Source organism: Acidobacteriota bacterium, from assembly GCA_016716715.1.
Classification (GTDB): domain Bacteria; phylum Acidobacteriota; class Thermoanaerobaculia; order UBA5066; family UBA5066; genus Fen-183.
Genome location: JADJVE010000012.1, coordinates 1 through 57671, shown reverse-complemented (window position 1 = coordinate 57671; position 57671 = coordinate 1). Strand labels below are relative to the sequence as shown.

Sequence of the window (57671 nt, the reverse complement as noted above, 5' to 3'; positions counted from 1 at the left end):
GCAAAGGTCTCGTACGTGCCCTGAAGAATTCCCTGCGTTCCGATGTAGATCCACGAGCCCGCGGTCATCTGCCCGTACATGGTCAGTCCGAGGGCCTCGAGCCGACGGAATTCGTCCCAGGTGCCCCATTTCGGCACCAGGTTGGAGTTCGCGATGAGAACCCTCGGGGCGTCGGGGTGGGTCCGGAAGACGCCGACGGGCTTTCCCGACTGGACGAGAAGGGTCTCGTCGTCACCGAGGCGCCGGAGCTCCCGGAGGATCGCCTCGAGACACTCGGGGTTCCGGGCGGCCTTTCCCGAGCCGCCGTAGACGACGAGATCCTCGCGGCGCTCGGCGACCTCGGGGTCCAGGTTGTTGAGCAGCATGCGGTAAGGGGCTTCCGTGAGCCACGACCGGCAGGCCAGGACGGTCCCCTTCGGCAGCGCGGGGGGGGCATACGGCGGGGCGGACGCGGGAGCGGACATCGCGGGGAATGTTAGCCCCCGGCGACCCGGATGACGCATCGCACAAGATTCTCCTTGACAGAAATTACGCAGCGCGTTATCTTGACCTCCATGAGCGACGTGAGACGCATCGTCCGCTACCGGAACCGCAAGCTCTACGAGGCGAGGGAGCGCCGGTTCGTCACGCTGGAGGACCTCGCCCGCGCCGTCTCGACCGGCGCCCGGATCGAGGTCATCGCCGCCGACACGGGCGAGGACATCACCGCCCGCGTCCTCTCGCGCGCCCTCGCGTCGGGCAAGGGCCCGATCACGGCGTCGGCGGACACGCTCGCGCGGATTCTCCGGGCCGGCAGCGAAGCGGCCGAGACCGTAGCCGGGGCCGTCGAGCGCGTCGGGGCCACCTCCGTCGCCGAGAGTCTCCGCAACGCCTCCCGCCCGGAGAAGCTCGGCCAGACGCTCGCGCCCCTCACCCGAAAGATCGAAGACGCCCGCCAGGACATCGAGAAGATCGTCGGCGGCCTCGTCGAGAAGGGCCGCGTGACGTGGGAGGAAGGCACCCGCTTGCGCGACGACGTCGGCCTCGTGTTCCGCGAGAGCCTCGCGGACCTCACCGGCAGCGTCCGCGACCTCGGCGGCCGCCTCGGCGGTCAGCCCGAAATCGCCCGCGAAGTCGCCGAAATCAAGACCCGACTCGCCCAGCTCGAGTCGCTCGCCAAGAAGTCGTTTCCCGCAAACCCGCGCGAGCGCGCTGCCGCCAGAACCGGCCGCGCCTCCGCTCCAACAGCCCGCAAAAGGAGAGCCCGATGAGAACCACCAACCGCAAGACCGCCCCGAAACTGCCCTTTGAGGTCCCCGCCCCGGTCCAGCAGGCGCTCAAGAACGCCGGCACGGAGCTCGACCGCCTCGGAGCCAAGGCGAAGACCGCTGCCGTCAAGGCCGAGAAGTCGGTCCGCGTCGCCGCCCGCGACTTCGCGAAAAAGAGCGAGACGATCCGGAAGGACCCGCGCGCCTTCGCCATGGACGTCGTCGAGTCCGGCAAGGACCTCGGCGAGAAGCTCACGAAGGACGTGAAGACCCGCGTCCAGAAGGCCGGCAAGCAGGCCGCCCGCCGTGCCGAGGACGTCACGAAGATGGTCGGCGACAAGGTCGGCTCGGCCGTCGAGATGGGCCTCCACCGCCTGAACGTCCCCACGCGCCACGAGCTCCGCTCGCTGTCCGCCAAGGTCGACACGCTCGGCAGGAAGATCGACACGCTCAAGTCGCGCAAGCCGGCCGCGAAGGCCCGCCGCGCTCGCTGAGCGCTCAAGCCGGGATCGGATACACTCGGGGCGCCTTTCCGAAGGCGCCCCTTTTCGTTTAAGAGCGCATGAACGCCCGCCGCGCCAAGACCGGGACGCCGCCCGCCGCCAGCACGGGCGAGCGGTTCCGTTCCTTCCCGCCGCCGCTGACGAAGAAGCTCGGCCTCGTGTGCGCGGGCGGCGGCGTCACCGGCGCGATCTACGAGATCGGCGCGCTCGCCGCCCTCGAGGACCGGCTCGAGAACGCCTCGATCACGGACTTCGACGTCTTCGTCGGGGTCTCGGCCGGGGCTTACATCTCGGCGCTCCTCGCCAACGGCGTGACCCCGTCGCTCCTCTTCCGTAACGCGACGCGCTCGGCGGGCTCGCGGACCGACATCGACGACCTCTCGCTCTTCCGCGTGAACCTCGGCGAGATCGGCACGCGGCTCGCGAAGGCCCCGTTCACGATCCTCGACTCCGCGTGGGACTTCTACAAGAACCGCCACGAGACGACGCTCACCGATCTCGTCGTGTCCCTCGGCCAGCTGCTCCCGTCCGGCCTCTTCCAGAACGAAGGGCTCGAGGCGTGGATGCTCGACTGGCTCACGAAGGAAGGGCGCACGAACGACTTCCGGAAGCTCAGGAAAGACCTCCGGATCGTCGCGGTCGACCTCGATTCCGGCGAGACGACGGCGTTCGGCTGCCCGAGCCACGACGACGTTCCCATCTCGACGGCCGTCGCGGCATCCTGCGCGATCCCCGGGCTTTACCGGCCCGTGAGGATCAAGGGCATCGACTACATCGACGGCGGCGTGCGCAAGACCGCCCACATCTCGCTCGCGCTCCGCGAGCGCTGCGGGCTCACGATCTGCGTGAACCCGCTCGTCCCCATCCGCTTCCATCCGGCCGACACGAACGGGCACGGGGCCGGGTCGCTCCGGCGGCGCGGCCTCCCCACGATCCTCGACCAGGTTTTCCGCGTCACGCTCCACTCGCGGCTCAAGTACGGGCTGAGCCGCTACCGGCGCGAGGACCCCGAGGCCGACGTCATCGTGTTCGAGCCCAGGGCCGAGGACCTTCCGCGCTACATGCGCAACATCATGCGCACGTCGGGCCGCATCCGGATCGCCGAGTTCGCCTACCGCTCCACGATGGCGACTCTGGACGCGGACTTCAAGCGGCTGCAGAAGGTCTTCGCAAAACACGGACTCATCCTGAGGCCCGCCTGCGCCCGGGATCGCACACGCGTGAAGAACCACGCCGAACGCGCGAGCGACACGATCCCGACGCGCCTCGCCGCCTCACTCGCGGTCCTGGAAGCCGACCTCGAGCGCATGACGGCCCGCGGCCGCTGACGCGGCCCCCAAGCCTCACTCCCCCGTGAAGATGTTCCCGCGGCGCGAGAGGCGCGAGTCGATCATCGTCTGAAGAGTCGTGCGGACGTGGTCCGCGAACTCGTTGACGATCATCGGCCGGTCCGCCACCTCGGGCCCGTGGTTGAACGGGATCGGCTTGCCCACGTCGATCCACCACTTCGTCGGCAGCGGCAGGACGCCGAGCGGACCGAACGCCGGGAAGAACGGCGTGATCGGGAAGTACGGGAGGCCGAGGGGCTTGCCGATGATGTCCATCCGGAAGAGGTTCGGGTAAATCTCCTCGGCGCCCACGACCGTCACGGGAATGATCGGCGCCCCCGTCCGGAGCGCGAGGCGCACGAACCCGCCGCGTCCGAAGCGCGCGAGGCGGTAGCGGTCGCGGAAGAGCTTGCCGACGCCCTTGACGCCCTCGGGAAAGACGCCCACGAGCTCGCCGCGGTTCAGGAGGCGCTCGCCGTTCTCCGGGCAGGCGCGGACCTCGCCCTGGTGGCGGAGCCACGGCTGCAGGAACGGCAGCGTCGTGAACATGTCGAGAATGAGCATCCGCGCGTCGCGGTGGGCCGGGTGGTCGCGCATGATCCCGCGCTTGACCATCGCGCCGTCCCACGGGAGGACGCCCGAGTGGTTGACGACGAGGAGCGCGGGGCCCGTAGACGGGATGTTCTCGACTCCCGCGAGCGTCACGCGCCACCACACGGTGTAGAGGAAGTCGTAGAGCTCCTGCCAGGGCTTCGACGCGGCCTCGTCGTAGCCGAAGTCGTCGAGCGAGAGCGTGCGGTTCCGGTGGCGGAAGAGGTTCCAGATGTCCGCGGCGGCGCGCGGCCCCTTCCACTCCGGGTGCCCGTCGAGGAAGCGGGCGGCCTCGCCGAGGAGCGCCTGCAGGAGGTCGTCCTGCTGCTTCGGGAGGAGCGAGGGCGCGAAGCTTCCGGACGGCGGCGGCGCCTCGGAGGCGGGGACGAACGGCTTGACGGGCACGGTGCGGCGCGCGCTCACGAGGCGGCCTCCTGGCGGATGCGCTGGGAGGCGCGCTTCGGGTGGACGCGGCGCTCGTACGCGAAGTCCGCGGCCTTCGCCGCCTTCTCGAGCGCGTCGAAATCCACGAGGCGGCCGTTGCCGAAGCGCGCGCGCGCGGTCTCGAGGGCGCAGTCCAGCGTCGTCTTCCTCGGGGCGAACCCGAGGACGCGGCGCGCCTTGTCGTTCGACACGACGCAGAGGTAGCGGAGGTAGTGCGCATGGACGCCCGGCAGGATGCCGACGCCCGCGAGCCACGCGGCCTCGTAGAGCGCGTAGGCCAGGGGGTGCGGCACCGGGACGCCGAGCGACCCGAAGAAGAGGCGGACGGTCGAGATCGGCAGGATGCCTTCCGGCGCCACGTTGAACACGCCTTGCACCTCGGGGCGGTCGAGCGCATGGAGAATCGCGTCCACGGCGTCGTCGGGGTGCAGCGCCTGCACGAGAGGGTCGTAGCCCATGAGCGTCCACGCGAAGGGCGACGCGAACAGCTTGGCGCGGTAGTCGCGGACCTCCGGCGACAGGAGCGGCACGAAGCGCAGGATCTGGACGCCCGTCTCCGGGTGCCGGCGCGCGTGCTCGCGCGCGTGCTTCTCGGCCTCGACGAAGTCCTGAACGAACCGGTCCTGCGGGTCGGGGCGGAGCGGGTGCTCCTCCGTGAGGAAGTTCGGGTTGTCGCCGCGCGCCCCGTAGACGAGCGACATGGAACCGAGGATCACGCGCGGGACCTTCGCCTCTCCCGCCGCCGCGAAGACGTGAAGGGCCCCGATCGAGTTCAGCTCGTGCGCGTACGTCGACTGGTGCGAGGGGCTCCGGAGCTGCGCGAGATGCACGATGACGTCGGGCTTCTCCTCGAGGAGGAGTTTGTAGAGCGTCCCGTCCGCGAACGGGAGGTTCAGGTCGAGAAAGCGGTGCCGGAGGTCGCCCGGCATCTCCGCCGGCGGGACGAGGTCGAACACGACGACCTCGTGCTCCCCGCGCAGCAGAAGCGAACGGACCAGACGCGACCCGAAGAAGCCGGCGCCGCCCGTCACGGCGATCTTCGACCGCCGCGCCGGCGGCGGGCCCGCCTTCGGGAAGCTGACGACGCGTCCGCCGGTGACGTTCTTGCGCGCCATGACCTACTTCTTCCGCGCGGTCTTCTTCGCGGGCCTGGCCTTGAGGGCCTCGAGCTCCTTCTCGAGCTCCGCAACGCGGTTCTCGAGCCTGTGGAGGTCCTTCTTCGTGACGACGTTCATCGCGCGGAGGCCCTCGACCACCTTCTTGTCGACCTCCTCCTTCGCCGCGACGCCCTTCTTGAGCACCTCGAGGAAGGCCGGGTTCGCCATCAGGTTGTTCGAGACCTCTGTCAGAAAGCTTTCGCCCCGTGCCCGGATCTGGTCGAAGAGTGAGTCGCCCATTGCGTCTGCCTTTCGCGGAGCGCCGCTCGGACGGCGCCACCTGCTAGAGTGCCCGATTATGTCCCTTTTCCGCCCGTAGGGAGCAGGCTTCCTGAGCGCGACGGATCTGCTCCCCCGCCTCGCGACCCGGACCGTTCTCGTCGTTTCGGGCAAGGGCGGCGTCGGGAAGACGACGGTCGCCTCCGCCCTTGCCGTCCTCGGCGCCCGGTCCGGCCGCTCGGTTCTCCTCGTGTCCACGGACGGGCGGGGCGACGCCGCCGGACTTTTCGGCCTTGACGAGCGCGGCTACGCCGAAGCGAAGGTCGAACGCAACCTCCGGACGCTCACGACCGACTTCGACGCACTCCTGACCGACTTCGTCCGCGCCGTGTCGCCCGTGCGCCTTCTCGGCGACCGCCTGCTCGCCGTGCCGGCGTTCCGATTCTTCACGCGCGCGACGCCGGGCCTTCCGGACCTCCTCCTGCTCGGGAAGATCCGCGAGGTTCTCAAGCGCACGCGCGGCACGGAGAAGGAGCCGCGCTACGACCTCATCGTCCTCGACGCGCCGGCCACAGGCCACGCGCTCTCGCTCCTCGCCCTGCCCCGCACGATCCTGAAGACGGTCCCCGCGGGCCCGCTCCGCAAGCTCGCGCTCGACGTCGACGCGCTCTTCTCCGATCCGGCGAAGACGGCTCTCGTCGCGGTCGCCGAGCCCGCCGAGCTCGCCGCGAAGGAGACGGAAGAGCTCGTCGCCGGGGCGCGCGACGCCGCAGGCGTCGCGACGGCGCTCGTCGTGGTGAACAGAGTCGGCCGGGGAGGAAGAGAAGAGATTTTGCTTAAGAGGGAGAAGGACATTCCCCTCGTCGAGATACCCGAGATCGAGGAGGAAGGGTTTTTCTCCTCCTTCCTCACCACCTTCGAAGAAAATCTTCAATCGCCCGCGCCTTCGCGAGCCGGTCCCTCAAAGCGCGCGGGCCGCGCCCCCGCTCGGGACCCTCTAAGCAAATCTCCTTCTCTCTCCTTCTTCCTCCCCGGCTCTCCGCATCTCGACCTCCGCCCGTGGCTGGACGAAGAGAAGCTGATCGTCCTGACGGGTCCCGGCGGGGTCGGGAAGACGACGCTTTCCGCCGCCGTCGGCCTCGCCGCGGCGCGGCGCGGGCGGCGCGCGCTCGTCCTCACCGTCGACCCGGCGCGGCGCCTCGCGCAGGCTCTCGGCCTCGACGCCGCCGACGGCCGCGGCGGCGAGCCCGTCGCCGTGCGCGTCCCGGGCCTCCCGCGCGGCGGGAAGCTCTTCGCCCTCCAGATCGACCCGAAGGCGACGTTCGAGCGGCTGCTCGCGCGCGTCGCGAGCCCGGACGCGCTCCGGCGAATCCACGCGAACCGCCTTTACTCCGGCCTCGTCGACTCGCTGCCCGGCGTCCTCGAGTACATGGGCGTCGAGGCTCTGCACGAGCACGCGGCCGACCCGGACGTGGACCTCGTCGTCCTCGACACGCCGCCGGCCTCGCGCGGCCTCGACTTCCTGGCGGCCCCCGGCCGCATGGTCGAGCTGCTCGAGAACGACGCGCTGCGCTTCTTTCTCCGCTCCGACAGCCTTCTCGGCAAGGCGCTGTCGGGAGCTTCGCGCGGCGGCGCGGCCTTGCTGCGCGCGGCCGACAAGGTGCTCGGGTTCGGCTTTCTCGCGGATCTCGCGGACTTCTTTCGCGCGTTCGACGGCCTCTACGACGGCTTCCGCGCGCGCAGCGCCGACGCGGCCCGTCTGCTCGCGGAGGGCCGGATCCTCGTCGCTTCGTCCGCCGACGCCTCGGCGCTGCGGACGGCGGCCGAGCTCGCCGCGAAGCTGGCCGCGCGCGCAGCGGAGCCCGGCCTCGTCCTGAACCGAATCGCGGAGAGCCGGCGCCGCTCTCTCGCGCTTCCGGAATCGCTCGCCGCGCTGCCCACCCTCGCGCTCTACGAGAGCGCCGTCCCCGCCGACGAGCTTCCGTCGGCTCTCGCGGACGCTCTCGCGCCCTGACGCTCAGCCGAGCGTCGAGAGGATCGGCCCGAGGTCGCCGGTCAGCACGGCGCGGGCGCCCTCGACCGCCGGGGCGGCCGCGCGGTCCTTGTCCCAGAACGGCACGCGCGCGCGCAGGCGCCGGTGCAGGTCCTCGAGCGGCGCCGATGAGGCGAGCGGGCGCCGGAGGTCCAGCGCCTGCCCCGCGGCGAGGAGCTCGATCGCGAGGACGGTCTCGAGGAGGTCCACGTTGCGCGCGAATTTGCGCGCGGCGATCGGGCCCATCGACACGTGGTCTTCCTTGCCGGCCGACGTCGGGATCGAATCGACCGACGCCGGGAACGAGTTCGCCTTCGCCTCGGAGACGAGGGCCGCGGCGGTCACGTGGATCATCATGAGGCCCGAGTTCAAGCCGCCGTCCCTCACGAGGAACGCCGGAAGGTCGCCCGAAAGCGACGGGTTGACCAGCCGCTCGACACGCCGCTCGGAGATCGACGCGAGGTCGGCCGCCGCGGCCGCGAGGAGGTCGCAGACGAGTGCGACGGGCGCCGCGTGGAAGTTCCCTCCCGACACGAGCTCGCCCTCTTCGGCGAAGACCATCGGGTTGTCCGTCGCGGCGTTCATCTCGATCTCGATGACGCGGCGGGCATGGGCCGCCGCGTCGCGCCCGGCACCGTGCACCTGCGGCATGCAGCGCAGCGTGTAGGCGTCCTGCACGACGCCGCAGTCGCGGTGGCTCTCCCGGAGCGGCGAGTTCGCGAGGAGCTTTCGGAGGTTCGCGGCGGACGCGACCTGGCCGGGATGCGGCCGCGCCGCGTGGATGCGCGCGTCGAACGCCTTGTCCGTCCCCTTTCAGGACGTCGAGCGTGAGCGCTCCGACGAGGTCGATCGCCTTGAGGAGGTCGAGCAGGCGCGCGAGAGCGAGCGCGCCGATCGCCGTCGTGAGCTGCGTCCCGTTGATGAGAGCGAGGCCTTCCTTAGCTTCGAGGACCGCCGGCGCGAGGTTCGCCTCCCGCAGCGCGTCGGCGGACGGCATCCGGCGGCCGTGGAACTCGGCCTCGCCTTCCCCGACGAAGGCGAGGGCGAGGTGCGCGAGCGGCGCGAGATCGCCGGACGCGCCGACGGACCCCTGCTCGGGCACGACCGGGTGGACGCCCGCCTCGAGGCACGCGAGGACGAGCTCGAGCGTCTTGCGCCGGATCCCCGAGTAGCCCTTCGCGAGGCAGTTCGCGCGCAGGAGCATGAGGGCGCGGACGGCCGGGGCCGCGAGGGCGGGGCCAGTGCCCGCCGCGTGGCTCCGCACGAGGTTGAGCTGCAGCTCTCCGAGCTTCGCGTGCGGGATGACGACGTCGGCGAACTTGCCGAAGCCCGTCGTGACGCCGTAGACGACCCGGTCCTCCGCCACGGCCTCGTCGATGACGGCGCGGGCGGCGTCCACGCGCGCCGCAGCGCGCGGCGCGAGCGCCGCCGCGGCTTCGCCGCGGGAAACGAGAGAGAGTTCTTCGAGTGAAAGAGAATCCCCGTCCAGTTCAATGCGTCGAATCACGATGCCGCATTCTCGCACCGGCGCGCTGCGCCCCCCGCCCCTCTGACCCTTCTAAGAAATCTTTCTTCTCTCCTTTCCTCCGGTAGAATCCGCAAGTGACACACATCAAGGGCTCCGCCCTCGCCATCATCGGCGGCCAGTGGGGAGACGAGGGCAAGGGCAAGGTCGTCGACCTCATCTCGCCGTCGTTCGACCTCGTCGCCCGCTACCAGGGCGGCCACAACGCCGGCCACACCGTCAAGTTCGGCGAGAAGCACTTCGCGCTCCGCCTCATCCCGTCCGGCATCTGCCGACCCGGCGTCATGAACGTCGTCGGCAACGGCCTCGTGATCGACCCGCGCGCGATGATCTCCGAGATGGACAGCCTGCGCGCCGCCGGCGTCCGCATCGAGGAGAACCTGCTGATCTCGGACCGCGCGCACGTCATCCTGCCGACGCACGCCCTCCTCGACGGCGCGCGCGAGAAGGCGCTCGGCGGCGCGAACATCGGCACGACGTCGCGCGGCATCGGCCCCGCGTACGAGACGAAGGCGAACCGCACCGGCCTGCGCATCGCGGACCTCGTCGATCCCGACCGTTTCCGCGCGCTGGCCCGGCCCGTCCTCACCCACCACGACGCGGTCCTCTCGCACTTCTACGGCGTCGAGCCCGCCCCGATCGAGGAGACGCTCGACACGTACGTGGAGTGCGGCAAGAAGCTCGCGCGCCACGTCACGGACACGAGCGCCTGGCTGAACGCGCAGCTCGCCTCCGGCAAGAAGCTCCTCTGCGAGGGCGCTCAGGGCGTCATGCTCGACGTCGACCACGGCACGTACCCGTTCGTGACGTCCTCCTCGTGCGCGGCGGGCGGCGCCTGCACGGGCCTCGGGATCCCTCCGTCGGCGCTCGGCGCCGTCGTCGGCGTCATGAAGGCCTACACGACGCGCGTCGGCTCCGGTCCCTTCCCGTCCGAGCTCTTCGACGACGTCGGCGAGCGGATCCGCACGCGCGGGAACGAGTTCGGCACCGTCACGGGCCGCCCGCGGCGCGTGGGCTGGTTCGACGCGGTCGTCGCCAGGACCTCGGTCCGCGTGTGCGGCCTCGACGGCATCGCCCTCACGAAGATGGACGTCCTCGACGACCACGACGAGATCCGCATCGCGACGGGCTACACGATCGGCGGCAAGGCCGTGAGCGAGATCCCGGCGCGCTCCGACCACTACGAGCAGGCGCAGCCCGTCTACCGGTCGTTCCCGGGCTGGAAGACGTCCACCGTCGGCATCGAAAGCTGGGGGGCCCTCCCGGCCCGGGCCCGCGAGTACGTCACGGCGCTCGAGGAGATCGTCGGCGCGAAGGTCGTGATCCTCTCGACCGGCCCGAAACGCGAGGAGACGATCATCCGCGGTGGGACGATCCTGGACGCCTGGCTCGCGAACGTGCCGGTCACCCCTGGCGTTTGAGAATGGGTTTCGCCCGCCTCCGGGCGTCGAGTACACTGCGCCGCGTGGGCCGTTAGCTCAGTTGGTTAGAGCACATCCCTTTTAAGGATGGGGTCCTGGGTTCGAGTCCCAGACGGCTCACCATTTTCTTTCGCGCGTCTTTGTTCCCGTCTTGATCCGAAATGCGCGTCTGTGTCGTAACATTCGCGTCGAACCTGTCCGAAGAACCCCGTTCTGCCCCCGGAGGACAAGCCATGGTCATTTCACCGGCGAAACGGAGTCTCCGTCTACGAGCCTCGGCCGAGGCCTTCGAAGTCCTGCGGACGGCCAAGAGCCCGAGGATTTCCAATGCCGAGCTCCTCAAGCACTCGGTCCGAAGCGACCACGAGCCGCATCCGCGCGTCGTGCGCGAGGTGCACCAGGGCCTCAAGGAGGCGCAGTTCGAGAAGCCCAAGAGCGAAGGCTCGGTCCTGAAGAAGATTTCGGGGGTCTTCTCGCGCAACGCCGCGAAAGCAGAGCCGAGCGTCGACGACATCATTCGCCGGTTCGAGCAGGCGTTCGTCGAGCCCGACTGACGCCGGACCGAAAAGCCGCTAGAATCCGCCGTTCCTCGGGTGCCCCCATCGTCTAGCGGCCCAGGACGCCACCCTTTCAAGGTGGAGATCGAGGGTTCGAATCCCTCTGGGGGTACCACCTAACTCACTCACCTGCCAACCGAGAGCGGCCTCGCGGACTTGCGCCGAATGCAATTGCATCAGGTGCCCCGGCATGGCTCGGCATAAGGTTTGACCACGACTCTCCCTTCGACAGGTCGCGGAGCAGAACGCGGGGGCCTCATGAGCTGGGTCGGGCGGTCATTCTCTCTGGCGGCAGCCACGCTGGCGACGGCGCTCCTCGTTCCTCGGGCCGCGGCCGCCGTCACGATCACCGAGTTCCCTCTGCTGGCGCGCAGCCGGCCCTTTTCGATCGCCGCCGGCGCCGACGGCAATTTCTGGTTCACCGAGAACGCCTATTTCAACGAAGTCGGCCTCAACAACATCGGACGGATCACAAGGGATGGCGTGGCCACGGAGTTCCCGATTCCGACGCCCGACAGCTACCCTTTCGGAATCGCCGCCGGTCCCGACGGCAACCTCTGGTTCACCGAATCCGCCGCCAACAAGATCGGCCGCATAACTCCTGCCGGCGAAATCACGGAATTTCCGCTCCCGACGGCCAGCAGCGTCCCCCTCGGCATCTGCCTCGGTCCCGACAGTGCGCTCTGGTTCACAGAGAGGCAGGCGGACAAGATCGGCCGCATAACGCCTGCCGGTACCATCACGGAGTTCACGCTGCCGACCGGCAGCTGGGCTTGGATGATCGCCTCCGGCCCCGACGGCAACCTCTGGTTCACGGAGATGTTCGGCGACAAGATCGGACGGATTACAACGGACGGGGTCGTCACGGAGTTCCCGATCGGCCGGAGGGCTTTCTGCATTGCCGCCGGTCCCGACGGCGCCCTGTGGTTTACGGAAAACTCAAGGGGCAAGATCGGGCGCATCACGCCTGCCGGCGACATCACGGAGTACCCGCTTCCGGCCGGCGGCAGCCCCTTCGGCATCTGCCTCGGTCCCGACGGCGCCCTCTGGTTCACAATAAACGCCAGCCCCTCGAAGGTCGGGCGCATCACGACCTCGGGCGTCATCACCGAGTTCCCTCTTCCGACCGACAACAGCGTCCCCGAGGGCATCTGCATCGGACCCGACGGCGAACTGTGGTTCGCGGAGTTACTCGGCGACAAGATCGGACGGATCTCTCTGGGGCTTTCTTACACCCTGCCTCCCTGCCGCGCTCTTGACACGCGCCTTGCGGCCGGCCCTCTTGGGGGACCCACACTCGATCCGATCACGGCACGCGACTTCCCGCTCGCCGGCGTCTGCGGCATCCCGTCCGACGCCCTCGTCATCTCGGGGAACATCACGGTCGTTTCGCCTTCAGCACCGGGGGACCTTCGTGCTTGGGCGTCCGACCAGCCGGTGCCGCCGACGAGCGTCCTCAACTTCTACGCGGGAAGGACGCGGGCCAACAACCTCTTGGTGGCCCTGTCGCTGGATGGCTCTCAATCGGTCACGATTCAGAACGACAGCACCGGGACGGTCGACGTCGTCCTCGACGTGAACGGGTACTTCAAGTAGGTGGATCTTCGCGGCCTCGGGTCCGGCGCCGGATGCAACTGCATCAGGTGCTCCGGCGCGGGGCGGCATAAGGTTCGGACACGACTCTGCCTTCGCATGGTCGCAACAAATCTCTCCGCGCTCCAAAGGAGGTCCGCTATGTCCGTCGCGAAAGTGACCGAGATCGTCGCCTCTTCGCCCAAGAGCTTCGAGGACGCCATCGCCACCGGCATCAAGCGCGCCCACAAGACGCTCAATAACGTCCGCGGCGCCTGGATTGCCGAGCAGAAGGTCAAAGTAGAGAAGGGAAAGATCACTGAATATCGGGTCACGATGCGCGTGACGTTCGTGCTGAAGGACTAGGACCGCGCAAGCGGCGCGCCACCGCTTCTGGGGGGCCCCACCTGTCTCCTTCTCCCCGGCGGCGCTACTTCTTAGCCCGCCGCTCCCTATCCTCGGCCTCCCGGAGCCGGCGGTCCCCGTCGCGGAGGAAGTTGAGCGACGACTCGCGGGAAGCAAAGCCGACGAGTCGTACCGCCGCGTTGCCGTCGACCCGCTGGATCGCCAGCGTCGGGAAGCCCGTCACGCCCATCCGGACGCGGAGCGCCTCCACGTCGGGGGCGTTCGCGCCGTCCTCGCGCCTGCGGTCCACGACCTCGATCGGGACGTATTTTTCCTCGATGAGCCGGGCGAACGTCCCGACGTCGAACACGTTCTTCTTCAGGTCGTGGCAGGGCCCGCACCACTCGGCCGTGAAGAAGTAGAGGGCCGGCTTCCCAGTTTTTCGCGCCTCGTCTGTGCCTTCCGCGAGCGTCCGGAACCGGACGCCCGGCGGGCCCGAGGCGGCACCCGTCGCCGCAATTACGAGAAGGGCCGCGGCGACCGTCCGTCCACGGAACATGTACCTCCGAGCCTACAAGAGGCCGATTCGTCCCTCCCCCTTCATCTGCATCAGGCGCGCGAGCGGCGCGAAGGCGCTAACGTAGGTCGATTGTCCGAATGAAGGAGGGCTGGCGCCCATGCCGCTCGCAATTTCCCGCCTCGCCGTCGCCCTGATCGTTCTGCTCGTTGCCGTCCCCGCCGCCGCGCAGGCCCCGCCCGTCTCGAACCCGTTCTTCGAGGAGTGGACGACGCCCTTCGGGATGCCGCCGTTCGAGCGGATCAAGGCCGAGCACTACAAGCCGGCCTTCGAGGCCGGGATCGCCGAGCGGAAGAAAGAGGTCGAGGCCATCGCCTCGAACCCCGCGGCGCCCACGTTCGCAAATACGCTGGAGGCGCTGGAGAACGGCGGGCTCGCCCTTGCGAAGGTGAACGACGTCTTCTTCACGCTGACGGGCGCCGAGACGAACGACGCGCTCCAGGCGATCAACAAGGAGATCTCGCCGAAGCTCTCCGCCCTCCGCGACGACGTGCTCCTGAACGAGAAGCTCTTCGCGCGCGTCAAGGCGGTCTGGGAGGCGCGCGAGAAGCTGACGCTCACCGTCGAGCAGAAGAAGCTCCTCGACGACCACTACAAGGACTTCGTCCGCGGCGGCGCGAACCTCGCGCCCGGGCAGAAGAAGCGCTTCCGCGAGATCAACCAGGAGCTGTCGGTCCTGGGCCTGAAGTTCGCCGACAACCTTCTAAAGGAGACGAACGGCTTCAAGCTCGTGATCGACCGGAAGGAGGACCTCGCCGGCCTGCCCCCGGCCCTCGTCTCGGCGGCGGCCGACGCCGCGAAAGCCGCGAAGCTCGAGGGCAAGTGGGCGTTCACGCCGCAGGCCCCCTCGATCCTCCCCTTCCTGACGTTCGCCGAGAACCGGGACCTCCGGAAGAAGATCCTCGACGGCTACACCTCGCGCGGCGACCACGGCGACGTCCTCGACAACAAGGCCACCCTCTCCCGGATCGCCGCCCTCCGCTCCGAGCGCGCCCGCCTCCTCGGCTTCAAGACGCACGCCGACTTCGTCCTTGAGGAGAACATGGCGAAGACGCCGGCCGGGGTGTACGGACTCCTCGACCGGGTCTGGACGCCCTCCCTCGCGATGGCAAAGCGCGAGCGGGCCGATCTCCAGGCCGCGATCAAGGCCGACGGAAAGGACTTCGCGCTCGAAGCGTGGGACTGGCGCTACTACTCGGAAAAGGTCCGGAAGGCGCGCTTCGACCTCGACGACCAGGCGCTCCGCCCCTACTTCCCCATTGACCGCGTGCGCGATGGCGTCTTCTACGCGGCGAACCGGCTCTACGGCCTCACCTTCACGGAACGGACCGACGTGCCGAAGTACCACCCCGACGTCCGCGTCTTCGAGGTCAAGGACGCCGACGGCTCGTTCCTCGCCCTCTACACGGTCGACTACTACCCGCGTCCCGGCAAGCGGAGCGGCGCCTGGTGCGGCCGGATCCGCTCGACGTGGGTCAAGAACGGGAAGGACGTCCGCCCGATCGTCACGAACGTCACGAACTTCACACGCCCCGCGGGCGACGCCCCCGCCCTCCTCTCCCTCGAGGAGGTCCGGACGCTCTTCCACGAGTTCGGCCACGCGGTGAACGGCTTCGTGTCGCGCGTCACCTACCGGTCCATGGGCCGCACCTCGCGCGACTTCGTCGAGCTGCCGTCGCAGATCATGGAGAGCTGGGCGCTCGAGCCCGAGGTCCTGAAGGTCTACGCGAAGCACTGGAAGACCGGCGAGACGATCCCGCTCGCGCTCGTCCAGAAGATCGAGAAAGCCGGGACGTACGGCGAAGGGTTCCGGACGACGGAATACCTCTCGGCGTCCTATCTGGACATGGACTGGCACACCCTGCCCGAGCCGAAGGAGATGGACGCGGCCGCGTTCGAAAAGGCCTCTCTCGGCAAGATCGGCCTGATCCCCGAGATCGTCGTTCGGTATCGGAGCCCTTACTTCCAGCACATCTTCGGTCCCGGCGGCGGGTACTCGGCCGGCTACTACAGCTACATCTGGAGCGACGTCCTGGTTGCCGACGCCTACGAGCTGTTCCGCGAGAAGGGGATCTTCGACAAGGCGACGGCGACGTCGTTCCGGAAGAACATCCTCGAAAAGGGAGGGACCGAGGACGCGATGACCCTCTACAAGCGCTTCCGCGGGCGGGAGCCGGCCGTCGAGCCGCTCCTCGTCAAGCGGGGGCTTGCGGAGCCGAAGCCGTAACCACTTTCTTCTCTGGACGCGATCTTGCATCAGGCCCCTCGACAAGGGGCCTCAAGGCCCCTTCACGTTCGTTACAACGAAGGAGCCTTCATGCGAAAACTCGTTTTTCTGGCGCCCGCGTTCATGGCACTGGCGGCACTCTGTGACCAGCCGGCGGACTGGCCCCGGCGGCCGCTCGGCGTCGACGATCGCCCGGCCGCGCGTGTCGCCGAGGCGGCGCCGCGCCCGAACGCCGTGGGAGCCGTGTCTCATCTTCTCCTGCCGACGTCGGCGAACGTGAACGGACAGTTCGGCGCCTATTACAAAACGAAGGTCAGTATTTTCAACGCCGTGAACGCGACCTACCAGATCCGCGCGGGGCTGAGCGACACCACGGGTGAGATCGCCCACGCGTTCATCACGGTCCACCCCGGCGAGACGGTCACGTCCGGCAACTTCCTGGCCGACGTGTTCGGGTACACCGGAGGCGGGGCGATCGACCTGGACAGCGGCAACACGAGCCTCCGGTTCGTCGTCAATTCCCAGGTCTACGTCGACACGGTCAACGGGCGTTACACCACGGCGGTCCAGTTCGCGGACGATCTCGGGGCCATCACGCCGAGCCGTCCCGGCTACGTCGTCGGCGTCTCGGTGAACTCGTCCCGCCGCACCAACGTGGGCTGTGCGAGCAACTCCGGAAATTCCCAGACGATCTCTTTTCAGGCCTTCGACGCCAGCAACTTCGCGGTCGGCAACCCGGTCACGTTCACCCTGGCGCCTTTCGGCTGGAGTCAGTACTCGTACGCCGGCTCGCTGACGAACGGCGGGATCTACGTCACGGCCGGCCAGAACGCCGTCTGCTACGCCGTCGAGGTCGACAACACGTCGAACGACGGAACCTACCAGCTCGCGACTCCGTTCTGACGAGGCGGTCCGGAAGGGGGTGGCCGAAGAGTTCCGCCACCCCTCCACCTCCCGGAGTTATCCTCTGCACACCGGAGGCGAACAGGGGATGGCTCTCTTCGGCAAGGGCGCGGGCGCGAGCGGCGGGATGAAGCCGGGCTTCCGCGACATGAAGTGGGGCGACCAGCCGCCCAAGGAGATGGAGGTCCTCGACGAGCAGGCGGAGCAGAAGTTCTGCCGCCTCGAGCACGACAACCTCACGTGGAGCGACGCGCCCGTCGACCGGATCGTCTACCTCTTCTGGAACAACCGTTTTTCCGACGTCCACATCGAGATCTCGCCCGCGTCCGCCGACAGGATCCTCAAGGACCTCAACGACGGCTGGGGCCGGCCCGAGCAGCCCAACAAGTTCATCGAGGACTTCCTCTGGAAGAACAAGGCGATCGGCCCGGAAGCGACCGAGGCCCTCTTCAGCCGCAACCCGAACACGCGCGGCGCGACGCTGACGATCTCGAGCAGCTACATCAAGGCGAAGAAGGCGCTCGCGAAGGGCAAGCCGCCGGCGCGCTGAACCCCGCGATCAGCGCCCGCAGTCCTCGGACGCGCTCGCCACGGTCGCCTCGGTCCCGCCGAGAAGCTTCCAGTCCCCGGCCATCGTGGTCGACCCGTCCGTGACGTCCCGGCGGTCCGGGTCCACCCGCGCGCCGCGCACCCCGGGCGGCGCCTGGACGATCGTGTGAAAGCTGACGACCGCTCCCGGCGGGATCACGGCCGTATCCGGCCCGGCCTGTCCGCTCGCGAGGTAGATGCCCTTGTTGTCCATGATCCGGACCGTGATGACGACGTTGCACGCCGCCTTGATCCCTCCGTTCCGGACTGTCCCGTTCACGCGCACGCCGCCCGTCGTGTCGACGACGCCGTCGTTCCGGACCTCCGTGACGCGCACGCTCGCCGTGGACGCCTCGGCCTCGGGCGTGGCGGAGGGCGCGGCCCCGGCTTCGGGAGTGCCCGCGGGCGCGGGCGTTTCCGTGGACGGACCGCCGCTGATCGTCACGAGCGAGCCCTTGCCCTTCTGCGCACCCGCGAGCTTTCGCTCGCGCGCGACGTCCTGGAGCGTGCGCGGTCCCGCGACCGACGGGCGCGGCGAGGGCGTGGGCGTGGGCGCGGGGGACGGAGTCGCCGCCGCGGCCTGCAGGAGGACGAGTCCGAGCGCGAGAACGCTCACCGGCATTCCTCCGAGAAATCCAGCACTTCTCCCTCGACGCGCGCGACGCGCTGCGAGTTCGTCCGGGCGGGGCCCTCGGCGAGGACGTCGGGAGCCCGCTCCTGCGAGCCGCGCACGCCCGGGGGCACCTTCAGGCGCGCCCCGAACGGCACGGCGTCGCCGACGGGGACGACCTTGAGGTCCGTCGTCGTCTCGCCCTTCGAGAGAAGCAGCCCCTTCTCGTCGAACATGCGGAGGAACAGGCGCACGCGGCACGCGGGCGTGCGGCCGGTGTTGCGCACCCGGCCATAGACCGAGAGGAACCCGTCCGCGACGGCTCCGTTGTCCTGCATCTCCTCGACGCGCAGCGGACCCTGCGCCACGGACGCGGGGGCCTCCCCCGCTCCCTTGGGCGGCACGAGCTTGCGCTCGCGCGCGACGTCCGCGAGCGAGCGCGGCTTCGGCGTCTCCGTCGGCGTGGGTGTCGGCGTAACCGTCACCGCCGCGGCGGCCGCGAAGAGGAGCACCGTGGCCTGGGGCAGGAACATCCCGCCGATTATCCGACAACCACCCGCGCGGCGAGCTTCGTCCCGAAAACCCTCTCGAAGAGCTTGCCCTTCTTCTTGAGCGCCCACAGCTCGAGGTCGCACGCGGAACGCGCTCCGAGCGTGAGGTGGGCCTTCTTGCCGCGCAGCACGACGCGGGCGCGCGTCACGAGGCCGCGGTGCGTGCGGTCGAGCGCGTCGGCGACCCGGAGCAGCGCGGAGAGCTTCTCGACGACGGGCTTCTTCCACGGGTCGAGCGACCGGAACGCCTCGTGCGACGGGTCCGGCGGCGCCTTGCGGTGGTAGCGGGCGACGAGGGCGATCACCTCGACCTCGTCCTGCGTGAAGCCCTTGAGGTCGCCGTGGCGGATGAGGTAGTGCGAGTGGTGGTGGTGACGCGCGTAGGCGACCGAGAGCCCGAGGTCGTGCAGGAGAGCCGCGTGCTCGAGCCATTCGCGCTCGAGGGCCGTCAGCTGGTGGAGCGCGTGGGTCTGGTCGAAGAGGGCGAGGGCGAGGTCGCGCACGCGCTCGGCGTGGCGCGGCGGCGCACCGGAGCGCGACGCGAGGCGCCGGACGGATTCCCTCCGGACGTTCCTCTCGCCCGGGCGCCGGCGGGCGGGCTGCGGCGACTCGAGGACGAGCGCGTCGCGGAGCGAGCGCTCGGACGCGAGGAGCGTCTCGATCCCGAACGAGCGAAAAAGCTCCTGGAGGAGGATCGCCCCCGCCGTCACGATGTCGGCGCGGTCCGCGTCCAGCCCCGCGATGCGCGCCTTCTGCTTGAGCGTCGAGGAGACGAGGAGGTCGACGACCTTCTTCAGGTCGCGCCGCGAGAGCGACATATGGCCGGCGCCCGCGCCCTCGCGGCCGTTCAATCGGGCCGCGATCTCGGCCACCGCGAGAATCGTGCCGGACGTCCCGACCGCCGTCTTGATTTTCGCCTTCGCGACCGGCTTCTCCAGCCGCTTCAGCCGGGAGCGGACGGTCTTGCGCAGCGCCTTCTCGTCGCGCGGCGAGAGCGGGTCCGACGAGACGTGGAGGTCCGTCAGGCGCACGGCGCCGAGGTCGAGGCTTTCGGCGAGAAGGACCTTCTCCCCCGTCGCGACGACCACCTCCGTCGAGCCGCCGCCGATGTCGAGGACGAGCAGCGGATCGCAGGACGGCGGCAGGTCCGCCCGCACGGCGCGCGTGATGAGCCGCGCTTCCTCCTCTCCGGAGATCACGGCGAGGCGAACGCCCGTCTCGCGCCGCACGCGCCGGACGAACTCGCCGCCGTTCGCGGCCTCGCGGACCGCGCACGTGGCCACGGCCGTGATCGACTCGGCGCCCGCCGCGCGCGCGAGCGCCGCGTACCGCGCCAGGCAGTCGAGTCCGTCCTCCATGGCCTCCTCGGAAAGCGCGCCCTCAGCGAGCGTCTGCTGTCCGAGCCGGACCATCTCCTTTTCGCGCAAAACCTCGAAGGCGTGGCCCGGGTCCTCCGGGTCGCGCCGCGCGACGAGAAGCTTGATCGAGTTCGACCCGACGTCGATCGCCGCGAGAACCTTGCCGGACGCCATCTTCACGGAACCTTATCGCAGCTTCTGTAATCTCCGTTTGAAGATGCGTGTGTTCCCGCCGAAGGACCGGCCGCGCCTCTGGGGCGTGGCCGTCTCGCATTACCAGGTCGAGGGCGGGGATTCCTGCGACTGGACGGCTTGGGAGGCCGCGGCCCGGACGAAGGGCGGCCCCTGCGGCCGCGCGGCGGGCTCGTGGGAGCGCTACGAGGAGGACGCCGACCTCGCGGCGGACGCCGGCGCGAACGCGTTCCGGTTCTCGGTCTCGTGGAGCCGCGTCGAGCCCTCGCGCGGAACGTACGACGCCGCCGCACTCGCGCGGTACGGCCGCTTCGTGGAACGGCTCCTTGCCCGCGGCCTCGAACCCATCGTCACGCTGCATCACTACACGCATCCCGCGTGGTTCCACGCGGAGACGCCGTGGACGTCTCCCGCCGCGGTCGAGGCCTTTGCGCGCTTCGCCCGGCGCGTCGCCGAGGCGCTCGCACCCCGGGTCCGGATCTGGGTCACGCTCAACGAGCCGCTCGTCCTGCTGCTCGGCGGGTTCCTCGACGGGCAGATTCCGCCGGGGCTCGCGGACGGCCGCGCGGCCGGGCTGGCCCTCGGAAACCTCTACGCGGCGCACGCGGCGGCGGCAGCCGTGCTGAAGGACGTCGACTCCGGCGCCGCGGTCGGCCTCGCGCACAACATGATGGACTTCGTCCCGTCGCGTCCGAGGTGGATTCTCGACCGGCTCCTCGCCGCCCACGCGCGCCGCCTCTACAACAGGTCCTTCCTGGAGGCGTTCCGGACGGGGACGTGGGACCTCTGGATCCCGCCCTTCACGCGCCTCCACGGCCGCCTCCCGTCGCTTCGGGGATCGCTCGACTTCGTCGGCGTCAACTACTACTCGCGCCTCCACGTGGAGTGCCCCGCGCCGACGCGCGTCCTCTCGCGGTTCGCCTACCGCGACCCGCGCGCGCGCGGCCTGACCGACAACGGCTGGGAGATCTCGCCCGAATCCTTCGGGCCGCTTCTCGCCGAGGCCGGCGCGCTCGGCCTGCCCGTCCTCGTGACGGAGAACGGCCTCGCGGACGGCGACGACGCCCGGCGACCAGGGTTTCTCCGGGACCACGTCGCGGCGCTCCTCGAGGCCGAGCGTGCGGGCGTGAGGGTCGCGGGATACCTCCACTGGTCGCTCGTCGACAACTTCGAGTGGCTGGACGGCTACGGCCCGAAGTTCGGCCTCTATGCTGTCGACCGCGAGACGCTGGAGCGCCGGCCCCGGCCCTCGGTGGCCGTTTTCCGGGAAACCGGCAAGGCGTTCCTCGAACAGGGCTTGCCGAAGGAGCATGCACAGAAACCAGTGCACATTTAACAGGAGCCAAACGGGCGATTCACTCGCCCCGCACCTCCGGGCCCCATCTTCCGCGGGCAGGAGGGCCACCTCATGCTCCTGGCCGACTTCCACATCCACTCCACCTGGTCGGACGGGCGGCTCGCCATCCCGGAGATCGTCGACGCGTTCGGACGCACGGGCCACGACGCCATCGCCATCACGGACCACGTCGTCAACGAGGACTCCCTTCTCGGAAAGATCGCCCACTCCTGCAGGCTCTCGATCACGAAGGACAACTGGGACGCGTACCGGGCCGAGATCGAACGCGAGACGAAAAGGGCCTGGGACGAGTACCGCATGGTCGTCCTCCCCGGCGTCGAGCTCACGCGCAACGCGCTCACGGGCAGGCGTTCGGCCCACGCCCTCGCCCTGAACCTCGACCGCTTCGTCTCCGCCGACGGGCCCGTCGAGGAGATGCTCACGCGGGCGCGGGAGGCCGGCGCGATCACCGTGGCCTGCCACCCGAACGAGCAGTCGGACTGGTTCGCGAACACGTACTACCTCTGGAACCGCCGCAAGGAGGTCGCCGAGCTCGTCGACCTCTGGGAGCTCGCCTGCCGCTGGGACCTCTTCCCGCAGGTCTCCCGCGCGCGCCTCCCGTACCTCGGGAACAGCGACTTCCACGACACGCCCCACCTCTGGGCCTGGAAGACGCTCATGCAGTGCGAGAAGACTCCCGAAGCCGTCGTCGCGACGCTGCGCTCGGGCCTCGGCCTCGGGGTGACCCGCCTCCTCGCTCCGGCACCGAAGGCCGTACGCACTCCGAGTGAGACCCAGCCCCTCGAACCCTGCACCGTGATTCCCGGCTTCATTCACCCGGCGGCCGCGTGAGGACGCCATGACGCTCACGCTCGCCCTCCTCGTCCTCGCCGCCGCGGGCGGCCTCATGACGACGTTCCAGACCGGCCTCGTCCTGCGTTTTCTCGGGAGAAAGCGCCCTTTCGCGCCGGGCCCGCGGGAGCGGGCCGCGAGCGCTTTCCGGCCGGACGGTTCCACGGCGACGCCCCGGGTCTCGGTTCTCAAGCCGCTGTGCGGGCTTGACGACGGCCTCGAACAGAACCTCGCGTCGTTCGCCTCGCTGACGGGCGTCTCGTACGAAGTGATCTTGTCGGCGGCCCGCGCGGACGACCCCGCCGTGGCGGTCGCGCGCAAGGTCATCCGGCGCTTCCCGGCGACGGCCTTCCGCCTCGTCGTCGGCGGCGGGACGGGCGTCGCCCTCGCGAACCCCAAGGTCGACCGCCTCGTCGCCGCCTCGCGCGAGGCCCGCGGCGAGATCCTCCTCGTGTCGGATTCCAACGTCCGCGTCCATCCCGGCGACGTCGCGAGGATCGCCGCGGCGTTCGACGACCCGGAGGTCGGCTGCGTTTCGAGCCTCTTCACGGGGTCGGAGGCCCGCTCGTTCGGCGCGGTCGTCGAAAGCCTGCACCTCCTGACGTTCGTCCTGCCGGGCGCGGTCATCGCCGAGTTCGGCGGCGTGCCGTGCGTCGTCGGCAAGTCGATGGCGCTCTCCCGCCGCGCCCTCGACGCCATCGGCGGCTTCGCGGCGTTCGTCGACGTCCTCGCCGAGGACCAGGCGATCGGCTGCGCCGTGCGCGATGCGGGGCTGAAGGTCGCTCTCAGCCCGGTCGTCGTCCGGAACGTCACGACGCACCGGCCCCTCGAACGCGCCCTTGCGCGCCAGGTGCGCTGGGGCAAGATCCGCTTCGCCTTCTCGAAGCTCACGTACACGGGCGAGCTCCTGCTGAACCCGTTCCCGATCGCCCTCCTCGCCTGCGCGGCCGCCGCCCTTCTCGCCCCGCGAGCCCTCACCCCCGCGGCTCTCCTCGCAGGCGCCCTCCTCCTTCTCCGCCTCCTGCAGGGCTTCGCCCTTGCACAGGCGACGCACGCGGATCACTCCGCCGGGCAGCTCCTGCTCCTGCCGGTCAAGGACGTCCTCCAGCTCTTCACGCAGGTCGCGCCATACCTCTCGAAAGAGGTCGACTGGCAGGGCCACCGGGCGCGACTCGGCCCCGGGACGCTCCTCCTGCCCTCCCGGGCTGTTTAGAGCCGCGCGTCCATCCGCATCAGGCGCCCCGCGATGATCCGCATGACCTGGAGAGCGAACATCGGGGTCTGTTGAACGAGGAAGTTGAACCGCCGCTCCGTCACGGGAGCCAACCGGCAGTCGGTCTTCGCGACCGCCGTGGCGCTGCGGCGGTGTCCCTCGAGCAGAAGCGACATCTCGCCGAAGATCCCGCCGGCCCCGACCGTCTCGACGACGTTGCCGTGCACGACGAGGTCGACCTCGCCGGCCTGCACCGCGTACATCGCGTGCCCGGGGTCTCCCTCCTCAAAAATCACGTGGCCGGCCGGATGCGTTTCGGTTTCCTCCGCGTTGCGGAACAGGTCGATCGTCTCGCTCATCGCCGCTCGTCCTCCCATCATGCCTAGAATGTCGGGGATCCCTGTGAGATCCGTGTGAAGGCGCTCCTTGCTCTCCTGCTCGCGTTCCTCGCCGCCTCGCCCGCCCGCGCGGACGAGACGTGCGGCCCGCTGTTCGTGATCGCGCGGAGCCTCAACGCGAACGTCGTCCTCTACGAGGCGCATTTCAGGGCCGACGGCACGCTGGACCCCGAGAAGCCCCTGACCGCCACGTGGCGGCTCGACGCGCAGGACGGCCGCCGCGAGGGCCTCAACTTCGTCGAGCGGATCAGGGCCTACGGCATCGACGTCACGGCGATCGGACAAACCGATGCGTGGCGCGTGAAGGTCCGGGCGCTGCCGACCCGGCCGCTCGTCCTCCATGCGGGGACCGGCTGCCCGTTCGTCACGGCCGAAGTCGACGGCCGTACCGTGATCCTCCGCCGCGTCTACGTGACCGCAACGGGCGGCCTTCTCCCGAAAGTCGCGTCCGTCGAGCTCACGGGCGTGGACCGCGAGACGGCTCTCCCCGTCTCCGAACGCTTCACGCCCTGATCTCCGAAAAAATGCGGCGGAGCGCGGCTCACGGCCCGCGCCCCGCCGATGGTTGGGGGCTAGAAGACGACTCGAACCCCGAACTGCGCCTGCCGCGGGTCGCCGAGGCCGCTCTGCACCGTCCCGTCGAAGTTGAAGAGCAGGGACGTCGACCCGGGATTCCTGAGGTTCTTGCTGTTGAACAGGTTGAAGACCTCGAAGATGGGCTCGATCTGCACGTTGCCCGCCATGAAGACTTTCGAGATGCGGAGATTGAACGAATTGAACTGATTGTCCTTACGGCCGAGGTTTCGCTCCGTCACGCTGCCGTCCGGGTTGATGCGGTCCTGGGGCGTGTTCGCGACGGCGCCGGTGGACGTGAGGGACAGCGGCTGAGCCGAGCGGTACTGCCAGCTTCCGTTCACGTTGATCGCGAACGGCGCCTGCCAGAGGACGTAGGCGTTGAACCGGTGGCGCTGGTCGCGGTCGGAATACCCGTACTCCGGGCCGAGGTTCGTGACCTTCGCGTACCGGTACGAGAACGGGTCGCGCTCGTTGTCGTCGTCCGACTTGTCCCACGACAGCGTATAGAAGGCCTGGAACTCGAAGTTGTTCGTGTAGCGCTTGACCAGGCCGAGCGTGATCCCGTTGTAGACGCTGTGGCCCGTCGATTCCACCGTCGTGAGCGAACCGAGGCCGTTCCCGCCGGCGAGCCCGGTCGTCCACGGGCCGACCGAGCCGTTCCCGAGCAGGGGATCGTTGCGGTTGATGAAGCGCGCGATGTTGACCGTGTGCGCGTAGTTGTACCGGAGGGACACGGCGACGTCCTTCGCCACCTCGCGCTCGACAGCGAGGCTGGCCGAATACGTCCGGGGGTTCGAGAAGTCCTTGCTGTAGACGTAGACGCCGGGCTGGAACGGCGTCGACGGGAGCGAAGAGAGCGGGATGATGCTCGGATAGGCCGGCACCGGCCCGAGAATGTTCGTCAGCGAGCTGTCCCGGTAAACGTCGTAGCCGAGGCTGCCGTTCGTGGACCGCGTCGAGGCGAGGTTCAGGCCCGGGACGCGCGCCGCGAAGATTCCGCCGTTCGCGCGGACGAGAGTCTTGCCGTCCTTCGTCGGGTCCCAGGTGATGCCGAGGCGCGGCTGCCACATCGCGTAGTCGGAGGGGATCGTCCCGTCGGACGGGAATTCCTGCCCGTACGACGTCTTCCCGATGAACGGCGCGAAGAAGACCGACTCCGGCGGCGTGATCGGGTCGGGCTCGATCTGCGCTTCCCAGCGCAGGCCGAAGCTGATCGTGAGGTTGGGGAGCGGCTGCCACTTGTCCTGGATGAAGACCGCGGGCTCCTCCTGGACGATGCTCTGCGTCCCCGCCTGGTCGATCGTGAGGCCGGGGCCGGGCACGTGCTGGAGGTAGAGGGCGACGGGGCCGGTGATCGAGGTGCCCGCCGGGCAGTTCCCCGTGTTGTTCGACGTGCCGTTCGAGCACTCGACGTACTTGCTGTTCTTCGTGAAGTTGATGAACCCCTGCACGGAGCCGAAGATGATGCGGCCGTTCCCGAACCCGCGGAACGTCTGCGTCGCGTTCGTCCTGTTGTACTCGAGGCCGCCCTTGATCGTGTGGTTGCCCGTGATGTACGTCAGGATCTCGTTGAACTGCAGGCGCGTGTCGTAGTAGTCGACCGGAATGAAGAACGGCTGGCCGAAACGGTATCCGTTCACGAAGTCGACCCCCGTGTCCGGGAACGGCCGGCCGCCGCCGGGAACCTGCGGGCCGTCGTAAGGCCGCGGCCGGTCCTCGCGCGCCCACTGGAACCGGAACTCGTTGAGGAGTCGAGTTCGTGAGGGTGGACTGGAGCGCGCCGGTCACGGAGTTCGAGTTGTCCTGCTCGATCGCGTTCGAGCTCGTCGCCCACGGGTCGACGTCGAACGTGCCGTTCTCCTGCTCGGACCACGTGTAGTTGTACCGGACGGTAGCGAGGTGCTTGTCGTTGATCGCCCAGTCGATCTTCCCGAGGAAGACGCGGGCGTCGTTCGTGCGGTCGATGGGCCGTTCTGGCCGGGCGCCCCGACCGACGCAAAGTACGACACGAGCGCCGGGTCGATGCGGGTCGGGTCCGTCTGCTTCGTCGACTTGCCCTTCTGGTAGTCGAAGGCCGTGAAGAAGAAGAGCTTGTCCTTGATGAACGGCCCGCCGAGCGTGAAGCCGGTCTGCAGCTGGCTGAAGTCGTACTTCTCGGCCGAGGAGCCGTCCGCCTTCACGGCCGCCGACGAGAGGCCCTGGTCCTTGTAGAAGCCGTGGACGCTTCCGTGGATCTCGTTCGTGCCGGACTTCGTCACGACGTTCACGAAGCCCGCGGACGCGCGGCCGAACTCGGCGTTCGCGCCGTCCGAGACGACGACGACCTCCTTCACCGCGTCCATGTTGAACGTGAAGGCCGGCCGCTGGCCGCCGCGCTGCTCGCCGAAGAACGGGTTGTTGAAGTCGGCCCCGTCGACGGAGACGTTGTTCTGGATGCCCTTCTGGCCGTTGACGGTCAGCTCGTCGCCGTCGGGACCCTGCACGATCGAGACGCCGGGCGTCAGCTTCGTGAAGTCGAGGAAGTTGCGGCCGTTGCTCGGGAGGCCCTTGATCGCCTCCGTGCCGATCTGCACGGAGCCTTCCGTGCGCGCCGTCTCGATGACCGGCGCCGCGGCCGTCACGGTGATGGCCTCGGCCTTCTGGGAGAGCGTGAGCGGGAGCGTGAGGTTGATCGTCTGGCCGACGCCGAGGTCGAGGCCCTCACGCACGAGCGTCGCAAAGCCCTTCAGCGTCGCCGTGACGCGGTAGGGCCCGAGCGGGAGCGCGAGGCCCCGGAAGCGGCCGTCCGAGCCGGTGACGGTCGTCTTCTCGAAGTTCGTCGCCGTGTTCCGGATCGCAACTGCCACTCCGGGCAGTGGGGCGCCCCCGGAGTCGGACACGATGCCTTCGATCACGCCCGTCGTGGCCTGGGACTGGGCCAGAGCGCCGCCGGCCGTTGCGGCCGCGAGGACGAGGACGACTACACGGAGAACGCTACGCGGTGAAGGCGTCATTCGAATTCCTCCTGCGAAAGATCTCTTCGAAAGAAAGAGATTGAGATCCGGTTGCAGCCGCAAACTAATTGCTGGCGCACCGCAAAGTCAATCTGAGTTCGATGTAAAGATTCGATGAAGGCTCGGCCTCAATCAGGCCGCGCGGCCTTGCCAGCAGAGCCACCGCGGCGGCTAGTTGGGTGCCGACGACGACGGAACCGAGGATGCGTGTCGAAGCAAGGGCGAACTGCCTTGCGTCGACGAGGCACCCTCAGTGTGAGTGCCTTTGTCTTCATGGAACCGGGGTCTATGACGGGCAGGAAAGGGCCTACGCGGACGCGAACGACCGCCAACCGAAATAGAGCCCGGTTGCCAGGAGGAACGCGCCCGCGACGATCGTAGAGCGTGCGACCCAGAGGCCGGAGCGGTCTTTCAATCGGTGCGCCGCCCTGATGAGGAGCGTGAACCACGAAAAGACGCCGAGCCCCACGCCCACCGCGAATCCCCCGGCTCCTGCCGGCGACGGGTCGAGGAGCCGGTGACCGATGAGAAAAGAGATGAACAGCGTCCAGTTGACGAACGGGCCCGGATTCGCCGCGCCCTGTAGGAACCCGGTCAGAAACGGCAGACTCGCCACGCCGGCCCTCGCGGTCGCCCCGGATGGCGCAGCCGATGCTCGCGCCCGGGCGCCATCGCCCTCGCGGGATGCCCCCCGACAGTCCACGAGAAGCTTGACTCCGGAAGCGACGAGAAAGAGAGCGAGGGGTCCGCGAACCCAGGGGCTCGTGACGACCTTCTCGATCACCCAGCCGACTCCGAAGCCATGAGCGCACACGTGAGGAGGTCCACGCTCGCGCCTCCGAGCGCAACGTGGTAGGCCTGACGTCTTTCGCCGAGCAGGCTTCGGCGCAGGCACGTGATGCCGATGGGGCCGGGAGGAATGGCGCCGACGAACCCGCACGCGAGGCCAAGCGGGAAGGCGGCGAACATTTCCGATGCTCGCAGGCGCCGATGAAGATGTAGTTCAGGGCGCGTGTGGACGTTGCAGCCATCCGGTACGAACGCGACCGGCTGGACTGAGTGGTGTCCATGGCGCGCCCGCTTCCGAGTATGCAGAAAAAAAGCCCCCGGGATCGCCCGGGGGCATTCAAGGAGGAGGCGGCGCGGTTGCGAGGCGCGCCGCGGTGTTGGCTCTTAGAAGGCGACCTGCGCGGCGAGAACGAACTGGTTGTAGCTGTCGCTCAGCGCCCCGTTGATGACGCGGTTGTCCTGCTGGACGATGAAGTAGTCGAGCTTCAGGCTCAGGTTCTTGTACTTGTCGTGGCCGAGCGGGAGCCAGTGGGCGCCGAACGTCCACGTCTTGGTCTGCGAGTCTTTCTGCGTGACGCCGTTCGTGCCGTCCTGCGCGTCGAGGTTCGTCGTGATGATGTCGTACCGCCCGCCGATCTGGACCCGGTCCATGATCGTGTAGAGCGCCTGCGCGTACCAGCCGCTGCGGCGCAGGATGGAGGGCGGGCCGGCCTGGCCATCCTGGGCGTAGATGTACTCGGCCTCGGCGACGAGCGGGAAAGCGGCGCCGCCGTTGAACCGGGCATGCCCGCCGACGCGCGAGCGGGTCGTGTGCGCCGCGGCCTCGCCGGCGCTCTTGCAGCCCGAGCCGCCGAAGATGAGGCCCTTGACGAGCTTGAGGTCCACGCGCCCGCACATGTTGACCGTGTCGTTCGAGTCGTCGAGCGTGTTCGACGCCGTGCCGTTCGTGATGGAGCCGTAGAGCGTGACGGGCTCGACGACGTCGCCCTTCACGAAGAAGCCGGCTTCGCGGCGGTCGGAGACGGCGCGGACGATCTGCGAGCGCTCGGGGAAATCGAGCTCGGACGAGGAGCGGACGCCCTCTTCAGTCATCGTGATTTTCTTCTGACCGAGGGAGAGCTCCCAGCCCTTGAAGCCTGTGTACGTGACCGCGAGGTCCTGGAGGATCTTGGCGTCGTTCGTGTTGTTGTTCGTCGCCGCCGCGTTGGACACGATGGCCTTGGCGGGGTCGAACATGACCTCGAAGGCCCAGTCCTTGTTCACCTTGCCGTTGAGCTTGATCTCGGAGCGCCGCAGACGGAACGTGTTCGCGCCGACGAAGTTTCCGAGCGTCGAGCTCGTCGTGGTGCCCGTCGGGATCGCAAGCGGTGAGTCGTCCGTGACGTACCACGCCTGGAGGAGCAGGCCGAACTTCAGCTCGCCCTCGCTGCCCCAGCGCAGGACGGTCGGGGGCGCGGCCGGGGCGGCCGGCTTCGGCGCCGGCCGGTTGTAGCCCGGCCGGTCGTGCTTGAAGTTGTACATGTCGATCGCGGTCTCGTTCTCGGCGACGACGGTTTCCCCGTTCGGGCCGTTCCCGATCATCGTGACGGCCTTGTTGCCGATCTCGCCGCTCTTCTCCCAGGACTGGAAGCCCGCGGACGAGTTGAAGACGTAGATCCGGCCGTCCTTCTCGACCTCCTTGTACCAGAGGCCCTGGGCGGCGGCGGGCGCCGCGGCCACCAGGAGCACGACGCCCACGAGGGCGAGTGCGGCGAAGCGGTTGATCCAGCGGTTCATCGAATTCCTCCTTGTCGCGTGTCTCTGACGACGCGGAACTGTCGGCGGAGGTCGTAAAGGAGGCGCGGTTGCCACATGGAGTCCGTGTAAAGATTCTTCTTGGAAGGTGAAGAGAGGGGCGATCAACGTGTTACGCCGGGCGTGCGTGTGCCTTCACGAGGAATTAACATCGTTCACACATCGTCCCGTCGCCTTCCGGGAAGACTCCGCGCGTCTTGAAGCAACTTCTGAGGAGGAACAAACGATGAACTCTGTGAAGAAGGCCGCCGTCGGAGCCCTCGCTCTCGCCCTGTCCACCACCGTTCTGGCCGAGACCGTCAAGGTCGACGCCGCGATCCCCGCCTACAAGCGCGCGTCCGGGGTTTCGGGCAACCTGAACTCCATCGGCTCGGACACGCTCAACAACCTCATGACGTACTGGGCGGAAGGCTTCAAGAAGGCCTATCCGAACGTCAACATCCAGATCGAGGGCAAGGGCTCCTCGACGGCCCCGCCCGCGCTGATCGAGGGCACGTCCCAGCTCGGCCCGATGTCCCGCGAGATGACGGGGGGCGAAAAGGACAAGTTCGAGGCGAAGTACGGCTACAAGCCGACGGTCGTGCGGGTCGCGCTCGACGGCCTCGCCGTCTACGTGAACAAGGACAACCCAATCGAGAAGCTCACGCTCCAGCAGGTGGACGGCGTCTTCTCGTCCACGCGTCGCCGCGGCGGGAAGGACATGAAGACCTGGGGCGACCTCGGCCTGACGGGCGACTGGGCGTCCAAGCCCATCTCCCTCTTCGGCCGCAACTCGGCCTCGGGCACCTACGGCTACTTCAAGGAGCACGCGCTCGCCAAGGGCGACTACAAGAACAGCGTCAAGGAGCAGCCGGGCTCCTCATCCGTCGTCCAGGGCGTGGCCGAGGACAAGTACGCGATCGGTTACTCGGGCGTCGGCTACACGACGTCGGGCGTCAAGGCGGTCAAGCTCGCGGAGAAGGCGGGCGGCGAGTACTACGGCGAGTCGTACGAGAACGTTCTCGCAGGCAAGTACCCCATCTCGCGGTATCTCTACGTGTACGTGAACAAGGCCCCGAACAAGGCGCTCGATCCGCTCACGCGGGAATTTCTCGCCTTCGTCCTCTCGAAGGAAGGCCAGGAGATCGTCGTCAAGGACGGCTTCTTCCCGATGCCCGCGAAGACCGTCGCGGACGAGAGCGCGAAGCTCAAGTAGTGAACACCCGGCGCTTCTGGACCCGGACCAGCGACCGGGCGGCGAGCTTCGCGATCAGCGCGGGCGGACTCCTGATGATCGGGAGCCTCGTCCTGATCTTCGGGCTGATCTTCTCGGAGAGCCTGCCGCTGTTCCGGGCCCCGTCGCTCGCCGCATCTCGTTCGATGGGGGCCTCGATCGCGGGTCCGGCCCTCGCGGCAGGCCTGAACGAATACCTCGACGGCGCCGAGGCGGTGTTGCCGGATGGGACCGTCCGCGTCGTCGATCTCGAGACGAAGGCGGTCCGCAAGTCGATCCCGGTCGCGGGCCTCGAGGGGCGGCGCATCACAGCCGCCGCCCGGACGTTCAAGGACGATTACGCGCTCGGCCTCTCGGACGGCTCCGTCCTGGCGGCGAGCGCGCGCTGGCAGACTTCGTTCGACTCCGGAAAACGAGCCGTCGACTTCACGTTCGAGTCCCACGGCTTCTTCCCGCTCGACCCCGCCGGCCGGCCCGCGAGCCGCGTGGCCGTGTGGCAGAGAAGCTCGGGCGGTTTCCTCGTCGCGGCCTCCCCGGAACCGGGCTCCCTCGCCCTCGGCGTGGGGTCCGACGACGGCCCGCACATCGTCGACCTCTCGGCCGCGTTGAAGGACGACAAGGTTTCAGCCCTCGCGTTTCTCGACGACGGCGGCCTCCTGTGCGTGGGGACGGAGGGCGGGCAGGTCGTCGCGTTTTCGCTCGCGGAACCAGCCTCTCCCGTCCGGCAGGAGTCGGTCGCCCTCTGGCCTTCGGATCCGGCCCCCGTGACGGCGCTCGAGGCGCTCATCGGCGGGCAGTCTCTGATCGCGGGCGACGCGAAGGGACGCATCGCGGGCCTCCTCCGGATTCGCGAGAGCGAAGGGTCGGAGACGCGCGTCCTCAAGGCCGTCCGGCGCTTCGAGCCCATGTCCGCGGCGGTCACCGCGCTCTCGGTCTCCCCGCGCGGGAAGACGTTCCTGGCCGGCGACGCCTCCGGACGCGTGACCGCCTACTTCGCCACGAACCAGCGCACGCTCGCCAGCGCTTCCGCCGGAGCGCCCGTTGCGGCGCTCGCGACGTCGCCGAAGGGCGACGGCGTCCTCGCCATCACCGCCGCGGGGCTCTCGGAGTTCGCGCTGGACGCCCCACATCCCGCGATTTCGTGGAAGGCGCTCTTCGGCAAGGTCCTCTACGAGGGATACGACCAGCCCGAGTACACCTGGCAGTCGACCGGCGGCACGGACGACTTCGAATCCAAGCTGTCGCTCACGCCGCTCATCTTCGGGACGCTCAAGGGCACTTTCTACGCGCTGCTCTTCGCCGTCCCCGTCGCGCTCGCCGCGGCGTTCTACACGGCGGCGTTCGCGACGCCGGCGGTCAAGCGCCTCGTGAAGCCCGTGGTCGAGATCATGGCGGGCCTTCCGTCCGTCGTCCTCGGCTTCCTCGCGGGTCTCTGGCTCGCTCCCGTGATCCAGCGGTCGACGCTCGCGACGCTGCTTCTGTTCCCGATGATCCCGCTTTTCGTTCTCGCGGGCGTCCTCGCGATCCAGGCCCTGCCCCCGCGCCTCCACCAGCGCCTGCACGGCGGCCGCGAGCTCCTCGTGATCATTCCCCTCGCGCTCGCCGCGGTCTGGTTCTCGAGCCTCGCCGGGCCGCTGATCGAGAACGTCGCCTTCCACGGCGACTTCAAGGCCTGGCTCCTCTCGGCGGCGGGCCTCAAGTACGACGCCCGCAACAGCCTCGTCATCGCGTTCGCGATGGGCTTCGCCGTCATCCCGATCATCTTCACGATCTCGGAGGACGCCCTCTCGAGCGTGCCCGAGCACCTCCGCGCCGCGTCGCTCGCGCTCGGAGCCTCGGAGTGGCAGACGGCGGTGCGCGTCATCCTCCCGACGGCTTCCGCGGGCATCTTCTCGGCCGTGATGATCGGCTTCGGGCGGGCGGTCGGCGAAACGATGATCGTCCTCATGGCCACGGGCAACACGCCCGTCATGGAATGGTCGATCTTCAACGGGATGCGCACGCTCTCGGCGAACATCGCCGTGGAGATCTCGGAGGCCCCGTTCGGGGGGACGCTCTACCGGGTCCTCTTCCTCGCGGCGCTGCTCCTCTTCGTCATCACGTTCGTCGTGAACACTCTGGCGGAAATCCTCCGTCAGCGCCTCCGCAAGAAGTACACGGTGATCTGATGTCGGTGCGGAGCTTTCTCTTCAAGAAGGGCGAGCCCATGATCTGGCTCGCCGGGGCCGGCCTCGCGGTCTCCCTCATCCTCATCGGCGGCCTGCTCTTCCTCGTCGCGGCCCGCGGCCTCGGCTCGTTCTGGCCGCGCCCGCTGACCCTGATCGAGACGAAGGACGGCAAGCGCTGGCTCGGCGAGATCCTCACGGTGGAGCCGATGCCCGACCGCAAGGACGCCGCCCAGCGGATCCGCGTGAAGATCGGCAACCGCGACCTTAACGGGCTGGACTTCAAGTGGATCGACGAGCCCGACGTCGTGAAGAGCGAAACCCCGGCGAACGCGCTCCTCGTCGAGCGGCAGGAGTACGGGAACTTCCACGGCTTCCTCAAGGAGATCCGCGTCGGGGAGCGGGTCGTCGCCACGGGCGACGCCGCGGGCCTCGAACGCCTTCGGCGCCTCCAGTCCGAGATCCGTCCCCGGTACAACGCGAATCGCGAGGTCGAGAAGAGGGACGTCGGCGCCATCAACACCGAGCTCGAGAAGCAGCGCCTCGTCCTGCGCCGCGCCGAGCTCGCGCAAGCACCCGACCTCGCGCGCGTCCGCCAGACCACCGAGAGCCGCATCAGCGAGCTCAAGCGCCGCTACGAGGCTCTGCGCGAGCGCCTCGAGAACGAACGCAGGGACCTGAGCGCCACCACGGCGGTCCTCATCGACGCGCAGGGCAAGGCCAAGTCGACGCCCGTGCGGGACATCGTGCGGATCGTGACGCCGAACGACCTCTCGCTTTTCGGCAAGGTCCGAGTGTATGGCGCGCGCCTCGCCGAATTCGTGGCCGACGAGCCCCGGGAATCCAACACCGAAGGGGGCGTCTTCCCCGCGATCTTCGGCACGATCCTCATGGTCGTCCTCATGACCGCCGTTTCGGTTCCGCTCGGAGTCGTCGCGGCTCTATACCTGCGCGAGTACGCGAGGCAGGGCCGGCTCGTGCGCATCGTCCGGATCGCGGTCAACAACCTCGCGGGCGTTCCGTCGATCGTGTTCGGCATCTTCGGCCTCGGCTTCTTCGTCTACGGAATCGGAGGCCAGGTCGACAAGCTCTTCTTCTCGGAAGCGCTCCCGACTCCGACGTTCGGCACCGGCGGCATCCTCTGGTGCGCGATGACGCTCGCGATCCTCACGATTCCCGTCGTCGTCGTCTCGACCGAGGAGGCTCTCGCCGCCGTTCCGGCCGGGATGCGCCACGCGTCGCTCGCGCTCGGCGCCACGAAATGGCAGACGACGTGGCGCGTCGTCCTCCCCGCCGCCGCGCCCGGCATCCTGACGGGGCTGATCCTCGCGATGGCCCGCGGCACGGGCGAGGTGGCTCCGCTCATGATCGTGGGCGTCGTCAAGCTCGCGCCCAACCTGCCGGTCGACGGCATCTTCCCGTACCTCCACCTCGAGCGAAAGATCATGCACCTCGGCTTCCACCTCTACGACGTCGGGTTTCAGAGCCCGAACGTCGAGGCGGCCATCCCGATGGTCTACACGACGACGATCCTTCTCCTCGTGATCGTCGTGGCCCTCAACCTCACGGCGATCCTCATCCGCAACGTCCTCCGCAAGAAGCTCAAGTCCTCCACGTTCTGAGGAGCAACGCGAGACAATGGACACGCTCATGACGTCAAGCGCCCCGGGCCCCCAGGCGCAGGCCCCGATCGTCTCCGCTCCGGATCGCTCGGTCGAAGGGCGCCCGGACGTCATCACGTGCCGCAACGTGAACCTCTTCTACGGGGAGAAGCAGGCGCTCTTCGACATCACGATCGGGTGCAAGAAGAACGCGGTGACCGCGTTCATCGGGCCCTCGGGCTGCGGCAAGTCGACGCTCCTCCGGTGCCTGAACCGGATGAACGACCTCATCGACGGCGTGAAGATCACGGGGACCATCGCAATCCACGGCGAGGACATCTACCGGCGCGGCACGGACGTCACCGAGATCCGCAAGCGCTTCGGAATGGTGTTCCAGAAGTCGAACCCGTTCCCCAAGACGATCTTCGAGAACGTCGTCTACGGCCTCAGGATCCAGGGCGAGAACCGCAAGGGGGTCCTCGAGGAGGCGGCCGAACGCTCCCTGCGGAACGCCGCCCTGTGGGACGAGGTGAAGGACCGCCTCGGCGACTCGGCGCTGGGACTCTCCGGCGGCCAGATGCAACGCGTCTGCATCGCCCGCGCGATCGCCGTCGAGCCCGAGATCCTCCTCATGGACGAGCCCTGCTCGGCCCTCGACCCGATCGCGACGAGCAAGGTCGAGGAGCTCATCTTCGAGCTGAAGGAGCGCTACACGATCGTCATCGTGACGCACAACATGCAGCAGGCGGCGCGCGTCTCGGACGAGACCGGCTTCTTCATGCTCGGCAAGCTCATCGAGTTCGACAAGACCGAGACGATCTTCACGAAGCCGCGCCAGAAGACGACCGAGGACTACATCACGGGGAGGTTCGGGTGAAGCCCGCGCCCGGCCCCGCGCGACCCCGGATCGCGGTCGTGGAAGACGACGACGATCTCGCGTTCACGCTCACGTACAACCTCAAGAAGGAAGGCCGGTACGAGGTCGAGCGCTACGCGGGCGGCCTCGTCGCGATGGACGAGCTGCTCGTCCGCCCGCCGGACCTCGTCGTTCTCGACCTGAACCTGCCCGACGTGGACGGTCTCACGATCTGCCGCGAGCTGAAGAAGCACGAGGAGACCCGCCGGATCCCGATCCTCATGCTCACGGCGCGCGCCGAGGAGCGCGACAAGCTGCTCGGCTTCGAGCTGGGGGCGGACGACTACGTCACGAAGCCGTTCTCGATGAAGGAGCTCCTCGCCCGCATCGCCGCTCACCTGCGGCGGGCCGCGTCCCCGGAGTCGCCGGACGACGTCTTCGAAGACGGGCGGCTGAAAATCGACCGGGCCCGCCACACCGTGGAAGTCCGCGGGCAGCAGGTCCACCTCACGAAGAAGGAGTTTGACCTGCTCTGGCTCCTGATCCGGAGCGGCGGACGCGTCGTGTCGCGGGAGACGATCCTCTCGCGCCTCTGGGACTATGCGGCCGACATCGAAACGCGCACCGTCGACGTCCACGTCCGCTCGCTGCGCAAGAAGATCGGCGACGACGTCATCGAGACCGTCGTCGGCGTGGGGTACAAGTTCCCGAAATGAGCCGCTTCTTCCGCCGCGCGGCCCTGCCCGCGCTCGCCGGCCTCGTTCTGGGCGTGCTGTTCGCGCTCATCCTCGGGCGCGTCCTCGACGGCGCCGTGCGCGAGCGCGGCCGGAGCGAGCTCGTCGCGAAGCTGGACCGTCTCGTTCCCGAGTTCGAGGCCGACCTGAGGTCTCGAATCGCCCCCACGGATCGCGTCCGCCTCGCCGCGCGCCAGGCCGGAGCGCGGCTCACGCTCGTGGAGGGAGACGGCACGGTCCTCGCCGACAGCGAGGTCGAGGCCGACCAGGTCGCCACGGTGGAGAACCACGGCTCGCGCCCCGAGATCGCCGCGGCCCGCCGGGACCTCGTCGGCTTCGGCGAGCGGCGGTCGGCGACCGTCCTCGAGCCTTTCGTCTACGTCGCCCGGCGCGTCGGCGAGGAGGCGAGCCCGGTCGGCTACGTCCGGCTGGCGATCAGCCAGAACGACCTCGACTCCCTCGAAGCGCCCTTCCGGCGGACGCTCACGCAGATTTCCGTCCTCGCCGGCCTTTTGGTCGGCCTCGTCGTGACGTTCATCCGGCAGAGTCACGCGCGCGCGCTCGAGCGCGTGCGCGCCGGCGTCGCCGAGGCCGCGGCCGGCCGCCACCCGGCGCCTCCGGAGGGCGGCTCGGAAGAGACTCAGGAGGTCTACGTCGCCCTCGCGCGATTCGCGCAGCTCGTCTCGGCCGAGCGCGCGGGCAGCGAGAAGGCGCGCCTCCTCGCCCGCACCGTCTTCGAGCAGGTGCCCGTCGGCCTCCTCGTCGTGGACCGCTCTCTCGCCCTCCTCGACGCGAACCCGGCCGCCCTCGCGCTCTTCCACGTGCCCGCGGGCGCGCCCCGCGCGGCGCTCGTCGACCTCGTCCGCCACCCCGACGCGCTGCACCTCTTCGAGGCCGGCGTGGCCGCGGCCTCGTCCGAGGCCGCGCCGTCCTCCGCCGTCCTGCGCTTCGGCGGCGAGCTGACGCCCGAGCAGATCCTCGAGATCACCGTCCGCTCGGTCCCCCACCGCGACGCCCACGGCGAGCCCGCCGCGATCGGCCTCGTGAGGGACGTGACGGAGCGCGAGCAGATGGAGACGATGCGGCGGCGCTTCGTGTCGGACGTCTCGCACGAGCTGCGGACGCCCATCGCCGCCATCCGCGCGGCCGTCGAGACGCTCGCGGGCGAGGACGAGCTGCCCGCCGACATCGCGCGCCTTCTCGGCATCCTCGAGAGGCAGTCCTCCGAGATGGAAGCCCTCGTCTCCGACCTGACGGACCTCTCGCAGATCGAGTCGGGCGCGGTCATGCTGCAGCCCGAGCGCATCGCGATCAAGTCACTCCTGACGTCCGTCGTCCGCGACCTGCAGTCCGCCGCCGAGGCGCGCAACGTGACCGTCGCCGTCTCCACGCCCGAAGCGCTCGCCGTCTCGGGCGACCGGCGCCGGCTCGCACAGGTGTTCCGGAACCTCGTCGACAACGCCGTGAAGTTCTCCCCCGCCGGCGGCCGCGTGGACGTCCTCGCCGAGGGCGGCGCCGAGGGGCCGGACGGGCTCGCGCCCTGCGTCGTCCACGTCGTGGACCGGGGAATCGGCATCCCCCGCTCGGAGCAGGCGCGGATCTTCCAGCGCTTCTACCGCGTCGACCCGTCGCGCGCGAAGTCCGTCCCCGGCACGGGCCTCGGCCTCGCGATCGTCAAGCACATCCTGATCCTCCATGGCGGGTCCATCCGCGTGGAGTCCGAGCCCGGCAAGGGCAGCCGCTTCACCGTTTCGCTGCCGGCCACGACGCCGCACGAAGCCCCCGCCCTCGAGGAGACGATATGAAGGAACACTTTTCCGAACGGCTCGAGGCGCTGCGCCGCCAGCTCATCTCGATGGGCGCGCAGGCCGAGAGCCAGATCGCGGCCGCCATCGAGGCGCTCGTCACGGGCGACGCGGCCAAGGCGCGTTCGGTGATCGAGGGCGACAAGGTCATCGACCAGATGGAGATCAAGATCGACGAGGGCGCGGTCGACCTGCTCGCGACCCAGCAGCCGGTCGCGGGCGACCTCCGCCTCCTCGTCTCGGCGCTGAAGATCAACGCGGACCTCGAGCGGATCGGCGACCATGCCGTGAACATCGCCGAGGCGGCCGAGCGCATGGCGAAAACCCGCCCGTTCAAGCCGTGGATCGACATCCCCTACATGGCCGAGATCGCGCGCGGGATGCTGCAGGATTCGCTCGACGCGTTCGTCCGGCGCGACGCCGCCCTCGCTCTCGCCGTCTGCAAGCGGGACGACCTTCTCGACGAGAAGAACAAGTCGATCATCCGCGAGTTGCTCACGTACATGGCCGAGAACCCGTCGCTCATCACGGCCTGCCTCGAGATTATCGGCATCTCGCGGAACCTCGAGCGCGTGGGCGACCTCGCGACGAACATCGGCGAGGAGACCATCTACATCGCGCAGGGCGACATCATCAAGCACAACATGGGGCCGCGGCCTTCCGAACCGGCGCCCGACGCCTGATGCACCCGGCCCGTATGCGCGGCGGGCCGGGAAGGCCTACGATGGCCCCGCGATGACCGGCCTGAAGTTCTCGATGGTCCCCGGAACCTACGCGGTCTGCCGCATGCCGGCGTCCGCGGCCCTGCCGGCGTGGGCCGGGAAGGCCTTCGTCTCGATCACGCGCACCGCCGACGAGCTGTCGATCGTGTGCGAGGAGCGCCGCATCCCGGCCGACGTCGAGGACGGCATCGAATTCCAGCTCGAGCGCGGCTGGGTGCTTCTGAAGCTCCACGGCCCGTTCCCGCTGGACGCCATCGGCGTCCTCGCGTCCGTCGCGAAGCCGCTCGCCGAGGCGGCGATCAGCCTCTTCGCGCTCTCGACGTTCGACACGGACTACGTTCTCGTCAAGCGCACCCACGCCAAGCAGGCGATCGCGGCGCTCACGCTGGCCGGACACAAGCTCGTCGAGCCGACCTCCGGCGCCTTTCGCCGCTCATAGCTCCCGGAGGATCCGAAGGTAAGGAGCGGTAACGTCCGGCACCACAGGAGGCCCTCATGCCGCTCGTCCGCATCTCCCTCCGCGAAGGCAGGACCCCGGAATACCGCCGCGCCGTCGCCGACTCCGTCCACGACGCCATGGTGGCGACCATCGGGATCCCGAAGGACGACCGCTTCCAGGTGATCACCGAGCACGGGTCGGACGGCCTCATCTACGACCCGGCCTACCTCGGGATCAAGCGCTCCGACGACGTCGTCTTCGTCCAGATCACGCTCTCGACGGGCCGGACCGTCGAGATCAAGAAGGCCCTTTACGCGAAGATCGCCGAGAACCTCGCGAACCGCGTCGGCCTGCGGAAGGAAGACGTCTTCGTGAACCTCGTCGAGGTCGTCAAGGAGAACTGGTCGTTCGGGAACGGCGAAGCGCAGTACGCGGGGTGAAGGCCGAGGAACTGACCTCCCCGCACGACAGCGGGGCGTTCGCAATCGGCCTGGAGAAGGACTCGGGGGAATGGTCGATTCGCAGGCTGGGGCTCTAGAAAGCACCCAAATCGCGCGTTTGCACGCGCGAAAACACCTATCAGTAGGCTGGCCTAGCCAGTCAAATTGGGCGAAAGTGGGTTAGGAGCTCAGCCGCCGATGGGGAACGTGCCGCTGAAGAGGCACATGATCGCGAACATGAAATCCATAAGTCCTCCTAGGTGCGGCCTAAGCCGCGTGACAAGAATTGAGCTTTGTTTGGTCCTCTAACCGTGGGCTATATATACGGACAGAGGGGGGCACACCTTTGACCCCCCTCTTGAAAAGATTTATTTTGAGGCACCCGATTCATGGCACCCCGCCCCCTGACTATTGAACGTTGTCTAGAGAAAGATCAGTTTCCGTTGACCACCAGACGGAAAGGCTTGTACCCCTTCTGAACGCCGCGATCGCGGGCCTCGAGGTACTCGACAACGTGAGCGACCAGCTCCCTGGAAATGTCGGCCTCGTCGGCCTGGGCGAAGAGCTCGCGAATCGCCGGATCGAACGCAACCGCGACACCCGGGATCTCGCGGCGAAGAGCGCGAACCCGCGTGAGCATCTCTTCGTGCTTCCGGAAGGAGTTGAAGTGCCTTGAAGCGCGTCCCTTCTTCAGTTCGATCTGGGCGAGGCCCGTACCGGATCGAGAAGAGCGCCAGCTTCAGGTCGAGCCGCCGTGCAAAGCCCAAGGCCTTTGGCGTAGGTCGCCTTCGCGGCTTCCAGCCGCCCGAGGAGCAGCAGCGCGAAGGCCTTATTCCCGAGGTGTTCGCGTAGACGACTTCGTCAAGAACCGGATGCAGGTTTTGGAGGGCACCGTTGTAGAAATGGAGCGCGGATTCATTTCGGTTACGGTTCGTGAGGAGAACGCCCAAACTCGCTTCGGTCCTTCCCGCCCAGTTCTCCTGTCCATAAAGCTGGAACTCGCCGAGTGCCCTGCGGAGCAGCTTCCAGGCCGAAGCCCAGTCCCCTTCGAAGCTCGCGGCCGAACCCTCGAAGTAGTCCGCCAGAGCGAGGGCAAAGGTGTCCTCGCCCGCCTCGACGAAGCTGACGCGCGCCGCCTGAGCGACCGCGCGCGATTCGGCGCACTTGCCGAGGTAGTTCAGCGCGTTCGACTCGAGCAGCTGCGCCTCGCCCATGACCTGCTCGCGGCAGACGGGCTGCGCGGGGCCCTTGTCCTTCAGGAACGGGAGGCTCTTCGACGCCGCCGCGATCGCCTTCGCGAGCTCGACGTACATCGCCGGGTCGCTGGAGACCTTCGGCATCGCGAGCTGCGCCGCATACAGCAGGGCGTAGCCGCGGCTGGGATCGGCCTCAATCGCCTCGATGCGGGACTTCGCCGCGTCGATCCCCTGCTCGCCCGCGAGCTTCACGATCTCGGCCGCGATCTGCTTGCCGTCGAACGACAGGCGCCCGAGGCGGTCGGCGGGGCGGCTCTTCCGCTTGAACTGCGACAGGAACTTCTCGCGCTCGTCGGCCGGCGCGTCGTCAGACGGGATCTCGTCGAAGAACGCGTCGAACTCGTCCTTCATGACGCGCGCGCGCTCGATCGTCTGGATGCCTTCGAGCTTTCCGTTGCACGACGTGCAGCCGGTCTCGACGTGCTGCTTCACGTGCGCGTTCAGCTCGGTCGTCCCCTCGGTGATCAGCTCGAAGAGCTGCCAGTGCTCGGGGCAGACGGCGACGTTCGGGTTCGCGCTCACGCGAGCACCTTCCGCATCTTGTCGAGGCAGCCCCAGATGCGCTTCCACACCGTCTTCTGCGAGTAGCCCGTCGCCTTCGTCATCTCGGCGAGGCTGTACTCCTGGCCGAAGTAGAGGCGGACGATCTTCTTGCACCGCGGGCCCGCGCTGCGAATGGCCTTGTTGACCATGCGCACGGCCTCGAGGCGCGCCGTGACCTTCTCGCACGACGGATCGGAGACGTCCATCCCCTCGGGGAACTGCTCCGTGCGCCGCTCGCGCGACGTCGCGATGTTCAGGCAGGTGTTGAGGAACGCGATCTTCACGTAGCCGATCGGGTCCTTCACGCGCGGGTCGCGCGCGAGGACGCGCATGTAGACCGTCTGCACCGCGTCTTCCGCTTCCTCGCGGCTGAAGCGGTACTTCCGCATCGCGAGGCTCACGAGCTTCGGACGCAGCACGTTGTTGAGAGCGTTCCAGTCCCACTCGCCCGGCGTCGTGCCGATGGCCTCGGAGGCGACGTCGTCATTTGCAGGCAGCTCGTCGGAGAGGACCGCGCGCAGGACCGCGACCTCGGACAGACTTCCACCGCCCGCGATTGCGGGCTGCATTCCGTCTGTGGGGTCCCATGCAGCCATGAGAACCTCTCCATAAAGGAGCTTCGCCCGCTACCCTGCGGGTGCTCCCGGTAAACCTTGTGGAATTGTTTCATAACCGGGGCCGTGTCAATAAGGAAATCGAAGAGGAAGATCTTCTTTGAATAGTCGACAAAGAGAATTCAGATTCACGGCTTTCTCGTTAGACACCTTCGGGGCGAAGATCCGTTAACCTCTTCCGAGATGAGCCGACCAATCGCCTCCCTTTCAGGGCTCCTCATCCTCGGCGCCATTGGCGCCCTGGCTGGCCTTGCAGTTGCCGAGTCGCCCCAGCCTGCGGTCGCTGGGGCCGATCCCGCCCGTATCCTCAAGGCGCGCAATGCGATGCGGCCGCTCGGCCGAGAGGCGCGGCTGGGGTCGTGGCGGCTCGTCACCGACGCCGCCATGGGAGAGCTGACGGGCCTCGACGCCGTGGCCGAGCGCCTCGCGTCAACCTACACCGCCCGATTCGGTCTCGCAGCCGCGCCAGGAGCTGGGCAAGTCGTCGTAATCTATTCCAGCGACGAGCGTTACAGGCGCTTCGTCGAGTCGGACGGCAGCCCCTCTTTCGCCGCCAGAGGCCATGCCGGCGCCGGGCTCGCGGCCTTCGCCCTCGGGCTGACCCCGCTCGACTCGCGGGCCCTCCTCGTCCACGAGCTCACTCACCTCCTCTCGCAGGGCGCCCTGGGTGCGTCGCCCGCCGCCTGGCTCGACGAGGGCCTTGCCGAGGATCTGGCGTGGTGCCGCGTGGACGCCGAGGGCAGGCTCCAGCCCGACACGTTCGAAGCGCGCGAGATCCCGGACGCCTGGATCCAGAGCGCCCGCGCCGGGAAATCGCTTCCGCTCGCGGCGCTGCTCTCCCCCGCCACCCGGCTCTTCGCGAACTCCGGATCGCGCCGCGACGCGACGACGACGAGCGCGATGCTCGTGCGCTGGTGCCTCGGCGACGCCGCGCGGGCCGCGAGCTTCCGGGCTTTTCTGAAGTCGGTCGCGAAGGGCGGCGCCGGAGACGCGGCCGCGCTCGCCGCGGCGCTCGGGACGGGAGCGCCGGAACTGCAGAAGGACTTCCTCGCGTGGGGGCGTCAGGCAAACTCCGGCCCATGATCTTTCTCACCGGAGTCAGCGGCTACGTCGGCCGCCGTGTCGCGCGCCGTCTCACCGCCTCGGGCCTTCGGGTCCGCGGCCTCGTTCCCGCCGCCGAAGGTCTTCCCGCCGACCTGCCGGGCGTCGACCTCGTGCGGGGGGACATCCTCGACCCCGCGTCTCTCGAGCCGCTCGGCTCGGGCGTCACCGCCGTCGTCCACGCCGCGGCCGCGATGCTTCCAAACCCGCCGGAAAAGATCCGCACCGTGAACGTCGACGGGACGCGCAACGTCCTCGCGGCGGCGCGCCGGTGGGGCGCGGCGCGCGTCGTCTACGTCTCGGCGGTCTCGGCCGCGTACGCTAAGAAGAACAGCTACGGGCAGTCGAAGGTCGATGCGGAGGCGCTCGTCGCGGCTTCCGGGATCCCGTTCGTCGTGCTCCGGCCGACCATGGTCTACGGCGAGGGCGGCGGCCTCCACTTCGCGCGCCTCGTCGAGCTCGTGAAGAACGCGCCCGGCGTCTTCCCCGTCTTCGGCCCCGGGACCGCGAAGGTCCAGCCCGTCCACGTCGAGGACGTGGCGGCCGCCGTCGAGATCGCGCTCTCGAGCGCGGCCGCAGCCGGTGGAACGTGGGGCGTGTCGGGCGCGACGGTGCTGTCGTTCGACGACCTCGTCGCGCGCGTCGCGACCGCGCTGGGGCAGCGGCGCCGCATTTTCCACGTCCCGCTGCCGCTTGCGATGGCCGCGGCCTCGCTCGCCGTGAAGGTCTCGCCCTCCTTCTTCCTCACGCCCGAGGCGCTCCTCGGCCTGAACCAGGACGCGGATCTCGACTTCGGGCCGTTCGCCGCGGCGTGTGGATATCGCCCGAGGACGCTGGACGAAGGCTTCGCCGCCGGCCTCGGCGTCAGCGCCGCGTAGCCGGTTCCTCGATCCTCATCACGCGAGTGCTCCCGAACCGCGCCGCCTCGCGCGCGCGGCGCGCGATCCACTCGTCGAGGACGACGACGCCGCTCGAAAGCGAGCTTTCGTTCGGCTCGCCGGGAGGCGGCCCTTCCCACAGGACGATCCAGCGCGCGCCGGAGGCCTCCAGCGACCGGACGATCTCCTCCTGCACGGTACGCGTCGTGATGACTCCGGGGTGCAGATTGTCGTAGCGCGTCGCGTTCGGGCGGCCCGCGAGGAAGTAGACGAGGGGCGCGTTGTAGACGAGCCGGTCGTGACGCTCGTTCCCGACGAAAATGCGCTCGCCCGGCTTCGACTCCGCCGCGACGAAGCGCGCCGCCTCCGCGAGGTCGGACGGAATCGCAGTCCCTCGCGCCGCGGAGGGCGCCGCGAGAGCTACGAGAGCTATGAGCGCCACTGCGGCGAAGAGCGCCGCGCCCGCGGCACGCAGCCGCGGAGCGGCGATCCCCTCGCGCGGCCCCGCGAGAGCCGCCAGCGCCACGAGCGCGAGCGCGAGGGCGGGGTTCAGGTGCTCGAGATCCGCCCGTTGCCAAGGCGCCGCGAGGAGAAGAAAACCGGCGACGGAAGAAGCCAGCAGGACGGACGCGGACGCAGCCGTGCCGCCCGCGCCTCGCCGCAGAGCCACTCCCCCGCATGCCGCGCCTGCCAGCGCCGCCACAAGAACCGCGACGAAGAGGATCGGCACCGCGGCCGCATTCAGAGCCACATTCGAAGAAATCCCCCGTCCGAAGGCCTCGGCGACCTGCTCGAACCGCAAGGAAAGGGGAATCGAGCGGAATCGCCCGAACGACGAAGTGGGAAACAGGATCGCCTGTTCGAAGAATTCCTTGAAGGTCCCTCGCACGGCCAGCGTCGCCGCCAGCGTGGCCAGGCCGATGGAAAGCCCGACGGCGAAGGGGATGAGAGCGTCGAAGAGAGTCGCGCGAAGCTTCCGCCCTAACGGCGCACTCAGGGCGGCGGACGTCCCCACGGCGATCGCTCCCGCCACCGCCGCAGCCCCGACGAAATCCTGCTTGAACCAGAACGTGAGGCCCGCGAGAAGCCCGGCGACGAGCGCGCGGCGGCGCGGGCGGTCCGTGGGCGCGCACGCGGCGAGCAGCGTGGCGAGGACGAGGACGAGGCCGGCGTCGCGCGACCGCAGCGAGAGCGTCTGCGTCGGGAGGACGACGAAGAGCAGCGCGGACGCGGCGGCCCATCCCGTTCGCGCCGCGAGCCGCGCGAGCAGGAACAGGAGGACGGCCGCGAGCGCGACGACGCCGATCTTCACGGCGCGCTCGACGCCGAGCGTGGCGCCGAAGACGCGGAACGCGCCGGCGAGAAGCCACGTCGTCCCGGGGGGGTGAAGGCTCCAGAAGTCGCGGTACGGCGTCTCGCCCGCGAGAACCCGCGTGGCCGCGCAGAGCGTGTTGCCCTCGTCGTACGGGCCCTCGTACCCCGACGTCAGGGCCGGCCAGCCCCACGCGACCGCGGCGGCGGCGGCGGCGCACGCTGCGAAGCGTTCGGACCGGGTCACCCCCGCATGATCGCGCACTCGCCGTGGGGCCTCGACACTACTTGTCAGGAAGTGTGTCCATGAACCGGGTTTCGCGCGGGCGTACGGGTGGGCGTGTCCTTGCGGCCGCCGCGCTGGCCGCGTTCGGCCTCTTCGGCGCCGCCCGGGCCGACGCCGAGCGGGTCGTGGACGACAGGACGTTCCGGGTTCTCGACGGGCCGCTCGGGCCGGACGCCCGGATCACGACCCAGCCCGTCACGCTCGACGACGGAACGAGCGTGGAATTCGAGGTTTCCCAGCGGCAGGTCTTCGCGCCGGACGCCCAGATCGTCGTCCACGGCCGTTTCGGCGACACCCTCGCCCCGGCTCCCACCGACCGCTGGTTCACGGGGCGCGTCATCGGCGATCCGTCGTCCGTCGTCGTCCTCGCGCGCGGGCGCTCGCTCCGCGGCTTCGTGATCACGGGCGGGCGCGTCTCGGTCCTCGGGCCGGAGCGTCACCCTTACGGCGACGGACCTCCCGGCCGCACCCTCGTCCGGACGCTGGACCCCGAGACCGACGTCCCCGACGCGATGCGGACCTTCACGTGCGGAACGGACTCGCTTCCCGTTCCCCCCGAGACGAAACCCGCCGCCTCGCTGAACCGGCGCGCGCTGAGCAACGTCATGTACTTCGCGGGAATCGCCGTGGAGACGGACTACGAGCTCTACGCGAAGTTCAACTCCACGACGAACCTCACGAAGTACGTCGGCGACCTCTTCGCCTTCGTCTCGGCGGTTTACCAGCGCGACGTTCTCGTGACGCTCCAGGTGAACCACCTCTCCATCTGGACGACGGCGGCGGACCCGTGGAACGCGACGAGCGGCACGTCCGCCGCGCTGTCGGAGTTCGTTTCGTACTGGAGCACGAACCGCGGCACCGTTCCCCGGGCGACGGCGCACATGCTCTCGGGGAAGGGCCTCGGCGGCGGCATCGCCTACCTGAACGCGCTCTGCGGCGGCGCCGGGTACGGCGTCAGCGCGAGCCTCTCCGGCGTCGCTCCGACGAACATCTCGTACACCTACTGGGACTTCATGGTCGTGGCGCACGAGCTCGGGCACAATTTCGGCTCGCCCCACACGCACTGCTACACCCCCGAGGTGGACCAGTGCTGGTCGGGCGAGTGCTACGTCGGTCCGACGAGCGTCCCCCCCGAGAAGGGGACGATCATGAGCTACTGCCACCAGCGCTCCGGCGGATACTCGAACATCAAGATGTTCCTCGGCGTGCCGGGCGAGACGAGCCAGGCCGTCACGGCGCGCATCCGGACGTACGTCGAGGGCCGCCCCAGCTGCTTCGGCACGGTCGCGGGCCCCATCGTCACGGACGTCGCCCCGAACGCGGGCCCGACCGCCGGCGGCACCGCGGTGACGATCTCGGGGACGGGGTTCGTCTCGGGCGCGACCGTCACGATCGGCGGCGTGGCCGCGACGGGCGTCGCCTTCGTGAACGCGACGACGATCAACGCGACGACGGGCGCGCACGCCGACGGCGTCGTCGAAGTGACCGTCCGGAACCCATCCAACCAGGGCTACACCGCGACGTCCCTCTACACGTACGGGACCGGCATCCCGCCGACGCCGACGCCCACCCCGACGGCGACGGCGACGCGGACGGCGACGCCGACGATCACACCGACCCTGACGCCGACGGCCACCGCGACCCCGACCCAGACGCCGACGTTCCTGCCGGGCACGCCGACCCCGACGCCGACCAGGACCCCGACCCTGACCCCGACGCGAACCTCGACGCCCACGACCCTGCCCACCCCGCCCCCGCCGACTCCGACCGTGACCCCGACGCGAACGCCGACGCCTACGCCGACCCCGACGCGGCAGGGGGCCACGACGTTCTTCACGCTCACGCCCTGCCGCCTCGTGGACACGCGCAACGCGGCGGGCCCCCTCGGCGGACCCGCGCTCGGCGCCGGGGCCTCGCGCACGTTCACGCTCGTCGGTTCGTGCGGCGTTCCGGCCGGGACGCAGACGGTCTCGGCGAACGTCACGATCGTGAGCCCGGCCGCCGCCGGCGACCTCGTGATTTACCCCGCGACGCTCGCGTCTCCGCCAGCCGTCTCGACGGTCAGCTTCCGGGCCGGCCGGACGCGGGCGAACAACGCGCACCTCTTCCTTTCGAGCGACGGCACCGGCCGCGTGACCGTGCGGAACAACACGAACGGCTCGCTGAACCTCGTCCTCGACGTGAACGGTTACTACCGGTAGCCGCAGCTGAGATTCGCTCTCCCCGGTCTAGAATCGGCGCTCCGCTTCATCGGAGGTGCCGGATGACGAACGCTCCCCTCCTCACCGACTTCGTCGGAGGCGCGTGGATCGACTCGCGCGCGACGTCGTCCTGCGACGTCTACAACCCCGCCACGGGCGCCGTCATCGCGAAGTCGCCGCTCGGGACGCGCGCCGACGTGGACGCGGCCGTCGCCGCGGCGAAGGCGGCGTTCCCCGCCTGGCGCGCGACGCCCGTCGTGGAGCGCGCGCGCGCGATGTTCGCGTTCAAGAACCGGCTCGAGGAGCATTTCGACGAGATCGCGCGCATCGTCACGACCGAGCACGGCAAGACGCTGGACGAGTCGCGCGGGTCCGTCCGCCGCGGCATCGAGGCCGTCGAGGTCGCGTGCGGGATGCCCTCGATGATGATGGGCTACGGCCTCGAGGACATCTCCCGCGGGCTCGACTGCGACGTCCACCGCCAGCCGATGGGCGTCTTCGCGGCGATCGCGCCGTTCAACTTCCCCGCCATGGTGCCGCTCTGGTTCCTGCCGTTCGCGGTGGCGACGGGCAACACGTTCGTCGTGAAGCCGTCCGAGCTCGTCCCGCTTTCGCAGAAACGCATGCACGAGCTGCTCTCCGAGTGCGTCCCGCCCGGCGTCGTGAACCTCGTGAACGGCGGAGCGGACGTCGTGAACGGGCTCTGCGAGCATCCGGACGTGAAGGGCGTGTCGTTCGTCGGCTCGACGCCCGTCGCGAGGCACGTCTACCGGACGGCGTCGCACGCCGGCAAGCGCGTGCAGGCGCTCGGGGGCGCGAAGAACTTCATCGTCGTGATGCCGGACGCGAACCTCGACAAGTCGATCGGCATCGTCTCGGAGTCCTGCTACGGCTGCGCGGGCGAGCGGTGCCTCGCCGGCTCGATCGTCGTCACGGTGGGCGGCGCGAGCCACCACGCGGACGTGCGCGAGCGCCTCGTCGCGGCCGCGAAGGCGATCAAGGTCGGCGACGGCCTCGAGCCGGGCGTCACGATGGGGCCGGTCATCCGCGAGGCGGCGCGCCAGCGCGTCCTCTCCTACATCGACAAGGGCCTCGCCGAGGGGGCCGAGCTCGTCCTCGACGGCCGCGGCGTCACCGTGAAAGGCCGCCAGAACGGGTTCTTCCTCGGGGCGTCCGTCTTCGACAAGGTCTCGCCGAAGTCCTCCATCGGGCGCGAGGAGATCTTCGGGCCCGTGCTGTCGCTCATGAACGTGCCGGACCTCGCTTCGGCGCTCGCGCTCCTGCACGACCACCCGCAGGCGAACGCGACGTCGATCTTCACGGGGAGCGGCAAGTCCGCGCGGACGTTCGCGTCGCAGGCGCCGCCGGCGATGGTGGGCGTGAACGTCGGCGTCGCGGCGCCGATGTCGTTCTTCCCGTTCGGCGGGTCGAAGGAGAGCTTCTTCGGCGACGTGAAGGCGCACGGCCGCGACGGCATCGCGTTCTACACAGACCAGAAGGTCGTCATCGAGAGGTGGTTCTAATGCCGCGCAAGGTCACGGTCGGCCTGATCCAGACGCACAACCCCGTCTCGGACCCGAAGGCCTCGCTCGCGAAGGTGCAGAAGGCCGCGATGGACCTGCACGTGAAGCTCATTCACGAGGCCGGCAGCAAGGGCGTCCAGATCCTCGGCCTGCAGGAGATCTTCAACGGGCCGTACTTCTGCCCGTCGCAGGACTCCCGCTGGTACGACGCCGCCGAGCCCGTGCCCGGGCCGACGACCGAGGCCATCGCGAAGATCGCGAAGAAGTACCGCATGGCCGTCGTCGTGCCCGTCTACGAGCGCGAGGACGCCGGCGTCTACTACAACACCGCCGCCGTGTACGACTCGGACGGAACGTACCTCGGCAAGTACCGCAAGAACCACATCCCGCACACGTCGGGCTTCTGGGAGAAGTACTTCTTCAAGCCGGGCAACGTGGGCTACCCCGTCTTCCAGACGCGCTACGCCAAGGTCGGCGTGTACATCTGCTACGACCGCCACTTCCCCGAGGGCGCGCGCGCGCTCGGGCTGAACGGCGCCGAGATCGTCTTCAACCCGTCCGCGACCGTCGCGGGCCTCTCGCAGTACCTCTGGAAGCTCGAGCAGCCCGCGCACGCGGTCGCGAACGGCTACTTCGTGGCGGCGAGCAACCGCGTCGGCACGGAAGCCCCGTGGAACATCGGGCGCTTCTACGGGTCGTCGTACGTCGTCGACCCGCGCGGCAACTTCCTCGCGACCGCGAGCGAGGACAAGGACGAGCTCCTCGTCGCGACCTGCGACCTCGACATGATCGAGGAGGTCCGGCGCACCTGGCAGTTCTTCCGGGACAGGCGGCCAGAGACGTACGGCCCGCTGGTGGCACTGTAACGAAGGGCCCGAGAGCGCGAAGGTAGGCGAACATTCTGGCCGGTCAGGAGCCTCTTATGCGCTCTTCCCGGTCGCCGCGCAGTCCTCGCCACGCCGTTCCCGGCCGTTTGCTCGAACCGGCTGCCCTTCCCGCCCTCCTTCACGCCACGCACCTTCTCGGCCTCGCTCTCGGCTCGGCGCTCGGAAAGCTGCGCGACTCAGGTGCGACGGCAGCGAAGATGTTCGAGAAAGCCGAGGAGAACGCCCTTCTTCTCAGGATGATGCGCGAAGCAATGGGGATCCTCGGCGAGCGCTGGGACAAGGTGCCGGACCGCAATCGCCCGCATTACGAGCCCGAGCAGCGGTTCAGGATTCTCCGCATCAGGAGCTTTCTCGGGCTTTCGCAGCGTGAGACCGCGGAGATGTTTCGCGTGTCGGTCGAGACCATTGCCCGGTGGGAGATCGAGGCGACCAGCGATGACGACCAGGCTGCGCGTCCCCTCGTTGCGACGCAGCCGCCCGTCCGGCGCTTCGCCGACGTGGTGAGAGCCGTAGTCAAAACGATGGAGCTGGCCGGCTTCGGAGGAAATGACCTGATCGCACGGACGCTGGCGCGCGCGGGTTGGAGGTTGTCGTCGAGAACAGTTGGGCGGATTCGCCGGGAAGGCGGCCGTCGCCCCGGCTCCCCGACGCGCTCACGCGGGCGGCGCAAACCGTGCGGGCCCGCCGCCCCAATCACGTCTGGATGGCGGATCTGACGGACGTGAGGGGGCTGTTCGGGATCGTGACGTTCAAGATCGGGGTCGTGTTTGACGTCTTCTCGCGGATGCCGCTCTCGGCATTGGTTTTTTCCAAGGAGCCGTCGTCCGTCGAGATCAGCCGGTTCGTCTCGAGGGCCACGAAGCGGCACGGGCGGCCGGCGCACTTCGTGTCGGATAGAGGGCCGTGCTTCATCGGCCAGGTCTTTCGCCGAATGCTGCGGAGCCTCGGCGCGAGGCCGAGGTATGGAGCGATTGGAAGGAAGGGCTCAATCGCACTGATCGAGAGGCTGTGGAGGACGTTGAAAGACACACTCGGCCTGCGCCTTCTTCGGCCGCTCGCCGCAGAAGACCTCGCGGCGAAGGTCGAGACCGGCCTCGTTCACTATGCGCACTTCCGCCCGCATCAAGGGCTGAACGGGGCGACGCCGGCCGAGATCTACTTCGGACGGACGCCCGCGCATCTCTCGGCAATCCCGCCTCCTCGCGGCAGGCCGGGCGAAGGCCCGATGGACTCCCCGTTTCGCATCGAGTATCTCGACGCGGAGCGGCTTCTGCCGGTGTTGGTTCGAAACGCGGCCTGAAGGGCGACAAGACGTTCGGCAAAGCGACGCTGAATCGTGAAGAGGTGTGCGCTCGCCGCATCCGACGGCCACGAAACCGCTGGTCCGTGCGCGCCAGAGCGCGCCGCAAATCCCATTGCGCCCCTACAGCCTATGGCGGGCTACGTGTCCTCGCCGTGTAGATGCTCAGCCTCTTCGCGGTCAGCCAGACGCTCATATGTTGCAGCGAGGCGATTCAAGAGAGCCGCCGTTCGGGGGGAAGACGTTCTGAGGTTCTCCCCCCGTAGTCGGTACTTTTCCGCGAGCTCGCGCTCAGCGCGGCCACCGGATGGGCTATAGACACCGCGGGCGTTGAACACACTCAACTCGATGCCCCTTTCGATATCCGCGCTCGACAGCTCCTCGACAAGCTGCGAAACCGCGGAATGGGGCCATTCCCCGTTCTCCCCGCTCGGTAAACCGATTGCATCCCCGATGGTGAGATCACCAATGACACCACGGCCACTCGCCTGAAGGGCGGTTCGCGCCGCGGCCACCCGCAGGTATGCAGCGGCGCAAAGGCCAACTCGCTCAGACGTTTGGCGCCTGGAGGCCCATGCCAGGATTTCAATAGGCGATAGGCACTCATGGCCCGGTTCTTTTCGTTTTCGTCGAGAGAAGGCGCGGGTTCATCTTCCGAACGGAACGCGAGAGTGCACAGATCCACGAAGAACTGCGGTTCGGTAGCCATCCGCTCGTGGAGCGCCAGCGGATGCTCATGCATATCCAAAACAAAGGGAAGGAGTGTCCATTCAAACTCCCAGAGTCGGCTGCGAACAGGGTCGACCTTCGCGAAGCGCCCCAGGAGTCGCCGGACATCGTGTGCGATCGGCGCCAACGCAGCAGGATCCTCCTTGATGGCTCGGCTGAGCGCTTCGACTGCCAGGTCTAGCTGGTCGTCGCCAATCGCGTCGGCGTAGAGGCCAAGGAGCGCGACTGCTCGAACAGGCTGATCATGTTGGAGCAACTGTCGGGCCGGCCGCCCAACGGCGACCTCATGACCCATTCCAAGAGGCCAGAAGCGAGCCCAGTAGGCCCTCCGGGTTTCCGGCGTCTCTCGGTCAAGCGATTCCAGGTGTCGGCGCCGGCTGACTCCATGAGGTAGACGCTCGCGGTGCGACTCGCCGTCCACGACTCCCGGTGCCGCGCGAGCACAGCGTCTCGCCATCCCGGGCCTGCGCTCTCGAGGCGTCCGCCTATGAATCCTCGAACAAACACTTCGTCGGAGGTCGCTGAACTCGCCTTTTCCCTCAGTACTTCGTCTTCAACCGCGGATGTCAAAGGGAGGTGTCCGAGCGCGCGCCCGACGAAACCTGGGACCTCCACTGCCTCTGCAAGAGCGCGGACACCCTCCACGCCTCGGGTCTCGAGGAGAGACTTGACCGCCTCCCGACGCCGCCTCTCGATCTCGGCCTGTTCGGCATCCCATTCGCGCTCCTCGCCAAGATTCGGGTGGTGGCCGAAGAGCCACGCGTGGCGGACCACGAGGTCACCCGGCTCCAAGACGGGCAGAAGCTCTTCTATGGCGCTCACTTCCTCCGGAGAGAGCGCCCACTTCGCTCTCGCAAATTCTCGGTGCGAGTTCACGAGACCTCGTATCGCGTTCCAGACATCGCTGCGCGTTTCAGCCGAAAGGCGAGGAACGTCCTTTCGAATGGCGGCCAGCGCCTGCTCACGGGCGCGAATGGGGAGCCGGTCGAGATCTTTCGCGATCCTGACCCACCGCTGGGGTTCGGCGCCTGCCAGATCCAGGAGACGTAGGGCTGCGTCGGAGATCGCATTGTCGTACTCGGCCCGAGGTACCTGACGCTCCGCCGGCTTCCAGCTGTTCCAGCGCGGGTTTCCCGCGGGCATGAGCATCTCGCCACCGGCTCGATTCGGCATCATCGCCAACAGGAGATCAAAGGCGCTCTCCGGCTCCGCCGATTGAAGCGCAGAAAGAGCCCCGAGGCGCTCTCTGAGCTCCGCTGCCGTTTGTGGCAGCCAGGGGCAGAAGATCCCATAGAGACTGGCCGCCGGCCTGTTCCGATATCTTCCGCCGGGGTCCTGTCGAGCGAGCGAGCCCAGTATCTTCGCGACACGAGTGAGGTACCGCGGGCTCCACGCTAGCCGCTCCAGCGACCAGAGCAGATTCGTGTGCAGCACCGGACTAGGAAAAGGGTCTGGGTCGCCTCGATCGCCTCCGAAGAGCTTCAGTATCTCCGGCACTTTATCGCCCAGACTCGACTCAACCGTCGCGAGAAACTCCTCGGGCGCCAGTTCGGCAAGGTCTGCGATGCCAGCGCCCAGCGTCGCCCAGACTTTCCAGTTCGCCCTACAGGCTGCGAGAAGACCGTGAACGACGTTCAGTGCGACATCGCGATGATCCGGCGGACGTTCGTCGAGGCTGAGAAACGCGAGAGCCTCAACCAGGCCTTGCCGCGCCTGCGCCGACATGTGCGTTTTCGGCGCTGACAGCGAGGCCTTCCAGCGCTCGTCGGGGGGAAGGTCCCAACGTGGTTCGGGTCGGGAAGATGCTTGATGACGACGTCCTCGAAGCGCTTGAGTTCCGAGGGGGTGAACCGGCGCTTGAGCAAACGCCAGGTGTCGCGCCGCGCTGCGAAGTACCAGAAGGACCCCGTTCGTCGAAGCGGCGGGTCGTCAAGGTTCGTCGCCTCGATCAGGGACGCCTCGAGCTCATCGTAGGGGATACCCGCGAGCGCCGCTGCCATTCCTCTGTCGACCTCGTTCGTCGCGTCCCAGTGGCCCAAAAGGAGCGAAGGGACGAGGTGTCGACCGATAGCCGTTCCAACCCAGGCCGGCAAATGTGAATCAGGTCTGTGGCCGAGCTCGCGCCGAAGTGCCTGAAGACCTCCGCGCCCCGTGCGAGCCAGAACACGAGCCACTCGCCAATTACGCGGGCGTCTTCCCCGCGGCCCGCAAGAACTACGTCTCCGGACAAGGCAGGGCTCGTGTCATGACACCAGCCTTGCCACCACTCGTCGAGTGGCTGGACCCCCACCACACTCTTCCCGAGTAATAGTCCGATGCGGAGAGCCTCAACGGGGGCTGTATCAATCCACGCCTCAATGTCTCCCGCGTCGAAAGCCCGTACGTCTTTCCAATCCCCTCTCTTCTGACGACTCGCCGCCCAGGCCCGCTTCCCCTTCCACGTATGCGCCGTGACGGCAACGTAGGTCGTGTTCGATCTGGTCGCGGCATCCGTGCCAGCCAACCGCTTTTTGTAGTCCTCCGTCGCCTTCGAAGTAACCTCGCTTTCGGTACTGAGCTCCCAGCGGGAGGCCCCTCCGGCACACGCGATGTTCCGGCCCCCGGCGCTACGAGGAGTTCCCCGTCCCAGCCGGGCGAGCCGATGAGTTCCCCTCCGGGAAAATCAACGTGCAGAGGTTTCGTCGTCGCGACGACTAGTCGGCGAATCAGGCGTGGGAGCTCACCGCGGGCAGGAAGCGAGCTCGCCCAGCGATCGAGGTCTACCGCGGTCACCTGGAGTTCGTGTCTCTGCATCTGTCTTTACCGCCCAGAGGGCTCGCATGCAGGTGTTCCCATATCACGACCTTTCACCCTACGTCGTGTGCGTCGCGTCGCCCGATCTCCTTGGGAAATGCCGTGTCGGGCTCCTGGCCATACCACATAGCACAGACCCGACCCTAGTCGACCTGCGCGCGTGCGAAATTCCACGCGCCCGGTCGGCACACCCTCGCGCGAAGCGGCGCGCTGCGCTGGAGGCCGAGAAAAGATCCTGACTCAGCTTCGTTTCCTCGCGGTCCGAAGAGGACCACGCCCCCGCGCCGGTGAACTCCGGCGTGCGAAGCGATCGTGCCGGGCGCTCGGCCGCCCGCGCGAGCCGGGCGCAGTCTCTATTTCTCCATCTGGGGGCGACGTCCGTCTCAGAGATCGGAGCATCGGGCAGGCCGTAGTTACGCCTGCCTCCCTTGCTAAACACGTAGGGCGCGCTGGAGAAAGGTAAGATGTTCCCAGCGCCACGCGCCGAAACGAGTTCAAACGGCAGGTTCTTCGTTTCGACGACGTGTCGACCCCAATGCGCGACCTCCTCAAGTTCTTGCAGGCCGAGCCGTCCACAGAAGTCTTCCCAGTTGTCCGAGAAGGCGTTCAGTCCAGTGATCAGTGCCACCGTGGAATCGGTCCCTTCGATTTCGTACCCGAAGGCATCTGATACCTCCTGGTCCCCCCCGGATGGCGGCGTCTCGCCCACACTCTTCAAGTTCTGTCTGACGCTCTCTCTCACCGCGTTCTTTCCCTGGCGAACCGAATCCATCAGCGGCAGTAGCCAAGGCGGAGTAACTATCGTCGGGACGAACCACGGCGGGACGTCATTGATCACCAGTGACCACTGGCTCTCGTCTTGACGGTCCGCTGGCCCGCGAACGAATACCGATTGCACCCATGCGGCTAGGCGGGCTGCCACAAGGTCACCAGCGTCCTGAGCTACTCCGGCAAGAAGCGAGTAATTGAGTCGGCTCACGTCCAGGGCCGAATCGCCGCTCTTAAGCTCTCGTTCAACTGCGGCTCGCGCAAGCTGTGCGAGATCCTTACCCTCGCTATCCTGAAGCCAGAGGTCGGCGGCGAACGGTCGAACGCGATCTAGACTGAGAAAGTACCAAGCCTCTCGCCACCGAAGATCGTCGGTCATCTAGCGCCTCATAGCGCCGCCGGCGCGAGTCGGAAAATCCAATAGAGAATCGTGCCGGAGATTCCGACCTCAATCGCCTGCTCAAGCGCCTTCCTCTCCGCTGGAGAGAGCGTTGGCCACGGGCGATCGGGGCGATCCGGGTAGTTCTTGACTGTCTCCGGATCGGGTTCCGGCGCCGCAGCCTGAGCCCAACTCCATGCGTCGGCCGGAAGCCCATCCCCACAGTGATTGGACTTCCAGTCGTCAATGAGGTTTCTCAAGTTGCGTTGCTTGTTAACGAACTGCTCTGCATGTCCGTAGATCGTGTTCTTTCCAGGTCCGCCGGTGCCGGGGCGTGTCCAAGGCAGCCGGCCTTTGTTCGCCCACTGTTCGGCGGTTCGCTTCGCTAGCTCAGTCGTCACCGCGATGATCTGGTCGCGAATCTCTTTGCATTTGTCCTCGCAGCCGTTAGGGTCCATGGCGGCCGCTGCCTGAAGCCCGGTGGGATCGACGAACTGCGTCGGTGCGGACCTCGCGTACCTATAGAGCTCAGGGCTCGGCGTTATTTGGCTGAGAGGATCGACCTGAGTAAAGGCGCCCGTCGCCGGCTGAGACCACCGAGCTCGATGGAACAGCAGTCCGGCCTCTCCCGTCTCTCTCCCCGTGTACGTGAAGGGGTGGATTCTCGTCCCTGTCTCGCTCTTCGCGACCCCCCACGCATCGAACACGGAACCGTGGCTAACGGTCCCGGTGGCGCTGTTCGTCGCCACGATGCTCCCGAGCCCGTCCGCATTAAGGTAGCTGACGGCCCCTGAAGCATAGAGAGCCAGCGGCTCATCGATTGACGGCCCAAACGCATATCTGGTCGTCGCGCCAGCCGTCGTCTCCGAGACGAGGTTCAATCCGTCATACAGGTACTTCGTCGTCACGCCCGCGACCGTCTTACTGGTCCTTCTCCCCTGGTAGTCATACGTGTAGCTGGCCGTCTCATTCCCCGTGATCGCCGCAAGCCGGTTGTCCGCGTCGCTTCCGAAGCCGAAGCCAGTTCGTGATACCTGGCTGCCATTGAAGTCGTACGCGTACGCGTTCGTTCCGTCGTTCATCAGCTTCTGCGCGTTCTTGGGATTCGCTCCGATCTTCTCGTACGTGTAAGTCTGGATCGTGGCGTCGATCTGGTTCGTGAGGCGGTTCCCGATGGCGTCGTAGGTCCACTGATGGACTTCATTGTTGAAGGGAGCGACGTTCGGGTA

Annotated in this window: 50 protein-coding genes, 2 tRNA genes and 2 pseudogenes (1 of these 54 running past the window's edge); 33 read left to right on the top strand and 21 right to left on the bottom strand. The window is 68.3% G+C overall.

The annotated features are described in order from the left end of the window. A protein-coding gene (hutU, locus tag IPL89_16455) for a urocanate hydratase (protein MBK9064758.1) crosses the window boundary here: on the bottom strand, positions 1-464 show its beginning. It extends 1219 nt beyond the left edge of the window; 464 of the gene's 1683 nt are visible here — the first part of the coding sequence; it begins with the start codon at positions 462-464; its stop codon lies beyond the left edge, outside the window. Positions 465-554: 90 nt separating this feature from the next. Between hutU and IPL89_16450 the strand changes: the two genes are divergently transcribed. From IPL89_16450 to IPL89_16440, 3 genes are all read left to right on the top strand, one after another. Continuing rightward, positions 555-1250: a hypothetical protein gene (locus IPL89_16450; GenBank protein MBK9064757.1), complete on the top strand. Its 696-nt coding sequence runs from the start codon at positions 555-557 to the stop codon at positions 1248-1250. Further along, positions 1247-1741: a phasin family protein gene (locus tag IPL89_16445; protein ID MBK9064756.1), complete on the top strand. Its 495-nt coding sequence runs from the start codon at positions 1247-1249 to the stop codon at positions 1739-1741. The genes IPL89_16450 and IPL89_16445 overlap by 4 nt, the downstream gene beginning before the upstream one ends. A 68-nt stretch (positions 1742-1809) precedes the next feature. After that, positions 1810-3078 carry a patatin-like phospholipase family protein gene (locus IPL89_16440; protein MBK9064755.1) on the top strand — a complete coding sequence of 423 codons (1269 nt, stop codon included), beginning with the start codon at positions 1810-1812 and terminating at the stop codon, positions 3076-3078. Between the two features lie 15 nt (positions 3079-3093). Here the strand turns inward: IPL89_16440 and IPL89_16435 are convergent, their stop codons facing one another. From IPL89_16435 to IPL89_16425, 3 genes are read right to left on the bottom strand one after another with little or no spacing between them, the layout of a single operon-like run. After that, positions 3094-4092 carry an acyltransferase family protein gene (locus IPL89_16435; GenBank protein ID MBK9064754.1) on the bottom strand — a complete coding sequence of 333 codons (999 nt, stop codon included), beginning with the start codon at positions 4090-4092 and terminating at the stop codon, positions 3094-3096. Further along, the gene (locus tag IPL89_16430) at positions 4089-5228 is read right to left on the bottom strand and encodes an NAD-dependent epimerase/dehydratase family protein (GenBank protein ID MBK9064753.1); all 1140 of its coding nucleotides are present in this window, start codon (positions 5226-5228) and stop codon (positions 4089-4091) included. Before IPL89_16430 ends, IPL89_16435 begins: the two co-directional genes overlap by 4 nt. A 3-nt stretch (positions 5229-5231) precedes the next feature. Next, a complete protein-coding gene (locus tag IPL89_16425) occupies positions 5232-5510 on the bottom strand; it encodes a hypothetical protein (protein MBK9064752.1) in 279 nt (92 codons plus the stop codon). 229 nt (positions 5511-5739) lie between these two features. Between IPL89_16425 and IPL89_16420 the strand changes: the two genes are divergently transcribed. Continuing rightward, the gene (locus IPL89_16420) at positions 5740-7503 is read left to right on the top strand and encodes an ATP-binding protein (GenBank protein MBK9064751.1); all 1764 of its coding nucleotides are present in this window, start codon (positions 5740-5742) and stop codon (positions 7501-7503) included. Positions 7504-7506: 3 nt separating this feature from the next. Here the strand turns inward: IPL89_16420 and hutH are convergent. Continuing rightward, a pseudogene (gene hutH / locus IPL89_16415) lies at positions 7507-9025 on the bottom strand (histidine ammonia-lyase). A gap of 107 nt (positions 9026-9132) precedes the next feature. Between hutH and IPL89_16410 the strand changes: the two are divergent. From IPL89_16410 to IPL89_16385, 6 genes and pseudogenes are all read left to right on the top strand, one after another. Beyond that, positions 9133-10467: an adenylosuccinate synthase gene (locus tag IPL89_16410; GenBank protein MBK9064750.1), complete on the top strand. Its 1335-nt coding sequence runs from the start codon at positions 9133-9135 to the stop codon at positions 10465-10467. A gap of 46 nt (positions 10468-10513) precedes the next feature. Further along, a tRNA-Lys gene (locus IPL89_16405) sits at positions 10514-10590 on the top strand. A 110-nt stretch (positions 10591-10700) separates the two neighbouring features. Then, the gene (locus IPL89_16400) at positions 10701-11021 is read left to right on the top strand and encodes a hypothetical protein (GenBank protein MBK9064749.1); all 321 of its coding nucleotides are present in this window, start codon (positions 10701-10703) and stop codon (positions 11019-11021) included. Between the two features lie 41 nt (positions 11022-11062). Then, positions 11063-11139 (top strand) — tRNA-Glu (locus IPL89_16395). Between the two features lie 230 nt (positions 11140-11369). Next, positions 11370-12239: pseudogene (locus IPL89_16390) on the top strand (Virginiamycin B lyase). Between the two features lie 519 nt (positions 12240-12758). Beyond that, the gene (locus tag IPL89_16385; protein ID MBK9064748.1) at positions 12759-12962 is read left to right on the top strand and encodes a dodecin domain-containing protein; all 204 of its coding nucleotides are present in this window, start codon (positions 12759-12761) and stop codon (positions 12960-12962) included. Positions 12963-13026: 64 nt separating this feature from the next. On the opposite strand, the gene IPL89_16380 is transcribed toward IPL89_16385, so the two are convergent. Beyond that, positions 13027-13500 (bottom strand): thioredoxin family protein, encoded by a 474-nt coding sequence (locus IPL89_16380; GenBank protein MBK9064747.1) that lies wholly within the window; start codon positions 13498-13500, stop codon positions 13027-13029. Between the two features lie 118 nt (positions 13501-13618). On the opposite strand from IPL89_16380, the gene IPL89_16375 reads away from it, so the two are divergent. The 3 genes from IPL89_16375 (at position 13619) to IPL89_16365 (ending at position 17198) form a co-directional block, all read left to right on the top strand. Next, positions 13619-15745, top strand: a complete 2127-nt coding sequence (locus tag IPL89_16375; protein ID MBK9064746.1) for a M3 family metallopeptidase — start codon at positions 13619-13621, stop codon at positions 15743-15745. Between the two features lie 90 nt (positions 15746-15835). Beyond that, complete coding sequence (locus IPL89_16370; protein ID MBK9064745.1) at positions 15836-16648, top strand: hypothetical protein; 813 nt, start codon at positions 15836-15838, stop codon at positions 16646-16648. A gap of 88 nt (positions 16649-16736) precedes the next feature. Continuing rightward, complete coding sequence (locus IPL89_16365; GenBank protein MBK9064744.1) at positions 16737-17198, top strand: hypothetical protein; 462 nt, start codon at positions 16737-16739, stop codon at positions 17196-17198. A 9-nt stretch (positions 17199-17207) separates the two neighbouring features. Here IPL89_16365 and IPL89_16360 read toward each other — a convergent pair whose 3' ends face one another. The 3 genes from IPL89_16360 to IPL89_16350 are packed head-to-tail and all read right to left on the bottom strand — an operon-like array spanning position 17208 to position 19935. Beyond that, a complete protein-coding gene (locus IPL89_16360; GenBank protein MBK9064743.1) occupies positions 17208-17852 on the bottom strand; it encodes a hypothetical protein in 645 nt (214 codons plus the stop codon). Next, positions 17849-18379, bottom strand: coding sequence for a hypothetical protein (locus IPL89_16355; GenBank protein ID MBK9064742.1), 531 nt, complete (start codon positions 18377-18379; stop codon positions 17849-17851). Before IPL89_16355 ends, IPL89_16360 begins: the two co-directional genes overlap by 4 nt. Positions 18380-18387: 8 nt before the next feature. Further along, on the bottom strand, positions 18388-19935 hold the full coding sequence (locus IPL89_16350) for a Ppx/GppA family phosphatase (protein MBK9064741.1): 1548 nt from the start codon (positions 19933-19935) through the stop codon (positions 18388-18390). Positions 19936-19972: 37 nt separating this feature from the next. On the opposite strand from IPL89_16350, the gene IPL89_16345 reads away from it, so the two are divergent. From IPL89_16345 to IPL89_16335, 3 genes are all read left to right on the top strand, one after another. After that, positions 19973-21283 (top strand): glycoside hydrolase family 1 protein, encoded by a 1311-nt coding sequence (locus IPL89_16345; protein MBK9064740.1) that lies wholly within the window; start codon positions 19973-19975, stop codon positions 21281-21283. A 72-nt stretch (positions 21284-21355) separates the two neighbouring features. Beyond that, a complete protein-coding gene (locus tag IPL89_16340) occupies positions 21356-22135 on the top strand; it encodes a phosphotransferase (GenBank protein ID MBK9064739.1) in 780 nt (259 codons plus the stop codon). Between the two features lie 7 nt (positions 22136-22142). Next, positions 22143-23348, top strand: coding sequence for a glycosyltransferase (locus IPL89_16335; protein MBK9064738.1), 1206 nt, complete (start codon positions 22143-22145; stop codon positions 23346-23348). On the opposite strand, the gene IPL89_16330 is transcribed toward IPL89_16335, so the two are convergent. Continuing rightward, positions 23345-23707 (bottom strand): cyclic nucleotide-binding domain-containing protein, encoded by a 363-nt coding sequence (locus IPL89_16330; protein ID MBK9064737.1) that lies wholly within the window; start codon positions 23705-23707, stop codon positions 23345-23347. The two genes, IPL89_16335 and IPL89_16330, sit on opposite strands and share 4 nt — an antisense overlap. Positions 23708-23761: 54 nt before the next feature. Here IPL89_16330 and IPL89_16325 point away from each other — a divergent pair, with 54 nt between their 5' ends. Continuing rightward, on the top strand, positions 23762-24259 hold the full coding sequence (locus tag IPL89_16325) for a DUF4833 domain-containing protein (GenBank protein ID MBK9064736.1): 498 nt from the start codon (positions 23762-23764) through the stop codon (positions 24257-24259). 59 nt (positions 24260-24318) lie between these two features. Here the strand turns inward: IPL89_16325 and IPL89_16320 are convergent, their stop codons facing one another. The 5 genes from IPL89_16320 to IPL89_16300 all read right to left on the bottom strand — a co-directional run bounded on the left by IPL89_16320 (position 24319) and on the right by IPL89_16300 (position 29880). After that, positions 24319-25962, bottom strand: coding sequence for a hypothetical protein (locus IPL89_16320; GenBank protein MBK9064735.1), 1644 nt, complete (start codon positions 25960-25962; stop codon positions 24319-24321). Positions 25963-26106: 144 nt separating this feature from the next. After that, entirely contained in the window at positions 26107-27315 is a 1209-nt protein-coding gene (locus IPL89_16315) for a TonB-dependent receptor (protein ID MBK9064734.1), read from the bottom strand. Between the two features lie 307 nt (positions 27316-27622). Next, entirely contained in the window at positions 27623-27931 is a 309-nt protein-coding gene (locus tag IPL89_16310; protein MBK9064733.1) for a hypothetical protein, read from the bottom strand. A gap of 164 nt (positions 27932-28095) precedes the next feature. Continuing rightward, positions 28096-28284: a hypothetical protein gene (locus IPL89_16305; protein ID MBK9064732.1), complete on the bottom strand. Its 189-nt coding sequence runs from the start codon at positions 28282-28284 to the stop codon at positions 28096-28098. A gap of 204 nt (positions 28285-28488) precedes the next feature. Further along, entirely contained in the window at positions 28489-29880 is a 1392-nt protein-coding gene (locus IPL89_16300; GenBank protein MBK9064731.1) for an outer membrane beta-barrel protein, read from the bottom strand. Positions 29881-30124: 244 nt separating this feature from the next. On the opposite strand from IPL89_16300, the gene IPL89_16295 reads away from it, so the two are divergent. From IPL89_16295 to IPL89_16255, 9 genes are read left to right on the top strand one after another with little or no spacing between them, the layout of a single operon-like run. Further along, complete coding sequence (locus tag IPL89_16295; GenBank protein MBK9064730.1) at positions 30125-31093, top strand: phosphate ABC transporter substrate-binding protein; 969 nt, start codon at positions 30125-30127, stop codon at positions 31091-31093. Beyond that, positions 31093-33279, top strand: a complete 2187-nt coding sequence (locus IPL89_16290; protein ID MBK9064729.1) for an ABC transporter permease subunit — start codon at positions 31093-31095, stop codon at positions 33277-33279. Before IPL89_16295 ends, IPL89_16290 begins: the two co-directional genes overlap by 1 nt. Continuing rightward, positions 33279-34898 (top strand): phosphate ABC transporter permease PstA, encoded by a 1620-nt coding sequence (gene pstA, locus IPL89_16285; protein ID MBK9064728.1) that lies wholly within the window; start codon positions 33279-33281, stop codon positions 34896-34898. Before IPL89_16290 ends, pstA begins: the two co-directional genes overlap by 1 nt. A gap of 28 nt (positions 34899-34926) precedes the next feature. Continuing rightward, positions 34927-35754 (top strand): phosphate ABC transporter ATP-binding protein, encoded by an 828-nt coding sequence (locus IPL89_16280; protein MBK9064727.1) that lies wholly within the window; start codon positions 34927-34929, stop codon positions 35752-35754. Beyond that, positions 35751-36449: a response regulator transcription factor gene (locus IPL89_16275; GenBank protein ID MBK9064726.1), complete on the top strand. Its 699-nt coding sequence runs from the start codon at positions 35751-35753 to the stop codon at positions 36447-36449. The genes IPL89_16280 and IPL89_16275 overlap by 4 nt, the downstream gene beginning before the upstream one ends. Beyond that, positions 36446-38272 carry a PAS domain-containing protein gene (locus tag IPL89_16270; GenBank protein MBK9064725.1) on the top strand — a complete coding sequence of 609 codons (1827 nt, stop codon included), beginning with the start codon at positions 36446-36448 and terminating at the stop codon, positions 38270-38272. Before IPL89_16275 ends, IPL89_16270 begins: the two co-directional genes overlap by 4 nt. Further along, positions 38269-38955, top strand: a complete 687-nt coding sequence (gene phoU / locus IPL89_16265) for a phosphate signaling complex protein PhoU (GenBank protein MBK9064724.1) — start codon at positions 38269-38271, stop codon at positions 38953-38955. The genes IPL89_16270 and phoU overlap by 4 nt, the downstream gene beginning before the upstream one ends. A gap of 52 nt (positions 38956-39007) precedes the next feature. Next, positions 39008-39433, top strand: coding sequence for an ACT domain-containing protein (locus tag IPL89_16260; GenBank protein ID MBK9064723.1), 426 nt, complete (start codon positions 39008-39010; stop codon positions 39431-39433). A 56-nt stretch (positions 39434-39489) separates the two neighbouring features. Beyond that, positions 39490-39873, top strand: a complete 384-nt coding sequence (locus IPL89_16255; GenBank protein MBK9064722.1) for a tautomerase family protein — start codon at positions 39490-39492, stop codon at positions 39871-39873. A 422-nt stretch (positions 39874-40295) separates the two neighbouring features. On the opposite strand, the gene IPL89_16250 is transcribed toward IPL89_16255, so the two are convergent. Both IPL89_16250 and IPL89_16245 read right to left on the bottom strand, forming a co-directional pair. Then, entirely contained in the window at positions 40296-41651 is a 1356-nt protein-coding gene (locus tag IPL89_16250) for a hypothetical protein (protein ID MBK9064721.1), read from the bottom strand. Beyond that, complete coding sequence (locus tag IPL89_16245) at positions 41648-42268, bottom strand: sigma-70 family RNA polymerase sigma factor (protein MBK9064720.1); 621 nt, start codon at positions 42266-42268, stop codon at positions 41648-41650. The genes IPL89_16250 and IPL89_16245 overlap by 4 nt, the downstream gene beginning before the upstream one ends. A 201-nt stretch (positions 42269-42469) precedes the next feature. Here IPL89_16245 and IPL89_16240 point away from each other — a divergent pair, with 201 nt between their 5' ends. Both IPL89_16240 and IPL89_16235 read left to right on the top strand, forming a co-directional pair. Then, positions 42470-43369 carry a hypothetical protein gene (locus IPL89_16240; GenBank protein MBK9064719.1) on the top strand — a complete coding sequence of 300 codons (900 nt, stop codon included), beginning with the start codon at positions 42470-42472 and terminating at the stop codon, positions 43367-43369. Further along, positions 43366-44265: an NAD(P)-dependent oxidoreductase gene (locus tag IPL89_16235; protein ID MBK9064718.1), complete on the top strand. Its 900-nt coding sequence runs from the start codon at positions 43366-43368 to the stop codon at positions 44263-44265. Before IPL89_16240 ends, IPL89_16235 begins: the two co-directional genes overlap by 4 nt. On the opposite strand, the gene IPL89_16230 is transcribed toward IPL89_16235, so the two are convergent. Further along, the gene (locus tag IPL89_16230) at positions 44252-45823 is read right to left on the bottom strand and encodes a hypothetical protein (GenBank protein MBK9064717.1); all 1572 of its coding nucleotides are present in this window, start codon (positions 45821-45823) and stop codon (positions 44252-44254) included. The genes IPL89_16235 and IPL89_16230 overlap by 14 nt on opposite strands. 59 nt (positions 45824-45882) lie before the next feature. Here IPL89_16230 and IPL89_16225 point away from each other — a divergent pair, with 59 nt between their 5' ends. The 5 genes from IPL89_16225 to IPL89_16205 all read left to right on the top strand — a co-directional run bounded on the left by IPL89_16225 (position 45883) and on the right by IPL89_16205 (position 51773). Continuing rightward, positions 45883-48063: an IPT/TIG domain-containing protein gene (locus IPL89_16225; GenBank protein ID MBK9064716.1), complete on the top strand. Its 2181-nt coding sequence runs from the start codon at positions 45883-45885 to the stop codon at positions 48061-48063. A gap of 62 nt (positions 48064-48125) precedes the next feature. Continuing rightward, the gene (locus IPL89_16220; protein MBK9064715.1) at positions 48126-49586 is read left to right on the top strand and encodes a CoA-acylating methylmalonate-semialdehyde dehydrogenase; all 1461 of its coding nucleotides are present in this window, start codon (positions 48126-48128) and stop codon (positions 49584-49586) included. Next, complete coding sequence (locus IPL89_16215) at positions 49586-50452, top strand: acyltransferase (GenBank protein ID MBK9064714.1); 867 nt, start codon at positions 49586-49588, stop codon at positions 50450-50452. The genes IPL89_16220 and IPL89_16215 overlap by 1 nt, the downstream gene beginning before the upstream one ends. A gap of 107 nt (positions 50453-50559) precedes the next feature. Beyond that, entirely contained in the window at positions 50560-51189 is a 630-nt protein-coding gene (locus tag IPL89_16210) for a hypothetical protein (GenBank protein MBK9064713.1), read from the top strand. Further along, positions 51177-51773 (top strand): transposase, encoded by a 597-nt coding sequence (locus IPL89_16205; protein ID MBK9064712.1) that lies wholly within the window; start codon positions 51177-51179, stop codon positions 51771-51773. Before IPL89_16210 ends, IPL89_16205 begins: the two co-directional genes overlap by 13 nt. Positions 51774-52679: 906 nt before the next feature. Here IPL89_16205 and IPL89_16200 read toward each other — a convergent pair. The 3 genes from IPL89_16200 to IPL89_16190 all read right to left on the bottom strand — a co-directional run. After that, positions 52680-54227, bottom strand: coding sequence for a hypothetical protein (locus IPL89_16200; GenBank protein MBK9064711.1), 1548 nt, complete (start codon positions 54225-54227; stop codon positions 52680-52682). Between the two features lie 1126 nt (positions 54228-55353). Then, a complete protein-coding gene (locus IPL89_16195) occupies positions 55354-56442 on the bottom strand; it encodes a hypothetical protein (GenBank protein ID MBK9064710.1) in 1089 nt (362 codons plus the stop codon). A gap of 8 nt (positions 56443-56450) precedes the next feature. Continuing rightward, positions 56451-57671 (bottom strand): hypothetical protein (locus tag IPL89_16190; GenBank protein ID MBK9064709.1); only part of this gene is annotated, 1221 nt, incomplete at its 5' end.

Coding starts and splice junctions, on each gene's coding strand:
- IPL89_16330 (MBK9064737.1), bottom strand. CDS start 23,707: ATGAGCGAGACGATCGACCTGTTCCGCAACGCGGAGGAAACCGAAACG.
- IPL89_16270 (MBK9064725.1), top strand. CDS start 36,446: ATGAGCCGCTTCTTCCGCCGCGCGGCCCTGCCCGCGCTCGCCGGCCTC.
- IPL89_16220 (MBK9064715.1), top strand. CDS start 48,126: ATGACGAACGCTCCCCTCCTCACCGACTTCGTCGGAGGCGCGTGGATC.
- phoU (MBK9064724.1), top strand. CDS start 38,269: ATGAAGGAACACTTTTCCGAACGGCTCGAGGCGCTGCGCCGCCAGCTC.
- IPL89_16245 (MBK9064720.1), bottom strand. CDS start 42,268: ATGGCTGCATGGGACCCCACAGACGGAATGCAGCCCGCAATCGCGGGC.
- IPL89_16295 (MBK9064730.1), top strand. CDS start 30,125: ATGAACTCTGTGAAGAAGGCCGCCGTCGGAGCCCTCGCTCTCGCCCTG.
- IPL89_16370 (MBK9064745.1), top strand. CDS start 15,836: ATGCGAAAACTCGTTTTTCTGGCGCCCGCGTTCATGGCACTGGCGGCA.
- IPL89_16440 (MBK9064755.1), top strand. CDS start 1,810: ATGAACGCCCGCCGCGCCAAGACCGGGACGCCGCCCGCCGCCAGCACG.
- IPL89_16255 (MBK9064722.1), top strand. CDS start 39,490: ATGCCGCTCGTCCGCATCTCCCTCCGCGAAGGCAGGACCCCGGAATAC.
- IPL89_16425 (MBK9064752.1), bottom strand. CDS start 5,510: ATGGGCGACTCACTCTTCGACCAGATCCGGGCACGGGGCGAAAGCTTT.
- IPL89_16345 (MBK9064740.1), top strand. CDS start 19,973: ATGCGTGTGTTCCCGCCGAAGGACCGGCCGCGCCTCTGGGGCGTGGCC.
- IPL89_16340 (MBK9064739.1), top strand. CDS start 21,356: ATGCTCCTGGCCGACTTCCACATCCACTCCACCTGGTCGGACGGGCGG.
- IPL89_16195 (MBK9064710.1), bottom strand. CDS start 56,442: ATGACCGACGATCTTCGGTGGCGAGAGGCTTGGTACTTTCTCAGTCTA.
- IPL89_16380 (MBK9064747.1), bottom strand. CDS start 13,500: ATGTTCCGTGGACGGACGGTCGCCGCGGCCCTTCTCGTAATTGCGGCG.
- IPL89_16225 (MBK9064716.1), top strand. CDS start 45,883: ATGAACCGGGTTTCGCGCGGGCGTACGGGTGGGCGTGTCCTTGCGGCC.
- IPL89_16215 (MBK9064714.1), top strand. CDS start 49,586: ATGCCGCGCAAGGTCACGGTCGGCCTGATCCAGACGCACAACCCCGTC.
- IPL89_16365 (MBK9064744.1), top strand. CDS start 16,737: ATGGCTCTCTTCGGCAAGGGCGCGGGCGCGAGCGGCGGGATGAAGCCG.
- IPL89_16315 (MBK9064734.1), bottom strand. CDS start 27,315: ATGACGCCTTCACCGCGTAGCGTTCTCCGTGTAGTCGTCCTCGTCCTC.
- IPL89_16385 (MBK9064748.1), top strand. CDS start 12,759: ATGTCCGTCGCGAAAGTGACCGAGATCGTCGCCTCTTCGCCCAAGAGC.
- IPL89_16450 (MBK9064757.1), top strand. CDS start 555: ATGAGCGACGTGAGACGCATCGTCCGCTACCGGAACCGCAAGCTCTAC.
- IPL89_16305 (MBK9064732.1), bottom strand. CDS start 28,284: ATGTTCGCCGCCTTCCCGCTTGGCCTCGCGTGCGGGTTCGTCGGCGCC.
- IPL89_16400 (MBK9064749.1), top strand. CDS start 10,701: ATGGTCATTTCACCGGCGAAACGGAGTCTCCGTCTACGAGCCTCGGCC.
- IPL89_16430 (MBK9064753.1), bottom strand. CDS start 5,228: ATGGCGCGCAAGAACGTCACCGGCGGACGCGTCGTCAGCTTCCCGAAG.
- IPL89_16335 (MBK9064738.1), top strand. CDS start 22,143: ATGACGCTCACGCTCGCCCTCCTCGTCCTCGCCGCCGCGGGCGGCCTC.
- IPL89_16300 (MBK9064731.1), bottom strand. CDS start 29,880: ATGAACCGCTGGATCAACCGCTTCGCCGCACTCGCCCTCGTGGGCGTC.
- IPL89_16240 (MBK9064719.1), top strand. CDS start 42,470: ATGAGCCGACCAATCGCCTCCCTTTCAGGGCTCCTCATCCTCGGCGCC.
- IPL89_16260 (MBK9064723.1), top strand. CDS start 39,008: ATGACCGGCCTGAAGTTCTCGATGGTCCCCGGAACCTACGCGGTCTGC.
- pstA (MBK9064728.1), top strand. CDS start 33,279: ATGTCGGTGCGGAGCTTTCTCTTCAAGAAGGGCGAGCCCATGATCTGG.
- IPL89_16375 (MBK9064746.1), top strand. CDS start 13,619: ATGCCGCTCGCAATTTCCCGCCTCGCCGTCGCCCTGATCGTTCTGCTC.
- IPL89_16235 (MBK9064718.1), top strand. CDS start 43,366: ATGATCTTTCTCACCGGAGTCAGCGGCTACGTCGGCCGCCGTGTCGCG.
- IPL89_16200 (MBK9064711.1), bottom strand. CDS start 54,227: ATGTCGGCGCAGGCGCGGCAAGGCCTGGTTGAGGCTCTCGCGTTTCTC.
- IPL89_16355 (MBK9064742.1), bottom strand. CDS start 18,379: ATGTTCCTGCCCCAGGCCACGGTGCTCCTCTTCGCGGCCGCCGCGGCG.
- IPL89_16280 (MBK9064727.1), top strand. CDS start 34,927: ATGACGTCAAGCGCCCCGGGCCCCCAGGCGCAGGCCCCGATCGTCTCC.
- IPL89_16445 (MBK9064756.1), top strand. CDS start 1,247: ATGAGAACCACCAACCGCAAGACCGCCCCGAAACTGCCCTTTGAGGTC.
- IPL89_16205 (MBK9064712.1), top strand. CDS start 51,177: ATGGCGGATCTGACGGACGTGAGGGGGCTGTTCGGGATCGTGACGTTC.